This window comes from Microcoleus sp. D2_18a_B4, from assembly GCF_036702475.1.
Lineage (GTDB): Bacteria > Cyanobacteriota > Cyanobacteriia > Cyanobacteriales > Microcoleaceae > Microcoleus.
On the sequence record NZ_JAUBTL010000003.1, the window covers coordinates 107224 to 164894 of the forward strand.

The 57671-nt window shown below is 45.7% G+C and carries 57 protein-coding genes (1 of these 57 running past the window's edge); 24 read left to right on the forward strand and 33 right to left on the reverse strand.

Annotated elements, in window-relative coordinates; translation table 11 throughout:
• Positions 1-10 precede the first annotated feature (10 nt).
• The 10 genes from QUB04_RS02900 to QUB04_RS02945 all read right to left on the reverse strand — a co-directional run bounded on the left by QUB04_RS02900 (position 11) and on the right by QUB04_RS02945 (position 7355).
• Positions 11-316 carry a DUF5615 family PIN-like protein gene (locus tag QUB04_RS02900; RefSeq protein ID WP_333280734.1) on the reverse strand — a complete coding sequence of 102 codons (306 nt, stop codon included), beginning with the start codon at positions 314-316 and terminating at the stop codon, positions 11-13.
• Entirely contained in the window at positions 313-573 is a 261-nt protein-coding gene (locus QUB04_RS02905) for a DUF433 domain-containing protein (protein ID WP_333280738.1), read from the reverse strand. Before QUB04_RS02905 ends, QUB04_RS02900 begins: the two co-directional genes overlap by 4 nt.
• Before the next feature lie 319 nt (positions 574-892).
• Positions 893-1738 (reverse strand): DUF1822 family protein, encoded by an 846-nt coding sequence (locus tag QUB04_RS02910; RefSeq protein ID WP_333280741.1) that lies wholly within the window; start codon positions 1736-1738, stop codon positions 893-895.
• Complete coding sequence (locus tag QUB04_RS02915; RefSeq protein ID WP_333280744.1) at positions 1738-2646, reverse strand: hypothetical protein; 909 nt, start codon at positions 2644-2646, stop codon at positions 1738-1740. The genes QUB04_RS02910 and QUB04_RS02915 overlap by 1 nt, the downstream gene beginning before the upstream one ends.
• Positions 2647-2936: 290 nt before the next feature.
• Positions 2937-4211 (reverse strand): hypothetical protein, encoded by a 1275-nt coding sequence (locus tag QUB04_RS02920; protein WP_333280746.1) that lies wholly within the window; start codon positions 4209-4211, stop codon positions 2937-2939.
• Between the two features lie 218 nt (positions 4212-4429).
• The gene (locus QUB04_RS02925) at positions 4430-5149 is read right to left on the reverse strand and encodes a hypothetical protein (protein WP_333280748.1); all 720 of its coding nucleotides are present in this window, start codon (positions 5147-5149) and stop codon (positions 4430-4432) included.
• A 150-nt stretch (positions 5150-5299) separates the two neighbouring features.
• On the reverse strand, positions 5300-5509 hold the full coding sequence (locus tag QUB04_RS02930) for a CsbD family protein (protein WP_333280752.1): 210 nt from the start codon (positions 5507-5509) through the stop codon (positions 5300-5302).
• A gap of 198 nt (positions 5510-5707) precedes the next feature.
• A complete protein-coding gene (locus tag QUB04_RS02935) occupies positions 5708-6535 on the reverse strand; it encodes a PHP domain-containing protein (RefSeq protein WP_333280754.1) in 828 nt (275 codons plus the stop codon).
• A gap of 221 nt (positions 6536-6756) precedes the next feature.
• Positions 6757-7038: a hypothetical protein gene (locus QUB04_RS02940; protein ID WP_190740781.1), complete on the reverse strand. Its 282-nt coding sequence runs from the start codon at positions 7036-7038 to the stop codon at positions 6757-6759.
• Between the two features lie 38 nt (positions 7039-7076).
• The gene (locus tag QUB04_RS02945) at positions 7077-7355 is read right to left on the reverse strand and encodes a hypothetical protein (protein ID WP_333280758.1); all 279 of its coding nucleotides are present in this window, start codon (positions 7353-7355) and stop codon (positions 7077-7079) included.
• A gap of 154 nt (positions 7356-7509) precedes the next feature.
• Here QUB04_RS02945 and QUB04_RS02950 point away from each other — a divergent pair, with 154 nt between their 5' ends.
• A complete protein-coding gene (locus QUB04_RS02950; protein WP_333280761.1) occupies positions 7510-7836 on the forward strand; it encodes a hypothetical protein in 327 nt (108 codons plus the stop codon).
• A 148-nt stretch (positions 7837-7984) separates the two neighbouring features.
• On the opposite strand, the gene QUB04_RS02955 is transcribed toward QUB04_RS02950, so the two are convergent.
• A complete protein-coding gene (locus QUB04_RS02955) occupies positions 7985-8452 on the reverse strand; it encodes a hypothetical protein (protein ID WP_333142392.1) in 468 nt (155 codons plus the stop codon).
• Between the two features lie 55 nt (positions 8453-8507).
• Here QUB04_RS02955 and QUB04_RS02960 point away from each other — a divergent pair, with 55 nt between their 5' ends.
• The 4 genes from QUB04_RS02960 to QUB04_RS02975 all read left to right on the forward strand — a co-directional run bounded on the left by QUB04_RS02960 (position 8508) and on the right by QUB04_RS02975 (position 11352).
• Positions 8508-9128, forward strand: a complete 621-nt coding sequence (locus QUB04_RS02960) for a histidine phosphatase family protein (RefSeq protein WP_333280764.1) — start codon at positions 8508-8510, stop codon at positions 9126-9128.
• A gap of 161 nt (positions 9129-9289) precedes the next feature.
• Positions 9290-10069 carry a HipA family kinase gene (locus QUB04_RS02965; RefSeq protein WP_333280767.1) on the forward strand — a complete coding sequence of 260 codons (780 nt, stop codon included), beginning with the start codon at positions 9290-9292 and terminating at the stop codon, positions 10067-10069.
• A gap of 33 nt (positions 10070-10102) precedes the next feature.
• Complete coding sequence (locus QUB04_RS02970; RefSeq protein WP_333280770.1) at positions 10103-10930, forward strand: DUF3037 domain-containing protein; 828 nt, start codon at positions 10103-10105, stop codon at positions 10928-10930.
• 44 nt (positions 10931-10974) lie between these two features.
• Positions 10975-11352, forward strand: a complete 378-nt coding sequence (locus QUB04_RS02975; RefSeq protein ID WP_333280772.1) for a VOC family protein — start codon at positions 10975-10977, stop codon at positions 11350-11352.
• A 182-nt stretch (positions 11353-11534) separates the two neighbouring features.
• On the opposite strand, the gene QUB04_RS02980 is transcribed toward QUB04_RS02975, so the two are convergent.
• Both QUB04_RS02980 and QUB04_RS02985 read right to left on the reverse strand, forming a co-directional pair.
• Positions 11535-11825: a hypothetical protein gene (locus QUB04_RS02980; RefSeq protein ID WP_333280775.1), complete on the reverse strand. Its 291-nt coding sequence runs from the start codon at positions 11823-11825 to the stop codon at positions 11535-11537.
• Positions 11826-11867: 42 nt separating this feature from the next.
• Positions 11868-12539 carry a phosphoribosyltransferase family protein gene (locus QUB04_RS02985; protein WP_333280779.1) on the reverse strand — a complete coding sequence of 224 codons (672 nt, stop codon included), beginning with the start codon at positions 12537-12539 and terminating at the stop codon, positions 11868-11870.
• Positions 12540-12707: 168 nt separating this feature from the next.
• Between QUB04_RS02985 and QUB04_RS02990 the strand changes: the two genes are divergently transcribed.
• The 3 genes from QUB04_RS02990 to QUB04_RS03000 all read left to right on the forward strand — a co-directional run bounded on the left by QUB04_RS02990 (position 12708) and on the right by QUB04_RS03000 (position 15796).
• A complete protein-coding gene (locus tag QUB04_RS02990; protein ID WP_333142384.1) occupies positions 12708-13394 on the forward strand; it encodes a uracil-DNA glycosylase in 687 nt (228 codons plus the stop codon).
• A gap of 223 nt (positions 13395-13617) precedes the next feature.
• Complete coding sequence (locus QUB04_RS02995; protein WP_333280784.1) at positions 13618-14886, forward strand: DNA methyltransferase; 1269 nt, start codon at positions 13618-13620, stop codon at positions 14884-14886.
• Entirely contained in the window at positions 14879-15796 is a 918-nt protein-coding gene (locus QUB04_RS03000) for a Bpu10I family restriction endonuclease (protein WP_333280788.1), read from the forward strand. The genes QUB04_RS02995 and QUB04_RS03000 overlap by 8 nt, the downstream gene beginning before the upstream one ends.
• A 31-nt stretch (positions 15797-15827) precedes the next feature.
• Here QUB04_RS03000 and QUB04_RS03005 read toward each other — a convergent pair whose 3' ends face one another.
• The 3 genes from QUB04_RS03005 to tyrS all read right to left on the reverse strand — a co-directional run bounded on the left by QUB04_RS03005 (position 15828) and on the right by tyrS (position 18564).
• Complete coding sequence (locus tag QUB04_RS03005) at positions 15828-16412, reverse strand: hypothetical protein (protein WP_333280792.1); 585 nt, start codon at positions 16410-16412, stop codon at positions 15828-15830.
• 166 nt (positions 16413-16578) lie between these two features.
• Positions 16579-17289: an orotidine-5'-phosphate decarboxylase gene (pyrF, locus tag QUB04_RS03010; RefSeq protein WP_333280796.1), complete on the reverse strand. Its 711-nt coding sequence runs from the start codon at positions 17287-17289 to the stop codon at positions 16579-16581.
• Between the two features lie 42 nt (positions 17290-17331).
• Positions 17332-18564: a tyrosine--tRNA ligase gene (tyrS, locus tag QUB04_RS03015; RefSeq protein ID WP_333281015.1), complete on the reverse strand. Its 1233-nt coding sequence runs from the start codon at positions 18562-18564 to the stop codon at positions 17332-17334.
• A 307-nt stretch (positions 18565-18871) separates the two neighbouring features.
• On the opposite strand from tyrS, the gene QUB04_RS03020 reads away from it, so the two are divergent.
• On the forward strand, positions 18872-20791 hold the full coding sequence (locus QUB04_RS03020; RefSeq protein WP_333280799.1) for a transglycosylase domain-containing protein: 1920 nt from the start codon (positions 18872-18874) through the stop codon (positions 20789-20791).
• Between the two features lie 751 nt (positions 20792-21542).
• On the opposite strand, the gene QUB04_RS03025 is transcribed toward QUB04_RS03020, so the two are convergent.
• Positions 21543-21866, reverse strand: coding sequence for a DUF1825 family protein (locus tag QUB04_RS03025; RefSeq protein ID WP_190661255.1), 324 nt, complete (start codon positions 21864-21866; stop codon positions 21543-21545).
• Between the two features lie 150 nt (positions 21867-22016).
• Here QUB04_RS03025 and QUB04_RS03030 point away from each other — a divergent pair, with 150 nt between their 5' ends.
• Positions 22017-22244, forward strand: a complete 228-nt coding sequence (locus tag QUB04_RS03030; RefSeq protein WP_333280802.1) for a hypothetical protein — start codon at positions 22017-22019, stop codon at positions 22242-22244.
• A 61-nt stretch (positions 22245-22305) separates the two neighbouring features.
• Here the strand turns inward: QUB04_RS03030 and lepB are convergent, their stop codons facing one another.
• Positions 22306-22899, reverse strand: coding sequence for a signal peptidase I (gene lepB / locus QUB04_RS03035; protein ID WP_333146532.1), 594 nt, complete (start codon positions 22897-22899; stop codon positions 22306-22308).
• A gap of 324 nt (positions 22900-23223) precedes the next feature.
• Positions 23224-25701: an ATP-dependent Clp protease ATP-binding subunit gene (locus QUB04_RS03040; protein ID WP_333280805.1), complete on the reverse strand. Its 2478-nt coding sequence runs from the start codon at positions 25699-25701 to the stop codon at positions 23224-23226.
• 712 nt (positions 25702-26413) lie between these two features.
• On the opposite strand from QUB04_RS03040, the gene QUB04_RS03045 reads away from it, so the two are divergent.
• From QUB04_RS03045 to QUB04_RS03085, 9 genes are all read left to right on the forward strand, one after another.
• Positions 26414-26578, forward strand: coding sequence for a hypothetical protein (locus QUB04_RS03045; RefSeq protein WP_333280808.1), 165 nt, complete (start codon positions 26414-26416; stop codon positions 26576-26578).
• On the forward strand, positions 26542-28509 hold the full coding sequence (locus QUB04_RS03050; RefSeq protein ID WP_333280811.1) for a histidine phosphatase family protein: 1968 nt from the start codon (positions 26542-26544) through the stop codon (positions 28507-28509). The genes QUB04_RS03045 and QUB04_RS03050 overlap by 37 nt, the downstream gene beginning before the upstream one ends.
• Positions 28510-28668: 159 nt before the next feature.
• Positions 28669-30681 (forward strand): EF-hand domain-containing protein, encoded by a 2013-nt coding sequence (locus QUB04_RS03055; protein WP_333280814.1) that lies wholly within the window; start codon positions 28669-28671, stop codon positions 30679-30681.
• A 211-nt stretch (positions 30682-30892) separates the two neighbouring features.
• A complete protein-coding gene (locus tag QUB04_RS03060) occupies positions 30893-31210 on the forward strand; it encodes a hypothetical protein (protein ID WP_333280817.1) in 318 nt (105 codons plus the stop codon).
• A gap of 259 nt (positions 31211-31469) precedes the next feature.
• Complete coding sequence (locus QUB04_RS03065; RefSeq protein ID WP_333280820.1) at positions 31470-33389, forward strand: pentapeptide repeat-containing protein; 1920 nt, start codon at positions 31470-31472, stop codon at positions 33387-33389.
• A gap of 379 nt (positions 33390-33768) precedes the next feature.
• Positions 33769-34656 carry an urea transporter gene (locus QUB04_RS03070; RefSeq protein ID WP_333280824.1) on the forward strand — a complete coding sequence of 296 codons (888 nt, stop codon included), beginning with the start codon at positions 33769-33771 and terminating at the stop codon, positions 34654-34656.
• 69 nt (positions 34657-34725) lie between these two features.
• Positions 34726-35403, forward strand: a complete 678-nt coding sequence (locus QUB04_RS03075; protein ID WP_333280827.1) for an EF-hand domain-containing protein — start codon at positions 34726-34728, stop codon at positions 35401-35403.
• Positions 35367-36470, forward strand: coding sequence for a nucleoside hydrolase (locus tag QUB04_RS03080; RefSeq protein WP_333280830.1), 1104 nt, complete (start codon positions 35367-35369; stop codon positions 36468-36470). The genes QUB04_RS03075 and QUB04_RS03080 overlap by 37 nt, the downstream gene beginning before the upstream one ends.
• 126 nt (positions 36471-36596) lie before the next feature.
• The gene (locus tag QUB04_RS03085) at positions 36597-38078 is read left to right on the forward strand and encodes a bifunctional UDP-sugar hydrolase/5'-nucleotidase (RefSeq protein WP_333280833.1); all 1482 of its coding nucleotides are present in this window, start codon (positions 36597-36599) and stop codon (positions 38076-38078) included.
• Between the two features lie 633 nt (positions 38079-38711).
• On the opposite strand, the gene rimI is transcribed toward QUB04_RS03085, so the two are convergent.
• Positions 38712-39458: a ribosomal protein S18-alanine N-acetyltransferase gene (gene rimI, locus QUB04_RS03090; protein WP_333280836.1), complete on the reverse strand. Its 747-nt coding sequence runs from the start codon at positions 39456-39458 to the stop codon at positions 38712-38714.
• A gap of 180 nt (positions 39459-39638) precedes the next feature.
• Between rimI and lysA the strand changes: the two genes are divergently transcribed.
• The 3 genes from lysA to QUB04_RS03105 all read left to right on the forward strand — a co-directional run bounded on the left by lysA (position 39639) and on the right by QUB04_RS03105 (position 42948).
• Entirely contained in the window at positions 39639-41057 is a 1419-nt protein-coding gene (lysA, locus tag QUB04_RS03095) for a diaminopimelate decarboxylase (RefSeq protein WP_333281019.1), read from the forward strand.
• A gap of 230 nt (positions 41058-41287) precedes the next feature.
• The gene (gene cdaA, locus QUB04_RS03100) at positions 41288-42181 is read left to right on the forward strand and encodes a diadenylate cyclase CdaA (protein WP_333280840.1); all 894 of its coding nucleotides are present in this window, start codon (positions 41288-41290) and stop codon (positions 42179-42181) included.
• Between the two features lie 20 nt (positions 42182-42201).
• Positions 42202-42948 (forward strand): isoprenyl transferase, encoded by a 747-nt coding sequence (locus tag QUB04_RS03105; RefSeq protein WP_333098652.1) that lies wholly within the window; start codon positions 42202-42204, stop codon positions 42946-42948.
• 130 nt (positions 42949-43078) lie between these two features.
• Here QUB04_RS03105 and QUB04_RS03110 read toward each other — a convergent pair whose 3' ends face one another.
• The 5 genes from QUB04_RS03110 to QUB04_RS03130 form a co-directional block, all read right to left on the reverse strand.
• On the reverse strand, positions 43079-43351 hold the full coding sequence (locus tag QUB04_RS03110) for a DUF3143 domain-containing protein (RefSeq protein ID WP_333102291.1): 273 nt from the start codon (positions 43349-43351) through the stop codon (positions 43079-43081).
• 90 nt (positions 43352-43441) lie between these two features.
• Complete coding sequence (locus tag QUB04_RS03115) at positions 43442-43921, reverse strand: J domain-containing protein (protein ID WP_333280844.1); 480 nt, start codon at positions 43919-43921, stop codon at positions 43442-43444.
• A 131-nt stretch (positions 43922-44052) separates the two neighbouring features.
• Entirely contained in the window at positions 44053-44916 is an 864-nt protein-coding gene (locus tag QUB04_RS03120; RefSeq protein ID WP_333281023.1) for an Rpn family recombination-promoting nuclease/putative transposase, read from the reverse strand.
• Between the two features lie 62 nt (positions 44917-44978).
• A complete protein-coding gene (locus QUB04_RS03125; RefSeq protein ID WP_333280847.1) occupies positions 44979-46562 on the reverse strand; it encodes a chloride channel protein in 1584 nt (527 codons plus the stop codon).
• 565 nt (positions 46563-47127) lie between these two features.
• A complete protein-coding gene (locus tag QUB04_RS03130; RefSeq protein WP_333280851.1) occupies positions 47128-48561 on the reverse strand; it encodes a hypothetical protein in 1434 nt (477 codons plus the stop codon).
• Positions 48562-48634: 73 nt separating this feature from the next.
• Here QUB04_RS03130 and QUB04_RS03135 point away from each other — a divergent pair, with 73 nt between their 5' ends.
• Entirely contained in the window at positions 48635-49249 is a 615-nt protein-coding gene (locus tag QUB04_RS03135) for a pentapeptide repeat-containing protein (RefSeq protein ID WP_333280854.1), read from the forward strand.
• Positions 49250-49852: 603 nt separating this feature from the next.
• Here QUB04_RS03135 and QUB04_RS03140 read toward each other — a convergent pair.
• The 7 genes from QUB04_RS03140 to QUB04_RS03170 all read right to left on the reverse strand — a co-directional run bounded on the left by QUB04_RS03140 (position 49853) and on the right by QUB04_RS03170 (position 55528).
• Positions 49853-50620 carry a hypothetical protein gene (locus QUB04_RS03140; protein ID WP_333280857.1) on the reverse strand — a complete coding sequence of 256 codons (768 nt, stop codon included), beginning with the start codon at positions 50618-50620 and terminating at the stop codon, positions 49853-49855.
• A gap of 118 nt (positions 50621-50738) precedes the next feature.
• On the reverse strand, positions 50739-51059 hold the full coding sequence (locus QUB04_RS03145; protein WP_333280860.1) for a hypothetical protein: 321 nt from the start codon (positions 51057-51059) through the stop codon (positions 50739-50741).
• 26 nt (positions 51060-51085) lie between these two features.
• Positions 51086-51415 (reverse strand): DUF433 domain-containing protein, encoded by a 330-nt coding sequence (locus QUB04_RS03150; RefSeq protein WP_333280864.1) that lies wholly within the window; start codon positions 51413-51415, stop codon positions 51086-51088.
• Between the two features lie 134 nt (positions 51416-51549).
• Positions 51550-53064: a Dyp-type peroxidase gene (locus QUB04_RS03155; protein ID WP_333280867.1), complete on the reverse strand. Its 1515-nt coding sequence runs from the start codon at positions 53062-53064 to the stop codon at positions 51550-51552.
• Positions 53061-54554, reverse strand: coding sequence for a hypothetical protein (locus QUB04_RS03160; protein ID WP_333280870.1), 1494 nt, complete (start codon positions 54552-54554; stop codon positions 53061-53063). Before QUB04_RS03160 ends, QUB04_RS03155 begins: the two co-directional genes overlap by 4 nt.
• 208 nt (positions 54555-54762) lie before the next feature.
• Positions 54763-55356, reverse strand: a complete 594-nt coding sequence (locus QUB04_RS03165; RefSeq protein ID WP_333280873.1) for a hypothetical protein — start codon at positions 55354-55356, stop codon at positions 54763-54765.
• A gap of 28 nt (positions 55357-55384) precedes the next feature.
• On the reverse strand, positions 55385-55528 hold the full coding sequence (locus QUB04_RS03170; RefSeq protein ID WP_333280876.1) for a hypothetical protein: 144 nt from the start codon (positions 55526-55528) through the stop codon (positions 55385-55387).
• 297 nt (positions 55529-55825) lie between these two features.
• Between QUB04_RS03170 and QUB04_RS03175 the strand changes: the two genes are divergently transcribed.
• Positions 55826-57115: an NB-ARC domain-containing protein gene (locus tag QUB04_RS03175; protein WP_333280879.1), complete on the forward strand. Its 1290-nt coding sequence runs from the start codon at positions 55826-55828 to the stop codon at positions 57113-57115.
• Positions 57116-57226: 111 nt separating this feature from the next.
• Here the strand turns inward: QUB04_RS03175 and QUB04_RS03180 are convergent, their stop codons facing one another.
• Positions 57227-57671, reverse strand: the 3' portion of a protein-coding gene (locus tag QUB04_RS03180; RefSeq protein ID WP_333280881.1) for an isoprenylcysteine carboxylmethyltransferase family protein. It continues 71 nt past the right edge of the window; the window shows 445 of its 516 coding nt (coding positions 72-516); its start codon lies off the right edge, out of view; it ends in the stop codon at positions 57227-57229.

Consider the following 57671-nt stretch of genomic DNA (forward strand, 5'->3'; position numbering starts at 1 on the left):
TGGGAATTTTTTAGTCAGATTCATCTTCCGATATTGCTTGATATTCCAAAAGCTGTTCCCCTCGAATAATCCACAATTTACCCGCAACTTCTGCCGCATCCAATCCGCGAATTAATATATTGTAGCGGAGGCGATTGCCAAACCCCCTATCCAAAGTCACCAAACATCTACCTTCCCTCCGACAGATATCAATTAACAATCCATCCGCCGTTGAAGTCAAACTTTGTTCCCGTACAGTCGCAACATCGTGGCCCGCAAAACGTAACAGCGAAACAACGCGAATGCTGCCCAAATTTTCATCAAGTTTTAACTTCACCCTGCAACTACCTTTGTTTCACCAACAGGAATTTCGACATAACAATCTCTTGCCAACTCAGCCGCATAAGCAATACAAGCCAAAATATCTTCTCGTTCAATTCCCGGATATTCCTCAAGCAATTCTTCCACAGTCATGCCGCTAGCGAGAAAGTCAAGAATCAGAGAAACCCAAATGCGATGGCCTCGAATACAAGGTTTGCCAAAGCAGATATTCGAGTCGATTGAGATGCGAGACAGTAAATTATTTTGAGTCATATCTGTTCAATGAGATATTTTCCATTGATTCATTGTAATGAATTTTAGGGTTGATTTGTGGGTGCCCCGAAATCGGGTTTAAGATTTTCAGATATTGTAGGGGCGGGTTCACCAACCATCTCCGGTAAAAACCCACAATCTCGAAAACCCGCCCCCACCCCATGTAAAAATCCCAAAAACCAAATATTTTGACGGTATTTCGATATTGATGGCGGGGATGGGGCGGGTTTATGAGATTGTCGATTTGTATCAGATATTGTTGGTGAACCCGCCCCTACGAATCATGGTAATTTATCCAGATTTATGGGATGTTGCAGGTTTATGACAAGGCAAAATCATCACCATCTCCCCAAATCTCAGCTAATTTCTTCATCCACTTTTTAGCAATCCGATTCAGTTTCGCTTCCACTTTCGTATCAATATCTGAAGATTGATAACCAGATAAAGATGTCTCTTTATTTCCCAAACCTCCACTGCTAGAACCACTTCCCGCTAAAGCCTTCCCCCCTTCATATCCCCAGTCCGATTTCTCACTACTGCGATAAACTTGATTCAAAATTGCCACAATTTCAGGAATAGATTTGTTTTGCAAATTCTCCCGAACTCGTGCTTGTACGGGGTCATCTCCTGCGAAATCAGATAGCAACTCTTCAATTTCACCTTGCAACAGCGGAATTGCCAACTCAATCCGATCCAAATAATCCAACAATTCCTCAACAGGTTGGAGATTAGTGAGAGAAATCTCTTCAGTTTCATCCACAATTTCCACAGCCGGAATAAACCCCAAAAGTTTTACTTTATCGAAAGGTTCTGCAAACCCAACAGCGATATAAGCAATGCGATTTTCCCGCACTTCCGGTAGAGAAATCGCCGATTCTCCAAGCATAACCGGACAGCATTCAATCTTGCCCATCCCCGGCAAAACCAAATCGGCAACATCCAAAACCGCCCGCATTGCTGGATTCCAACTATCACCGCCCTCAATATCGGTTTCCAGTTCCATCCATTCCAAAAAATAGTTAACCGCCCAAACCGCCAGGGTATTGAAATAAACCCGCTTGCCTTTTTGCGGATTAGCTTGCTCTGAAGCAAATTGCAGAGCCAAATTGCGGGCAGTTTGCTCCAGAGGAATTTCTAACAAATAAGTATCCATGCTATTCACCATTATTCCTCCGGTTGATATCCAAACTTAAGTGCAATCTCTTTGACGAGAGGCAAACCTGTTCTTTTCCAGTGAGACTTGAAAGTTTGATAGTTAATGTTTAACTCTTTGGCAATTACAGAAAATTTATCGGGAGGGTCTTTCAACAGCAAGCGCCGTGCTAGTACCTGACAATTTGCCTCCGGTTTGTTATCGGGATAACTGTTTCGCAGTTTTCCATCCGGGTCATCTTCAATATACTGCCAAAGTTTGCGACCGATGCGCTGCTGATTTTTCGCTTGTTCTTCGTCAATTAGTTGCTCAATCCCTATTACCGTAGTATCATCAGCCACTCCTTCAGAATCAAATTCTTCACCTTGATTGCTCGCAATAGGAGCATCCAAACTAAAAGTAAAAGGCTGCCGTTCTAACTTGCGGTACTGGTCAAGAATTTTGAGTTTAATAATTTTATTAAACCGCTTAACCACTCTGGTTCGCAAGACATCATCAGCGATATTATCGAGGTCAATTCCCCGAAAAAATATCGGCAGCGTTTTGAAAAAACCCCCATAGGCCTCATTCACTGCTCCGTCAAAATCAATCTTAGCGTCGGGCTCGCGATATTTGCGACTTCCGGGCAAATGAGGAATGAGTTGGCACAATTGATTTTTGAGTCTTTCTTGTTTCTGACTCCCCTGTTGGGAATCTTTCAAAAGTTGTAGAAGCTGGCGTAACTCTTCGTCGGTGTTCACAGGCACGTTGGGATAGCATCGGGGTAATTCGATTATCCCAGAGAAAATAGCGCAGTAACGTGCCAGCAATAACAAAGTCAAGGAAATCGGCTTGAGTTCCCAATCCGGCCACAAGTTGAAGCTGGCGGCTACAGGAACTAAGCCTGGTAAGGGTTCGACGGGGGTATCATGTCTCGTCATAGTCCAGTTTTTTGGTGTTGATACATTGATGTCGCAGGTGTTGGCGAGTTTATGCAGATTCAGGGAAAATTTTTCCAGGCCTTTCGGTATACTCTTGTTCCGGCAGTCCGGCAAGGGTTGAAACCCCTGCCTCAAAGCGAAAGTCCTCTGAAGAGGACTGAAGAATTCATTAGTCCTTAGTCCTCTTTAGAGGACTTTCGCTATTAGCCAGGGAATTCATTCCCTGGCGGCCTTTCGCTATCAGCTAGGGGATGAATTCGCCGGAGCCCTTTCGGTACTCGCTATGGGAATTAATTCGCGCGTACTTTTTCAGAATACCGTTCTTCCCGCCACCGAGATTCAGCTTCCGCATACCGTCGTTCTGCGGCGGCGATTTCCTCCTCGTAATGCTTGATTTTGTTACCGTATTTGTGATTCAACCACTGGATGTCATGGGCGAAACTTTCCTTCAATTGTTCTTCTTTGGCTTGCACCCATTCAATCTTCAACTGAGCCATTTGCGACGGAGAGTAAGTACCGACGGGGGGCTCATACTGTTCGGCAACTTGAGCAACATCCTCTTTAAACTTAAAGTACCGCTGTTCCCGTTTCTCGTCCTGCTCTTTTTCGATTTGATGCTTTTCGGTCAAATACCAGCCGATTTGAAAGTCAGCTTCTACCATGTCCCAATTCTTCAAACGCCCGCTGGTATCGCCTTCGCTGACAAATTTTTCGCGACGCAGGTTTAAGGCTTGCTCATAGGCGAGTTCTCGCTGTTTCAGAGCAACTTCTTCGTCTATTCCGGCAATCTGATTTGCCTCCAATTCGGTGATTTCTTTAGGGAGACTATCTTCGTATTGCCCACTTAATGAGCGGGCGTGTCCCGGCATTTCAAAGGCATCATTTTGCAGGGAGGCGGCTCCCCATAACATTACCACCGGCAAACTCGCTGCGATCGCATTTAAGACAATTCCCCCCGGCAATCCCAACCCAATGACAATCCCCAGAGACATCGCATACTCCGTGCCGCTCAATCCTACGGCTAAACCGACATCGCTGAAGGGTAGTTTCTCCAAAAATTGACCTTCTACTTGTAGCACTAAGGCGGTTTGAGCTTCGTAATAAAGTGCGCCAAATTCATTTTTGGGGGGATGAGCTTGTTTTTGTTTTTGGATATCTTGCAATGCTTGCTGAGTGCTGTTTTTCTTGCGATGATGTTCCATGATTTTCATCACTTTTTTATCGGCCACCACCCCCGCTGCACCGCCGATGAACAAACTTGCTGGAATGCTCATACTTCCCATGCCGGAAGTCAATATTCGCGCTCCCGCACTGAAGGTAATCGCACTGATTAACCCTACCAAAATATTGACTATTTTCTTGGTTTCCGGGTTGGGGTGGCGCTTTGCTAAAGGGGTTAAGTCGTTAATTCGTGTTTTGGCTTTTTCTCCTTCTGCGTATCGTTTTTCCCGCTGACTCATTTGGGATTTGATTTGTTCGGGGAGTAGGGCTGTTAATTCTTGGTGCAGGTATTGCCATGCTACGATGCTGGCGGCCGAATTGTGGTTATGATTGGTAGAAGTCATTGGTTTTACCTCGATTTTTGAGCTTGATAAGATAGTGTCGCTTCAGGTTGAAGGTTTAGGCAGAATTCGGAAAAGAAAGTTCGGCAACGGATTCTGTAACGGATTTAAGGGATGTACCTAAACTGTTTTGGCTGTTATTGTAGATACAGGAAATCCCTGGTTCGTAGTGAGGACTTTAGTCCTCAAAATAAGGACTAAAGTCCTTACTACGAACCTAATTAATTTGATTTAGGTGTCATTTTTCGGGCTTTGGTAAAGGCTGCATCAATGCAAGGTGTCATCGATCGCCTAACTGCATCTTCATCTTTGCCTTCGTCTAAAACACAAATACTCGCTTGGCCGCTCAATTGCTTACTCAAGTCTTCGTATAATTGACCTTGCGGCACGATAAAAGAGATAACTACTCCCTGTTTTTCGATGCCTTCAACTAGGGTTTTGACTCGACTAAAATCGATGCCTCTTTCCCCTTGACGCGGCTCAAAATCATTTGCTACAATGGTGAATACCCCCGGATGTTTGTTAGTTTTATGCTGTTCTTCAATTGCAGTTGTCCCGCGTTCCAGCAAGGCAACTAGAGAAGTTCCGGGTTGTTTGTTGGTGAGCGATCGCCCATTTTTTTGACATTCCCCCATCAAGGTTAAAGTGTTAGCAATTGAGATGGGTTGGCTGACGACGGCCCGATCGGCAAACGGAATGCTAACAGCGGTATCTCCCGGTTTATAATGTTGGCTGCTGAGTTGACAGTGCGTTTGTCGCTGCAAGGTGTAGCGATCGGCTGAAAGCGAGTTATCGTCAGCGCGGTAGTGTACGATGGGTTGAGTGGCGAGTTCTGGGTAAATGAAAGCTGCAAGGGCGATCGAGCTTGCACCCACAGCAGCTACAATCGCAGGAGACTTGTACCAAACTTTCTCAGTTTCAGTTGTAAAATCAATCATCATAGGGACTTCTCCATTGCGCTTTTGAAGAGATGTCGCAGGAGTCACCCAGTTTATGCACATTCCCAAAATAAATCATATCAAACCCTATTGATAGCCAAGGATTTGATATGAAGCGAATACTCTTCGCCAGGATTTGGTATAACGCAGTTTCTACAATTTGTCGATCGACCTTTTGGCTTTATTCGTCAGATTTTTTACAGCATCTTTAGCATCTTCTGCTGCGTGGCGGGCGGAGGCTTCCGCTTGCTTGGCTTTGCCTTCAACCTGGTCTTTTCTGTTGCCCGTGATACTACCGAAAATTTCCTGAGCTTTGCCTTCTAAATTTTTGCCGATCGCCTTAGCCCTGTCTTCTGCACTCATAATAAGCTCCGTTTGGCAAGTTGCTATAGTAACATTGTAAAATTAACTCGGCTGCAATTGCCTTTAACTTCATATTAATTTATATTCTGCTTGACCTCGGTCTTCTTCTGATGATTTACTTCCGGCAAACTCGTGACTCAAAAAGCCAAAGATTTTTTTGTGACAACTGTATACATCCGCAAAATTCGTCCTAAAAAACTATTTCAAACTCGCCGCCGCCACTTTAATCGGTTCTAGTAATTCTAACGGCAAATGCAGCATATTCAATTGGGTGCTATCTGCTGCTTTCCTTTCAGGATCTGGACCGTGATAATCGCTGCCACCAGTTGCCAGCAAACCGTAATGAAGGCACAAATCTTTCAACTTTTGGATTTGGCTAGAACTATGGGTGGGATGGTATACTTCAACTCCCATTAAACCCGCATCTACTAATTCTTGTAAGACTTCCTCAACAGCGCCACCGCGAAATAAATAAGGGTGAGCCCAAACTGGTACTGCGCCGCAACTCTTCAGTAAATCGATGCCTTCGACGATCGAGAATTTCTCGTAATGCACATAAGCCGGGCCGTCATCTCCCAGCCAGCGATCGAATGCTTCCCGCGATGATTTCGCGTGACCGGCTTTTACCAGCGCGCTAGCAATGTGAGGCCTTCCCGGTGCCATTCCTGGGGATGTTTTTGGCAGTTCGATCGCGTATCCCATTGCTGCTAATTTTTCGACCATTTCCTGCGATCGCCGAAACCTCCCTTCGAGGCGATCGTTCAAAGGAACGCGCAACTTATTTGCATCGGGATAAAAACCTAAAATGTGCAGCGAACGGCCGTTGTGAACTGTACTGAGTTCGAGTCCGGGGACTATTTCGATACCGTACAAAGCAGCGGCGGCGAAGGCTTCATCCCAACCCGACATCGTATCGTGATCCGTGACAGCCAAGGCGCGAACCCCCGAAGACGCGGCGGCGGCTACGAGTTCGGCAGGGGTGAGAGTGCCGTCGGAATAAGTAGTGTGACAGTGGAGTTCTAGCATTTTTTTCGGTAAGTTAAAGTCTGCGTAACCAGCAATTATTCCCCTCACTCACGCGACATAATATATCGTCCCTGCGCTCGACAAGTTTTTGGGTTATTTCAATCTGTTAGCTGTAATAAGTTGTCGCGCCTTTAATTGGGACATTTCTGTTTATTAAAAGCTGGCATGGGGTGGGCATCTTGCCCGCCTTTTTAGTTGAATTTAGATGCAGAACAGCTTAGCTATTTCTTGATTTCTCGCATTGGGTACAGGACACCCTCTGGCAATTTGGGAGGAACCGGCGATATTTCAATACTTTGTATGTTGTGAACTGGGATAACTACCAGTTTATCTGCCAATTCGAGAATTACCGGGTCTGCTGTCAACATTTTGTGCAGGCGAGTCCCTAAAGTTGCTTGCTCTCCTACTGTTCCCTCTGGCGCAATGAACTGGAAGTGTTGCTGTTTGCCGTTGGTATAGTGGATTGTCAGATTGATAATTCCTTCTTGGTTGGTTGCTTGCATAATTTTTTTCCCTAACAGTCGATCGGGACTTCGCAAAATTAACAATAAATCAAAACTGGCGATCGCACCACCGTTGCAAAGCTCGTTGGAAAGCTTTTTACAAAACCCGGCTGTCGGTAGGAAAGTCCGGCTACTGCTAATTTTACCACAAAAACTGTACTGAAACTCGCCAATTTACCAAGTATACAATTGGCAGTCGCGCTGTCTTTGCTCCTTAATGCGCGAGCTCCTTCGCCAGCAATATTTGGTTGATCGGGCTTTCTTGTATGCCAGTTGGCAAAGTGGCTCAATTTAGCCTCTGTAGCGACTTGACTCAAAGCGGTCTCAAGTCTTACAGCAGAGGCCTTTGAGCGCTTTGGGTGTCAAGGTTTTTCGAGGTGGGAACTGTGGAGGTTAGGATAGTGGCATTCTGCTGTCACTGCCGTAGAGGATTTTTTTATAAATTAATAACATAACATTCAGGTACAGCTTATGAAATCCACACTTTGTTTTCCCGAAACTTCTCTTCACTCTAACGCAGTCACTGTTAATAATAATGCTATTGACTCTTGTATCCTTGCAGCTTGGATTGACTTAGTAGGAGGAGATTTTGAGAGCTTGGGAGGAGATGATTGGCTTCCCTTGTGCGGCGACATTGATGACGGCGAAATTTACCGGGAATGGTTTTTGTGGCAAGACAGCGAAGTAACTCAAGAGTGGGAAGCTTACGATCCAATTACTAATTATCGAGTTGTGGCACCTAGCCGAGAAATGATGATTAGTAAAATCGACCAAATAGAAGATGCCAGAAAAATTTAGTTGAGCGGGAGAAGGTTAAATCTTGATTTTCAACTATCATAAAAATTCTGTTAACAAACCCGGTTTCTCCCAACCACATTAAAGAAACCGGGTTTTTCAGACCAAAACTCTAGGTGTGGGTTGAGTTTCACTGGTTGAACATAATAATTTATGTCGCTACTGCTTTTTGTTTTTCTCGTTCTAATTTGCGCTGCTTCAAGGCGGCCAGATTTTGTTTAATCGTGTCGATCGCAAATCCAGCCCCCTGCTGTTGGTATAATTCGCTGGCACGGATCAAATCTGCAACAGCCTCGTCATCCGATCGCAAATTTGCAAAAGCCAATGCACGATTGTGGTAAGCTTCTGCCAAAGTTGAAACTTGTTCTACAGCGCTGGTAAATTTATCTTTGGCTTTGCGGTACTTTCCTGACTGATAAGCCTCAATTCCTTGTTGGAAATAAACAGAAGCTTTACTGCCGCTGTCGGTATCTGGAAATTCTGGGTAAGTTAAAATTGGTTCTTTAAAGAGTACAGAAATGCTGCCCTTGCCGAAGTAAGCCCAAGTCATTGTTCCAAACCCAATCCCCAGCACGAGGGCAATAATGACAGACAGAGCAATAAAATTGGTGAGTTCCATAGAGCAATATTTGTTGTATTATAATATGATAAGTTAATTCCTAACTTCTGCACGAATGGCTGCGCGGATTTACCTCAACTGGAAATGGTTTTTCGGCTCGCTAGCTTTAGTATTGTCGATCGGCTTAATGATTGCAACTGCAAGTTCTGACGCAGCAACCAACGCGCAAACTCAAGCAGGGTGGCAATTGTTGCAGCGGGGTGAGACGGGGTTGGTGGTAGCAATGCGACACGCGATCGCCCCAGGTACCGGCGATCCTGCTAAGTTTAAGTTGGGCGACTGTTCCACCCAGCGCAATTTATCAGCACAAGGAAGAACCCAAGCCCAGCAAATTGGAGCCGAATTTGGCAATCGCAACATCAAAGTTGCCAGAGTTTTATCGAGTCAGTGGTGCCGATGTTTGGAAACAGCAAAATTGATAAATTTAGGCAAAGTCGAACCGTTCCCAGCACTGAACTCGTTCTTTAGGGACAGCAGCAAAGAAGCCAGCCAAACAGCGGCAATTCGCAAATTAATTGTGGACAACCGCAACACTAAAGGCGCGATTATTATGGTAACTCATCAAGTAAATATTACCGCTATCACTGATATTGTACCGCAAAGTGGCGAAGCTGTGATTCTCAAAGGAGCTCCACAAGGTAAAATCCAAATACTCGGACGAATTGGAGGATTTTAAGAAGGTATAGCAATCCTTGCCGAATTCATGAGTTCTTTCTTTCCTATTCCTTTGCGTTCTTCGCAGCACGATAAAATATTTTGTTGACAAATCATTAATTTTTGGTATATAAAGTGATAATGTATAAACTTTCAGCAGATTGATGACTGCGAAATATTATTGTGAGCGATCGTGCAGAAACTAAGCAAGAGAAAAGAAAAAGGTGGAAAGACTCTTTAGAAGCAGGAATCGATAGATGTGAAGATCCTATAATTATCATTACCTTTCGTTCAGGATGGGATTCTGCGGCTCGTCCAGTTTTAGCACGCGGTATTGATAAGCGCGAATATGTCATTAAGGGGCAACAAGCTGGGCGTCAAATCGTCAACGATCAGGTGGTAGCAAGACTCGGTATGGCAATCGGAGCACCTGTGGGAGAACCTTGTATTGTGGAAATTTCTGAGGAACTAATTGCTGAAGATTCTAGATTTTCCTATTTGACTCCTGGGACGGCTCATGCTACGCTTTACATACCTAAATGTTCTTCCCAAAGAGAAGAAATCAACTACACAAACCAGCCAGAAAACCGCGAAAGGTTTGCTTTGCTAATTTTGTTGTACGGATGGGTATATGCTAATGACTATCAATTCATCTATCAAAATGCTCGCCCCAATTTAGTTTACTCTGTAGATCACGGCCATTTTTTTCCAGGCGGCCCAGAGTGGAAGCAGCGCGACTTGCTCGAAGCTGCTAGTGCTGAGATAAACCCCCGCTTTGTTTCTAATTGTAAACTAAAGCTAGAGGAGATTCGCCAAGGACTTCCGCTTCTCGATGCTGTCAGCGAAGAAACCATTATTCAAGCTGTGGCTGCTCCACCCAGCGAATGGGGACTTACAATTGACGAGCGTGTTACCCTGGTAGAGTATCTTGTTAAAAGAAGACAGGATTTACTGGCGCTCTGATAGGCACGCTCGTCCGACAAAAAAACTGAAACAATGGCAAGTAAGTATAGTATCGTTCAATACGTTCCCAATCCAATTGCTAACGAACGGATTAATATTGGCGTTGTTGCTTTCAACGAAGAACAGGTGCGCGTCCAGTTTCTCACAAACTGGGAGCGGGTGCGGCATTTTGGCATGGAAGATGTTACTTTCTTGAAAGAGTTTGCTCAGCGAATGTCCCAAGCCGCTGACTCTGGGTTAATTTTTCCCGGGGATAATCGAGATGCTCCTTATCAGGAACGTTTAAATAAAATTGCCCGTGATTGGCTCTCGGGTATTCAGTGGACAGAACCTCGCGGCTCGTTGGAGGATGTGGATAGTTTACTAGAAGATATTGCTAGTAATTTTTTGGTGGATTTGAATTCTCAAAAACCTCATAGGCGCGACCGCGAAGCTGCTGCTAGATTAACCACTGCTAAATTCAGAAATGTTTTTAAACAGTATGTGAAAAATGATGCGAAAAAACTCCTAAAAACAAGTTATTCAGTGCAGGGTATTCATATGGAGCACAAGTTTGATGCGGTTGTTGCGAATGGGCGACCTTACTTGGCAGCACACGCTATATCATTTGAGGTGAAGATACCCGAACACCTGCAAAACTCTTTGTCTTGGATGATTACTGATGTAAAACAGTTTCAGCCTGATTTTCCTATTGCAATTGTGGCGCTACAGCCCAAAAAAGACGTTGACAACTATCAAAAACTTGAGCAAACTTATCAGCAAGCTACCTCGACGTACTCAGAACTTGGTGCTAAAATTCTGGCAGAAGATGATGTTGAAAATTGGGTGCTAGAAAGACTTGAGAAGGCTAATCTCTTGTAAATATAAAGCGATTTTCCCTTACCAATTACCCATTATCAATTTATATGAGTTTCCAATACAGCGCCGCCCTAGTGACTTTAGCAGACATTGATAAAGAAGTTCTCGTTAAATTTTACACAAAATTTCTCGACATAGAACCAAACCCTTATATTCCCAATACTTATGCTGAATTTCAACTCCCAGGCTTAAGACTCGGCATATTCAAACCCAAAGATTCCCACAAATCGGAATTTGCAAATCGAGCAAAAACAGGCATGAGTTTGTGTTTGGAAGTCAGCGATATCGAAACTGCGATCGCCCGAATTTGGGCTTTAGGTTATCCGCCCAGCGGAGAAATTATCAAAGCTTCTCACGGTTTAGAAATCTATGCCTTCGATCCTGCCGGGAACCGCATAATTTTACATCAACCCATGCGAATCTAGGATAATGGCTAATGATTTGTGAACTCTCGATCTTCTCTTCTCTTCCTTAGCGTCTTCGCGGTTCGTTCAAAAAAACATCTAGTTCACAACCCGCTGAGGATTGCTATATAAGTTATGCAATTGCTTCACCACCTCCGCAATCACATTGTCAAACCCGCCTCTACAACTCAAAACAGCCTTAACTACCTAATCAGTTCAGCAAAACTATAAAAACTGATAATTAATAACAGCAAGGCTGTCAGGTGAGTTAGCTGAAATTGAGGCTGCGGGCCGATGGATTCCCGCACCAAAATTGAAAAAGACGAACCAATTATATAACTCAAAGACAGCGTTAAATACTGCCACTGCAAGGTTACACTCCACAGCCCCAGCAACATCATCGCCAAAGTCAACATTACCAACTCAACAAAGCGAGGCGGATTGTGCTGAGTAGACAGAATCAAAGTGTCCAACCAATATTGCCAAGGTCTCATGTTTTAGCGATCGAGCTTTTGGATTTAGTTTTCTAGCTTAACCTACGATCGCCATTCTGTTTGTTGCTGCAAACACCTTAAAGCCTCCGCAGTCTCAACCTGCGGAAATTGCCCATAAAAGCGACTGACACTGTAAAAAGGGTGAGGAGTCTTCAGGACGATCAACTTATCGCCCATTCCGGCCAAAAATCCTATCAACTCTGCCGGGCCGACAGGCGCGCAAATCCACAAAGCCGCCGGTTGCTGCGACTGCAAAGCCTTAGCCGCCACAGCCATCGTCATCCCTGTAGCAATGCCGTCATCTACCAAAATCGCCAAAGCCCCAGCCGCGCTGACATTTGGGCGTCCAGGAGACAAATCTGCCAGCAGAGATTGAGCATTATTTTGAGCCACGGGCAATGCTGATTTTTGCAAGCGTAAATTGTGCTGCTTTTGCTTTTCCCAGAGGACGTGACCATCAGCAGTTGCAGCCCCGATCGCCAGTTCTAAATTATCTGGGCGAGTAATTTTCTTGGCAACAACCACATCCAAAGGACAGCCCAAGCGACGGGCAATCGGCACAGCAACGGGCAAACCCCCGCGTGGCAAGGCGTAAACAATCGGTTTCACAGCCTCCTGTGCGGTTAAATTCAACTTGCCGAGCTCGCCCACAACTGCCTCGGCCAGTTTTTCGCCTGCATCGGCGCGATCGTCAAAAAACGGGTTAGACAACATATTTTTGCCTGTACGAGCTCAACCAAACAATTGGAGATTGTGCGAGTGTTAATTGGAGATTGTGCGATCGACAACATCGCACGCAAGCTTCTAGCCAATCTCAAATCACCAAACCCGATCTAAACTATAAACTCTAGACTCAAAAAAATCTCCCTAATTGTAAAATGTATGTCCAGCGACTTGCAACTCAGCCTTTTTGACAACAATCAAAGTGCCACTTTCCAAACAGACTCAATACCAGCAAATGCCAAAATTCCCATTCCTCCCGGCACTTATCAAAATATGGAACAAATCGGCGAGCACTGCAACCGCTGCTACCGCTGCGAATTGGGCAACAGCCGCACTCACGCCGTCATCGGGCGCGGCAATCCTCAAGCCTCAATTTTGATTGTGGGAGAAGCGCCCGGACAAAACGAAGATGAAACCGGATTGCCCTTCGTCGGGCGATCGGGCAAACTGTTAGATAAGATTTTAGAATCCGTGGGATTGAGTGCAGAAACCGACGTATTCATTGCCAACGTCATCAAATGTCGCCCTCCCAACAACCGCCCTCCGACAGCCAAAGAAATCGAAGCTTGCAAACCATACTTGCTCGAACAAATCCGCATCTTAGACCCCAAAATTATTTTATTAACTGGTGCAACAGCCCTCAAAGGTTTGTTAAGCGACAAGCGCCCCATTAGTAAAATTAGAGGTCAGTGGATTGAATGGGAAAATCGTTTGTGTATGCCCATTTTTCACCCGTCGTACTTGTTGCGAAACCCCTCCCGCGAACCGGAAACTCCGAAATGGTTTATGTGGCAAGATATGCAGGCTATCAAGGCTAAATTGGATGAATTCAAAGAGCAATTATAATCAATTTTTCTTGTTGATTTGTAGGCGGGTTTGAGGCACAATCTCGGATTTTTACCCACAATCTTAAAACCCGCCCCCACCCACCGAAAAATTATAATTAATTTTCATGTGTAATTTGTAGGGGGCTGGTTTCACCAACAATCTCTGATTTTTACCTGCCATCTACAAAACAAGTTCCCGCTTTCCATTCATAAATTTACGCCCCGTAGTAAAAATCCGAATTATGGTTGTCTCTAGTATTTTTAGTGAAACTCCTATCAATAGACAAGAAATTCCTCAAGAACTATTAGACATTGAAGATAAACAACGTACTAATCCACTTCCTTGGAAAGGGCAATTTTCCCCCCAGTTCGTCGAAACTTTAATTGAGAAATATGCCAATAAAAATAGTGTGATTTTCGATCCATTTTTAGGTAGTGGAACAGTTTTATATGAGGCAGGAAGATTCGGACTGGAAGCCTGCGGAACCGAAATCAATCCAGCAGCTTTAATCCTAGCTAACACTTATAAATTTATCACTCTTTCACCAATAAAGCGTGAAAAATGTATCAATTGTTTTCTCACTCAACTAAAAACCGAGATATGGGAGAGAATGCCACTCTTCCAAACAATACAAAAAGAAATTACACCTAATGATTTAATAGATAAAATTGTAGAGGTAGCCGTTGATGATGAAGAAAAATTCCTTAATATTCTACATGAAGTATTAGTGATATTGCTAGACTTAGAAAACAAAAAACTTACCAAATCAAGAGTTTTTACACTGGCGGAAAATATCGCTACTTTTGTCCTTAAACTACCCTATAGTAAAAAGCCGATAAATGCCTACAATGCCGATGCAAGAAACGTTCCCTTACAAAACTCCAGCGTCAATCTTGTGATTACCTCCCCCCCTTATATCAATGTATTTAACTATCATCAGCAGTATCGCGGTTCTACAGAAGCACTAAACTGGAAAATTTTAGAGGTGGCAAAATCCGAGTTTGGTTCTAATCGCAAGCATAGAAGTAATAGATTTCTAACTGTTATTCAATATTGCTTAGACATCGCCTATACTTTGCAAGAATTGTTAAGAATATGCAGCCATAACAGTAGAATAATATTTGTAGTAGGTAAAGAATCAAATATTAGAGGAACGCCTTTTTTTAACGGGGAGTTAGTTGCAGAAGTGGCTCGTCAAGTATTGGGGATTAGCTTAGATATCCGTCAAGAAAGAAGTTTTGTAAATCGTTATGGAAAACTTATCAAAGAAGATATACTACACTTTACAAAAAGAGAAGATTTACAGTATTATTTTGCCATACATCAAGCCAGAACTCTTTCTATAGAAGCTTTAATATCTGCTTATTCCGTAGCGAATGAACAAGTAAAATATGAAATCAAGGATGCTATCGATAAGGCGGCCACAGTACAGCCCTCACCTTATTTCGATCGGCAGCGTTCACGGAAAACCATTGAAATACTCAACTCAAAAGCAGAAAATTATGTTTAATTTAGCTCAACCACATGGGGACAAACTAGCAGCATTACTTGATAACGTGAAATTACCTCCTACAGATAAACGGCGTGTTAATCAAGCAATCGAATACTACAAAAAATGGTTGGAAACGCTTAACAACATCAGGGGGGATGATCTGAAAGTTGTTCCAGAGATGGTATCCCATCTAACCTCCTATAAGCGATACATTGACGTTGAACTAATTTTTGACAATGACAATGATTTTTTGTACCGTCAAAAAGGGCAATTAAAACTTGACAACTCAATTATTGAAGAATTTATACCTATCTTAGTTACAACCGTCTTTGCAGATTCATTAAAGGACAAAGAATTATCCTTTGGCCCAACACAGTGTTTTTCATCCCTACGATTTGAGTCAAGTTTAAAACTCAGTCCAAAAGGCGGTGGGATGAGTATTCGAGCCAAGGATCAAGATTTTGCGATTAGTAGAAAAATATTTCTAAAAGCCTCTCATAACCAAGATTTTAAGGAGGCTACCTCCCGCGAGGCAAATATTGCTTATGTTGCGGCTGAGTGTAAAACAAATCTTGATAAAACCATGTTTCAAGAGGGCGCAGCAACTGCCCTGGATGTAAAATTGAGTGTACCAGGAGCCAAGTATTTCTTGCTATGTGAGTGGCTTGATATGTCGCCGATTAGCTCATCACTCACAGCTATTGATGAGATACTAATTTTGAGAAAAGCAAAACGCTTATCGTCTAATATAAGAAGTGCTTTTAGTACGGTAGAGGGAAGAAAGAAAAATAAAGATTATTTTGTCAACCATCTCGATAACAACCCCTTTGCACCGGAAGTTTTTATGAGATTTTTAAATGAGATTGAAGGGATGATTGGTAAAGATGAACTAGACGAAGATGACGTGCTGTCAAGAGGCTATTTTTAAGTGTAAAAAAAATCATCGGAACCAGCGAAAGTTATGGCTTTGCCTGACAATCGCGCAACCACAAACGAATAGCCTCAGCAATTTCGCTTTTCTCCCCCTCTGGCCGCAACAACGGACGAACATCCGCCGCAGTACCAAACCTAGAAACAATTTTTACTAATTCCCATCCGTTCTCCGTTTTAGTTAAAAATAACCAATGATATTGCTGAATTTCTACTCGTTTTCCCCCGCGATACTGCCGTTCCAAAGTAGTAATGAAAACTTGACTGGCATTTTCAGGAAGCGCATCTTCAAAATTTAAAGGTAACGGTTCAAACTCCGGGCGGCCGGCTAAAATTATTTGAGGCAGCGCGTAACCGGGCGGTGTGTTTTTGTTAGGAGAAAAGTGCGATCGCACAATTACGCGATTAGCATAACTCGGCAAATCTTGCAACAGGCGATCGACCAAAGTTTCTAAATCAGCCGGACAGGGCGATCGGGCTAACAAATCATACCGACTGGCATTAATACGGTTAGCATGATTTGTACCAAAATTAACTGCCCAAGTCGGAGTTGCAACCGCAGATATCAGCAGATAAACACAGATGAACGCAGATAAAATTCCATTGGCATTCATCGGCGTTTATCGGCGGTTAAAACTGAGATGTTGCACCATTCTCAATAAGCCTTTTATGAACAGGCAAGATGCCTGTTCCACAAAGAGTGAATTTTCTTGTGGAACAGGCATCTTGCCTGTTCTTGAGAATGGTGCAAGATGTGAGTTAAAAACAACATTCATATTGTTATTCAATCTCTTCACAAATACGTGCAAAAGCCGCCGCCGGATCATCTGCAGCAGTAATCGGCCGCCCAATCACCAGATAATCCGCACCCGCTTTCAAAGCAGCCTTCGGAGTCATCGCTCGCTTTTGATCGCCTCCATCGGCCCATTTCGGACGCACACCGGGACAAACTAACACAAAATCATCCCCGCAACTCATTCTTAACTGTTCCACCTCTTGCGGAGAACAAACAGCACCAGCTAAACCCGTTTCCTTAGCCAACAATGCCATGTGCAAAGCAAATTCTGGCAACTCCAAAGGTATTTTCAACTCAAAAGCCAACTGTCGCGAATTCAAACTCGTTAACAGAGTAATTGCAATCAACTTAGGAGTCGGTCGATCGACAGCCGCCGCCCCTTCAGTCAAAGCCAACTGTGCCGCCTTCAAAGCATCTTTACCACAAGTAGAATGGATCGTCAATAAATCCACATTATACTTAGCAGCCACCCGACAAGCGCCAGCCACAGTATTCGGAATATCGTGAAACTTCAAATCCAGAAAAATCCGCTTTTCCCGCTGTTTTAAAATTTCCAAAATCCCCGGCCCGGAACTCACAAACAGTTCCAAACCCACTTTCCAGAAAGATACATCAGGCAGTTTGTCCAGAAGTGCGATCGCCTCTTCTTGACTCGAAACATCCAAAGCAACAATAATTCGATTATCAGCGTTCATCAGCGTTCATCTTCAGTATTCATCTGCGGTTAAAAAAGAGATTCAAGACACCAATCGCACAAACTTATTCTTCCCAACCTGCAAAACCTTACCGCATAAATCAGCCGGTGATTCAAAAGTAAGATTAACATCAGAAACCCGATCGCCCTCCAACTTCACCCCACCGCCCTGCATCAATTTCCGCGCATCACCGCTACTTTTACAAAGCCCGCTAGCACTGAGAATATAAAACAACTTAGCCGGAAACTGGACGTTTGCCAAAGAAAACACCGCCACAGCATCAGCTTGTCCCGCAGCACCTTTAACCAGCGCAATTGCATCTTGTTGTGCGCGTTCCGCTGCTTCCTTCCCCCGATACTGGCGCACCACATCCAAAGCCAAAAGTTTCTGTTTTTCTCGCGGATTTTCTGGCAATTCATCAAGTGGCAAATCTGTCAATAGTTCAAAATATTGGGCTATCGAACTATCAGCAATTTTCTCCAACTTAGAATACATCGTCAGCGGGTCTTCCGACAAACCCACATAATTGTTCAAAGACTTCGACATCTTCTGCACCCCGTCAGTCCCGATCAAAATCGGCATCAGCAAACCAAACTGCGGTTTCATCCCAAAATGCCGCTGCAAATCTCTCCCCACCGCAATATTAAACTTTTGGTCGGTTCCGCCCAACTCAACATCCGCTTCCAAAGCCACCGAATCGTAACCCTGCATTAGTGGGTACAGAAACTCGTGCAGGAAAATCGCATTTTCCTGCTGCATCCTGTTATCAAATCCCTCTTTAGCGAGCATCTGCTGCACCGTCATCGTGCCTAGCAGTTCCAAAATCTTCGCCATGTCCAATTTTGACAACCACTCGGAGTTATAGCGAATTTCCAAACGTCCGGGCGTGTCAAAATCTAGAATCGGACGCACTTGGTCTAAATAAGTCTTGGCATTTTCCGCCACTTGTTCGGCCGTCAACTGGCTTCGCATCTCGGACTTTCCTGTCGGATCGCCAATTCTTGCGGTAAAATCTCCGATGACCAGTACCGCTGTGTGACCGGCATCCTGAAAAGCCCGCAGCTTGCGGAAGCAAATGCTGTGTCCCAAGTGAATGTCCGCCCCTGTGGCGTCAATTCCCAGTTTGACGCGCAAGGGTCGATCGACTGTTGCCAGCAGTTGGGCTAAATTTTCGTCAGGGTTGCTAGAATCAGGTCGATCTGGAAAAATCTCGCTGACGCCGCGGTAAAGCGCTGAAAGGTTAGGAGTTATCATCGGGGAGCGATCGTCCATCATATTTTGCCAAAGTGCAGCAGAATTAGTTACACTCACTGGTTGACGCATAAAAACATAACTATCAAGCTACTATAATCCCAAAGCTGACCGGCTTTCATTAGCTGACCCCGCCCAAAAACGGATACCAGCCCCCGACAACAGTCGAGGAGATCCCCAAATTTTAGACTCTTGTTCAAACTCCCAGATTCATCTGTGGAATAAATCTAAAATCTAAAATCTAAAATCTAAAATCGACTGACAGTCTCTAGGGTTCGCATCTAAAATTAAAAGTCTTAAACCCCAAATCGAGTGAGGAAGTGAAATCCACGTGTCAACCAACGCAGTCCGCAATAACACGGAAAACTCAGCCCCCGTATTCGAGTTTGTTCAGTCAGTCAGTAAAGTGACCGCCGGAACCATACTCAGCATGACAATGCTTGCCAGTTCCGTAGTCGCTGGTGGACTGGTTGGCTTAGCGATCAGCTTCCGCAATTTGCCAGATGTTCGGATCTTGCAAACCTACTCTCCCACAGAAACTACCCACATTTACGACATCAACGGCAAGCCCCTAGCCAGCATCCACGATGAAGCCAACCGGGATGTCGTACCCCTTGACCAAATCTCCCCGAACCTGAAACGAGCTGTTCTGGCGATCGAAGATAGCAACTTTTTCACCCACAAAGGTATCAACCCCGGCGGGATAGCCCGAGCTCTCATAGTCAACCTAGAGAAAGGTAGAACCGTTGAAGGCGGCTCGACTATGACTATGCAGCTAGTCAAGAACCTGTTTCTATCTCCCCAGTCAAAATTTAGTCGCAAAGTAGCTGAAGCGGTAATGTCTATCCGCTTGGAGCAAATTCTCAACAAAGACCAAATTCTGCAACTATACCTGAATCAAATCTACTTAGGTCACAACTTGTACGGCGTAGAGACAGCCTCTCGAAGCTATTTCAACAAATCAGCAAGTAATTTGACTCTTGCAGAAGCAGCGATGCTGGCCGGCTTAATTTCTGCCCCCGAAGAATACAGTCCTTTCGTCAATTACAAGTTGGCAAAAGAGCGGCAAACCCTCGTTTTAAACCGCATGAAGGATCTTAAATGGATTACGCCGGCCCAAGAGACTGCTGCCCGCAAGGAAAAAATTAAGCTAGGCAAAATTACCTCTTTTGGGGGCTCTCAAGTTCCTTACGTAACACAAGCCGTAGTCCAGGAACTGACGAGGCGTTTCGGGCGAGATGCCGTGGTTAAGGGAGGAATGCGCGTTCAAACCACGATCGACCTCAAAATGCAGCGCATAGCCGAAGAAACCGTCAAAGCCTGGCACAATCGGCTTTACTACCAAGGGCTGTTTTACGATCGCGAGGAAGGTCAAATTGCCCTAGCAGCCGTAGATCCCCGCACCCACTTCGTCAAAGCAATGGTGGGCGGCGTCGATTACGAAAAGAGTCAGTTCAACCGCGCCATTCAAGCACGTCGCCAGCCCGGATCTGCTTTTAAACCTTTTATCTACTACGCTGCCTTTGCTAGTGGCAAATACGGCCCGGATTCAGTTGTCTACGACTCCCCTGTCGGCTACCGCGACGGCGACGGCTACTACTACCCTCAAAACTACGGTGGCGGCTTCTCCGGTGCCGTCAGCATCCGCAGAGCTTTGGAAGTATCTCTGAACATTCCCGCCGTCAAGCTTGGCCAAGAAGTCGGATTGAATAAAGTGATTGAGATTTGCCGCGTGCTCGGCATCAGAAGTCCGATGGAACCGGTGATTTCTTTGCCATTGGGTGCCGTTGACCTCACTCCTTTAGAAATGGCCGGCTCTTTTGCTACCTTCGCCAACAACGGCTGGCATTCTGACACCACGTTTATCGTGCAAGTCACTGACAGCAGCGGCAATGTCTTGCTCGACAATACGCCCAAACCCAAATTAGTTCTCAATTCCTGGGCGGCGGCATCTGTCAACAGCGCCCTGCAAGGGGTAATTACCAGCGGAACGGCAAGGGCGGCTCAAATTGGCCGGCCGGCTGCGGGGAAAACTGGTACAACTTCCTCTGAACGGGATATCTGGTTTGTGGGTTACGTGCCGCAGTTGTCGGTGGCTGTTTGGATGGGCAACGACAATTATAGACCGATGAGCTACGGTGCTACTGGCGGTGGGATTGTCGCCCCTGTTTGGCGGGATTTTATGAGCCAAGCTTTGGAAGGCGTTCCCGCAGAAAGTTTCAAACCTGCTTCATCTTTTGAGCGGCCTTAATTATCAGTCAGTTGTCAGTTGTCAGTTGACTGTTGGCAGTTGGCAGTTGGTGTTTGACAGTTGACAATTGACAGTTGGCAGTTGACTGTTGGCAGTTGACCGAAGAACGAGCCCGCCGGGCCCCTGGCTTTAGACACGGGGATAAGTCGGTAGCGGTTTCAACCGCCTTCAGTTTTTGATATAATTCAAACAGCAAGTAAGAATAACCATCTACGCGAAGAATCATCAAGCGTGCGGAGAAATCCCGGCAACGGAGACATCCGCCTTTGATGCGGAATACTTAAAGGGCGAATAATGGCAGGGTGAGGAGCGTACCTATCTGGCTCGTGCGATGGACTCTGAAAGTAAGAAAAACTCTAAAAGTAAGCGCAATTGCAATATCTTTGATACGGGTATTGTTTTGAGCGTCTAGGGGGACTTTTGCCTGTCCCTTCCAAGTTTAGCTTGGAGAATCCCCAGGCTTGGGCCGTGGGGAGTGTCAAAATTACCCATTATTTCTCCTCTGACCGAAAGAATCCAGGATACAAGCCCCCGGATTCATTCCGAAAGCAGACTCAGGACCCAGAAATAAAAAACCTGTATCAGATGAAACTTGCCCCCCGAATTTATGCGTGGGGTCAATGCTTCAATTCTTTAATCTAAAATCTAAAATCTAAAATCGATTGACTTCTGGCTTCTGGCTCACACTCGATAATTAATCCGTGTATCCGTGTCAAAATCCGTGTTGTGCCTTCCTTCTTCCTTCTGCTCACTAGGATTGTTTTTCCAGCTCAGATTTCATCCGCTCCAGCGTTGAGTTCATTTGATCAAACATCTGCTGGGGCGTGATCCCAAATTGATTGAGCTGTGTTTTTAACTGCTCTACAGTCATCTGAGCCATGAAGTCTTCAGAAAGCTCAAAGCGCTTCATAAAAATACGGTAGCGCTCCATCATCGATTCCATCTGAGCGATGAACATTTTCTTGCCTTCGCGATCGAATTTGCCGTAATTGCCACCTAGTTTGATGAGAGATTGATAGTCTTCAAACAACAGCTTGGCTTCTTGCTGAACAATTTCTGAATCAAAAAATCCCATAGCTTTCCTAATTTTTTAATATTCTACTAATTTTGATCTAGGCGAGAAATCCCGCTGCTTTTTCTACTATTTTATCAGTTGCCGGAGGAAGTCCCTACCCCTTAAGGCGCAAGAATAAGTAGAAATTTCCGTACAGGATAAGGCATGAGAATGGGGCATTGGGCATTGGGCATCGGGCATCGGGCATTGGGCATCGGGCATCGGGCATCGGGCATTGGGCATTGGGCATTGGGCATTGGGCATTGGGCATTGGGCATCGGGCATCGGGCATCGGGCATCGGGCATTGGGCATTGGGCATTGGGCATCGGGCATTGGGCATTGGGCATTGGGCATTGGGCATCGGGCATTGGTTATTGGTTATTGGTTATTCAAACTAACAACCAACCAATAACCAATAACTAATGACTGATGACTGATGACTAATGACTAATGACTTCTTCAAACTTCCCCGATGCGTTCTAGAGGCCAAAACCGCACTACAGCGCGGCCGATGATATTCTGCTTAGGTAAAAATCCCCACCTGCTGGAGTCGTTGCTGTTGTTGCGGTTGTCTCCCATCACAAAGTATTCATTTTCTGGGACGCGATAAGGCCCCCACTGGTATTTAGGAGGTTCGGCAATATATTTTTCGACGAGGGGTTTGTCGTTGAGATAAACTAAACCTTTTTTAACGGCGACGGTTTGACCCGGTAAGCCAATTACCCGCTTGATGAATGCTTGGTCTTGGGTAAAGCCTTGTTCTTGCAACTTTTCGGGCGGGGCAAATACTACGATGTCGCCAGTTTTGGGAGGTTCGAGGTAGTAGGAGATTTTTTCGACTACGACGCGATCGCCCACGTGCAAAGTGGGTACCATAGAATCTGAGGGTATGTAGCGCGGTTCGGCGACCAACGCTCGAATCACTATTGCTAAACTCAAAGCAATAATCACTATCTGAAGATTTTCTCGCTGTGACTTCCACGCTTTCTGCCACCAGGTTTCAGGCGGATTTTCTGCTACTTCTGTACCCAAATTCTTTTTTTCAGATGTCATTTATTTCTCCACTATATAGTTCTTGCTAATTATCTAATTGCCCTTGAAGTAGCTCGCTCTAATTAAACGTAAAACTTTGTTGGGGTATTCAGAAACCCGGAAGGGCGAACACGGCGGCGCCGTCCTACAGAAACCGAGTCGATCGGTCTCCTATTTTTTGAGACGAAGATACTTAGAAAAGTAAGCGTACATTGTGTTGATATTAACTCATAAAAAAGGCAGAGAACTAAGATTCTCTACCTTTTTTATTTGAGGATTTTGAGTTGTTTGCGATTACGAGATTGGTTATTTCAAAACTTAACTCGCGATCGCACTTACTCAAACTTACTCAACGCCTTGGGGCAGCAATTCCCGCTTTTGACCTTGCAGCACCTTAACAATTCCGTCCTCACCCACATCAACAACAGCGGTGTCGCCGTCTTTGATGCGGCCAGAAAGGATTTCCTCAGCCAAACTGTCTTCCAGCAAGCGCATAATGGCGCGGCGCAGGGGTCTGGCTCCGTAGCTGGGGTTGTAGCCTTCTTCGACCAGCCGTTCTTTGAATTTTTCGGTCACTTCCAGGGTGATTCCCTGTTCTGTCAAACGACCGAACACTTCTTTGAGCATAATGACGGCGATTTCCTTGACTTCTTCCCTGTTCAACTGGCGGAAGACGATAATTTCGTCGAGTCGGTTGAGGAATTCGGGGCGGAAGTAGTTTTTGAGTTCTTCGTTAACCAAAGAACGAATGCGGTTGTAATTAGCATCGGCTTGGTTGTCGCTGAACTCGAAACCGAGGCCGCCGCCGCCTTTTTCAATCACCTTAGAACCGATGTTGGAGGTCATAATCAGCAGCGTGTTTTTGAAGTCCACGGTGCGACCTTTGGCATCTGTTAAGCGGCCGTCTTCCAATATTTGCAACAGCATATTGAAGACATCGGGGTGGGCTTTTTCGATTTCGTCGAACAGCACGACGGTGTAAGGACGGCGACGGACTGCTTCTGTGAGTTGGCCGCCTTCGTTGTAGCCGACGTACCCCGGAGGAGAACCGATGAGTTTGGAGACGGTGTGACGTTCCATGTACTCCGACATATCCAACCGAATCATCGCATCTTCGGAACCGAAGAAGTAGCCGGCTAGGGCTTTGGTGAGTTCGGTTTTGCCGACGCCGGTAGGCCCGGAGAAGATGAAACTGGCGATCGGGCGATTGGGATTTTTCAAGCCGACGCGAGCGCGACGGATGGCGCGGGAAACGGCTTTCACTGCTTCTTCCTGGCCGATCAAGCGCTGGTGCAAGGTATCTTCCATGTGCAGCAGCTTTTCGGATTCGGATTCGGTCAGTTTGTTTACCGGTACGCCCGTCCAGCTTGCCACGATTTGAGCGATATCTTCTTCGGTGACAACTGGCGATGGGTCGGTTTCGCCGGTGCGGGCCGAGTCGGTTTTTTTGGCTTGGGAAATAGCGCGAATTTCGGCTTTGATGGTCATTTCCCGATCGCGCAATTCGCCGGCTTTGTCAAAGTCTTGAGAACGCACCGCTTCGTCTTTATCTTTGAGGACTTGGCGGAGTTCTTTGTCAAGTTCTTTGGCTGCGGGGGGCAGTTGGGAGTTGATCAGGCGAACTCTAGAACCTGCTTCGTCTACCAAGTCAATTGCTTTGTCTGGGAGGAAGCGATCGGAGATGTATCGGTGAGAGAGTTTGGCTGCGGCTTCCAAGGCCGTGTCCAAGATTTTCAGCTTGTGGTGCTGTTCGTAGCGTTCCCGCAGACCGAAGAGAATCTCGATCGTCTCGTCAACCGTGGGTTCGCCGACCATGACGGGCTGGAAGCGCCGTTCTAGGGCTGCATCGCGCTCGATGTGCTTGCGGTACTCGTCGAGGGTGGTAGCGCCGATACACTGGAGCTCGCCTCTTGCCAAAGCCGGCTTGAGAATGTTCGCTGCGTCGATCGCGCCTTCAGCCGCACCTGCACCGATCAAAGTGTGTACTTCGTCAATCACCAAAATCACGTTACCCGCTGTGCGGATTTCGTCCATGATTTTTTTGAGGCGTTCTTCAAATTCGCCCCGGTATTTCGTCCCCGCAACCAGCAAGCCGATGTCGAGGGTAACGACGCGCTTTTCTTCGAGGATGTCTGGGATGTCGTTGTTAGCGATGCGCTGGGCCAGGCCTTCGGCGATCGCGGTTTTACCGACTCCGGGTTCGCCGATGAGCACCGGGTTATTTTTGGTGCGGCGACCGAGGATTTGAATTACCCGTTCGATTTCTTTTTGGCGTCCGACTACTGGGTCTAGTTTGCCATCGACCGCCATTTGAGTCAGGTTGGCGCCGAATTCATCCAGGGTTGGGGTTTTGGTGCGGGCACCGCCGCCAGTGGCTGCGACTTCTGCGGTTTCTCCCAGCATCCGAATCACTTGGGTGCGGACTTTCGACAAGTCTACTCCCAGGTTTTCTAAGACTCTGGCCGCTACTCCTTCACCTTCGCGGATCAGGCCCAGCAGCAGGTGTTCAGTACCTATATAGTTGTGTCCGAGTTGGCGAGCTTCTTCTAGGGATAGTTCTAGAACCCGCTTGGCGCGGGGAGTGAACGGAATTTCGACTGCTACGAAGCCGGAACCGCGCCCGATGATTTTTTCCACTTCAATGCGCGCGTCTTTTAGGTTGACGCCCATTGATTTGAGGACTTTTGCTGCAACCCCGGTTCCTTCTCCGATCAGACCCAGGAGGATCTGTTCTGTCCCTACGAAGTTGTGACCCAGGCGGCGAGCTTCTTCCTGGGCCAACATGATTACTTTTATTGCTTTTTCTGTGAAGCGTTCAAACATGATTTATTCCCATCACCTGCTGCTATGTGCCCGTTTCGAGGTCACGCTCGCACAACGAGCGTTTGTGTTCGAGTGTTAACTCGTACTGCTTATTCTAGCGCGACACTCCCAACCTATCTGCCGCACTCGGCTGCGGTTGCAGATTCCAGGCTCATGTTGCAGGATGGCTTTCAACTGGGAAGACCCAAATGGTGGCTGACCTACAACCTCCCCTAGACTGCAAGAAGATTGCTCTTCTCGGCCCGTGCCCAACCTACGACTGCGTATTGATGGATTCTAGCACAATCTTTTTGGCTGTCATGTAGGCGCAAAAGTGATAATTCTCGAAGTAAAGGCCGGGTTTTGCACAAAACTTATTAGTTAGATGGGCGATCGATCCCCTAAACTCACCATTAAGCGGCAGGCCATCTCCCGAATATGTTGGTTTGGGATGGCGACAGCGAGCTGGGCTTTCTTCATCTAAAATTTTGCCCCCGATTCGTTGAAGATTTGGGTATTCTTCCTGTTGTCAGTTGTGCGATCGCTCCCGATCAATTAGTAAGTGTTGCTAGATACACTCCGAGGAGTTTGGCTCAGACTATACTCTGCACGGTCAAAGACATTGCTTTCGTAGCAGAGTTCTTTGGTCGTTAACTCGTCTGAACTTAAAAGTCTGAAACTTCAATTTTGGAAAAGAATCTAAATCCTGTTTAAGGCGTAGTGAAAGTAAATAATGAACACTAGAAACTTAGATGACCAGGTAGAAAGTACCGACAATGGATCGATCGATCGATCGATCGATCGATCGATCGATCGATCGAAGTTACAGGTAAATTCCAGGATGCAGCCACAACAACTTCTGTGGCTTCACACAAAGAATTCAATGCAGAACAGCTAGGACGTGTCTACTTTATTCGGCACGGTGAAAGTACCAGTAACGAACGCAACATTTTTGCAGGAGTTCTGGATGTTGACCTCACATCCTTTGGCCGATTGCAGGCACGCCGTGCAGGTGTTGACCTGAAGAAAAAAGGTACAAAGTTTGACGCAGTATATGTCTCCCACATGAGACGCGCTAGGCAAACCTGTGAAATCGCCCTTGCTGAAAGTCAAGCACTAAAGTCGCCCGATACCCCCGTTCAAATCGACCACCGAATTAGCGAAAAATCCTTTGGCATTTTTGCGGGTCGCAACCTAAATTTGCTGCGTCTAGCACTGGGCTACGAAGGCTTCGAGGAAATGTTGCACTCTCATAACGAAGCACCTCCGGCTGGCGAAAAGATTGCCCAAGTTTACTCTCGCGCTGCCCGTTTCTACGAAGACAAAATTGTACCGCACTTGGAACGCGGCGAAACAGTTCTAGTAGTGTGCCACCAATATGTATTGGAGCCTCTAGCACTTTATTTAAGCGGTCTACCGCCGACAGCTTATAAACACCTAAAACTCCCCAATGGTAAAGCTCTCAGCGGTGTGGATCTCGTCAAGTTTCGCGATAAGGAATCCGGCGGTGCTGCTTCCCTGCGGAAAGAGATCAACGATCTTTCAATTATGTGGGCGATTTTGATCTATGCCACCGCCTTCTTGCTGGGAAGCTTGGCAAGGGCAATCAGCACCTCAGAAGCAGGGATTCCGTCAGTCCTATTTCGAGCAATAATCGTTGCGTGTCTTGCCGCCTCAACGTTTTATACCTACTTAGACATTGACTTTGCAGCGAGTAAACGCAAAGTAACCTCTACTGTGAAGTATCTAGTTTACGGGTGGATGGCAGTGCGATGGGCAGTTGGGCTATTTTTAATATTTTCGGGATTTTTGTATCAGACTGAAGCGGATCTGTACAAAGTTTTGTGGGTGCTGTTTTGGATGGTTCCCCCAGCCCTTACTTCCCCAGTTTTATCAGTGCTTTGGGGCGGCAATCTTTATCCGTCGGCTCTTTTGTCAAGAACGCTATCAATCGTTGCTCCACTGGCGCTTTTGGCTACATTGAAGGTTGCCAATTTACCCATTAACGTTGACAGCCTGATCTTTTTCGGCGTCATTCTAATTTTAGGTCTGGCAATACCGGGTGCGATCGCCCAGTTTTGGCGCGACAAATCCCCTGTTGAATCAAACCACCACAGTAAAAACTGGAAATTCATCGGAGTGCTTGCTGTCGCATTCATGGCCTTGGCAACAGGCTTTCAGTTTACTCCATCAACCTTCATTTCGGATCTATTTTCTTCAACCGATCCGAATCGCTCGCTCGCTTGTCTGCAACAACTAGCATTGGCAACTTTGGTCTTTGTCTCAATGCGCGTTTTGGCTGTATTAACCTCAGCATTTACAAAGGGCAAGCTTAGCAAGGCAGAAGCTCGCGATGCTTACATCCTGCTTGTGAATCCCAACTTTTTCCTTTGGGCGGCTCTTTTCATCGGAGTTAGTGCAACTGCAAATCCAGAAGCCGTAAAATATGCAATTTTTTGGGCAGCCCTAGGCTTTTTCTGCATACCACTCATCGAACAGATATTGTTCATGAATTCATTTGGCAATGACATATTGAGAGAAACACTGCGTTCTTCGAGAGTGGCAACAGCAGATATCAAAAAGCTGTTCATGCAATTGGATACGGATGGAAGTAAGGCACTAGAACGAACTGAGATTATGGAGTTGTTAGGGCTAATCGAAGATATGACAACAGGCGAACGTAGCTCTGAAGAAGTCAGAAGCTACATCACTGATTATCTTTTTAATACTCTTGACTCCGATAAAAATGGCAGTGTTGATTTAGCGGAGTTAGAAGAGTACATATCAACGTATGGGTTAGTTGCTAACCTGAACGTTGCTCAAATCTAAACTTTGGATCAATAAGCATGACATTATATTCAAATTTGAAAAATGATGTCATGCTTATTTGTCCGACTGCTGTATACAGTAATGCAAGAATGATAGTTTTAGCTGGCTCCCTAACTGGCGAAAAATTGGAAAACAAAAAAAACCGAGGTTAATCTCACGATGGATACTCCGAGAAAAATTTTAGAGGAATTGCGACAAGTCTTTACCAAGATTGGTGGAAAAGACCAACAAATCGATCGCTCGGAGTTTAAGAAAGCTATGGGGCTGAAAGATGAATATTTTGCCGAGCGAATGTTTGCGATGTTTGATAACGATAAAAGTGGCGTTATCGACATAGAGGAATTTCTGAAAACAGTAGAGGAACTTGTCTTTGCAACTGAAGAGCAAAAACTGAAATTTGCTTATCAATTGCACGACATTAACGGGGATGGCTCCATCGAAAAAGACGAAGTTTCTCACTTGATTGCTGCTAGCTTGAAGGAAAATAATTTAACCTTTCCGCCGGAACAAGTTACCGGTCTGGTTGACATTTTGTTTTTAGAAGCTGATACCGATAAAAGTGGCGAAATTTCTTTTGAAGAGTTCAAAGGTTTAATCGGAAAGCATCCCGATCTGCTTGAGGCGATGGCAGTTAGCCCCGTTAGCTGGTTAAAACCTCGCCAGCCAGACGACGACGCCATAGCAGTTGCGCCCAAAGAGAAAAGGTCGCCAAAGGCGTACATCAAGCATTATATTCAAAACAACTGGGTCAAGATCGCTTTTTTGTCCCTCTATCTTATTGCCAATCTGGTTCTTTTCTTTGGGGCTGTCGATCGATATGCAAGTCTAGGCGCAAATGTGTACGTTCAAATTGCGCGGGGATGTGGCGCAGCGCTCAACTTCAACGGGGCATTGATCCTAATTCCCATGCTGCGGCATTTTATGACTTGGCTTCGCAAAACGAGGATCAACAACTATCTGCCGATAGATGAGGGCATCGAGTTTCACAAGCTCGTGGGTCAATTCATGTTTGCCTTTGCGATCGTCCATACGATCGCGCATTTTCTCAATTACACCACATTGCCGGTTCCCTTTGCACAAAGTCTTTTTGCAACGAAGGCTGGCTTGTCAGGATTTTTATTACTGCTAGTTTTCGCAGTTATGTGGGTGACAGCGCAAGCTCCAATCCGCAAAGGCGGAAAATTTGCGCTTTTCTATACAGCTCATATGTTGTACGTCGTGTGGTTTGCCCTGGCGTTAGTTCACGGGCCAGTTTTTTGGCAGTGGGTGTTGTTACCTGTTGTGGGATTCGCGATCGAACTGGTTATTCGCCGGCAGAATACAAAAGAGCCTGCCTATGTAGTTAATGCCTCTTTACTCCCCTCCAAAGTTCTAGGTTTGGAAATTGCACGTCCGAAATCTTTCCACTATCAACCAGGGGACTATGTGTTTGTTAAATGTCCCAGTCTCTCCAAATATGAATGGCATCCATTCACAATTAGTAGCGCCCCCGAAATGCAGGATGTCTTATCTGTACACATACGCTCTGCGGGCAGTTGGACTGGAAAATTATATCAACTTTTCCGAGAACAGCACGAGCAATGGATACGGTCAGGTAACTCAAAATACGAGCCTGGAGTTCTTGTCCATTTAGATGGGCCCTATGGGACACCAAGTACCCATATCTTTGAATCTAAGTACGCTATTCTAATCGGTGCGGGTATTGGCGTAACTCCATTTGCCTCTATTCTCAAAAGTATGCTGTACCGAAGCCAACACGGTTCTTCAGGAATGCGTTTGCAAAAGGTACATTTTTACTGGCTCAACCGAGAGCAAAAAGCGTTTGAATGGTTTGTTGAACTCTTATCCAGAATCGAAGCCCAAGACACTAACAACTTATTTGACATTAATTTGTATTTGACAGGTGCCCAACAAAAGTCAGATATGAAATCCAGCACCCTATTTGTGGCAATGGATTTGATGCATTCCCAAACGCAGGTTGATTTGATTACAGGTTTAAAGAGCCGTACACAAACTGGTCGTCCAGACTGGGAAGAGATTTTCCGCGATGTAGCGCAGCAACACGCGCCCAATAAAGTTGACGTATATTTCTGCGGCCCTCCTGGACTCTCGCTACAATTGAGGAATCTCTGCCATAAATACGGGTTTGGCTATAGGAAAGAAAATTTCTAGCAAAACTTCTGGCAATTGATGCTTTTCAGCTATAGTCATAAGTTTAGGACTTACAGATCAACCGGGGTTCTTTGACGTAAAATCGGCTTTATGGCTATTTTTTCCAGTCGAAAAACCCGGTTTATTTGAACTTTTGCGTAATTCCTGGACTTGCTCTCCGTCATCTCCAAATAAACCTTACTTGAATATCGAAAAACGAGGAAAATATCCAATGAAGTTAGACAAGTTTGTACTAGCCCAAAATATGGCTTTTCTAATATCTATTCCACCACAAAGTAATTTAGCGAAATTGCTCTCCTTTTGCTTAGCGACAAAGGCTAGAAAAAAGACGACCGGAACAGAAATCTTAAAAATAACCTGTGATCTAATGGAAAACCCATCTAATTTGCCCTATTGGACTCAAGACGTGATGGGACTAGATTTAGATTACACCAGTGAAGAGTGGAAAGCTTTAGGAGAAATGGGCATCAACGATGCAGAGGAGTTTATGGCTACCCTGTGCCAAGAGTTGGAAAATTTAAGTTTGTAATGTCTGGCCCTGGCGTCAGCAAAGAAACTCTCAGGTTGCAAGCACTCTATCAAAAGCACTCATCAGAGCCGCATAAGTAGGTAGGCTGCATTAAGCAGAGCCATGTAACAGTATGTAAACAGCACAGACTTAGCCACGCTTAGGGCTAAGGATACTTTACAATCGCTTACATAATTGCGTTTTACAGCGCCTACCTACTTAGTTAAAAAACCCTGTCTTTAGACAAGGGATGGTCAACTTTCAAGAGAGAAACAAAAATATGTCTTTAAATGTTGAAATTTTAGAGCAAAGTTTTGAGAAAATCAAACCTCGTGCTGATGAATTTGCCACTACTTTCTACGACAACCTGTTTAAACTTTATCCAGAAGTGAAACCACTGTTTGCCAATACTGAGATGGAAAAGCAACAGAAAAAGCTGATAAATGCTCTGGTTTTGGTAGTAGAAAATCTTCGTTCCCCAGAGGCTTTAGGGCCGGTTCTAAACGCACTGGGAGGGAGACACGTGGGTTATGGAGCGATCGCCAATTCTTACCCGGCAGTTGGAGAAGCACTACTAATGACCTTTGAGGAGTATCTTCAGGAAGATTGGACTATTGAAGTCAAACAAGCATGGATCGATGCCTACGGAGCGATTACTGCTTTGATGTTAAAAGGCGCAGGTGTAGAAACTATACCTGAAGAAGTTCACTTAGAAACAGAGATAATCCCCGAAAAAAAGGTGACTGTAGCAGCTAATCACCAACTAGAATCAGTTCCCGAAAAAGAGCCAGAGTTAGCCGTAGATGTACTGGAAAGCAGTTTCGATAAAATCAAACCTCGTGCTGATGAATTTGCCGCTAGCTTCTACGAAAACCTCTTCATCGCTCACCCAGAATATAAACCGCTGTTTGCCAATATTGAGATAGAAAAGCAACAGAAAAAGCTCCTAAATGCTTTGGTATTGGTAGTAGAAAATCTCCGCTCTCCAGAAGCTTTAGGGCCAGTTCTCAAGGCCTTGGGAGGCAGACACATCGGCTATGGAGTAATTCCCAAATATTATGGTCCAGTGGGAGACGCACTGCTGATGTCTTTTGAGCAGTATCTCCAAGAAGATTGGACTCCCGAAGTCAAGCGGGCGTGGACAGATGCCTACAGAACAATTAGTGGTTTGATGCTAAAAGGCGCAGTTGTTGTTTCTACACCAAATGTTGTCCCAGATGAAAAAGATGTCACCCACCATCAGCCAAAAGAATCAAAGACACAATTACTGAACGAATCTAAGTCGATCGCGCCGCCAACCGAGGAACAGAAAAAGCCTTTAGTATCAATTCAGTTGGATGGTGAAATTATCCACAAAATGCTCTCGAAAATAACTGATAGTTATCGGCAATTTCAGGGTCAATCATTCGTTCAGCGATTGGGTGAAGTTCTCAAAGGAATTTTAGAAAAATTCATTGATAATTTTTGGGCACAACCCGCCTGGTTAGTTGCTAGTATTTCAGCCGTTCTGTTCATCATAATTTATGTGGGGGCGGATGATAATTCCCTGATTGGAGAGATTCTGGAGAGTGTTGATGCTCTCAGTCTTGTCGTTGCTTTAATTTTATTCATTAAGGAAGCACCCGATCGCAGAAAGCAATTTCATTACCAAGCTTGGAGTATAGTTGATGCAGCACACGGCGTAAAAGTTAGCTATGCCAGAATTCTGGCACTCCAAGATTTGAATGAGGATGGTGTTTCTCTTAGAGGTTTGGATGCTATTGGTGCGGAGTTAGTAGATATTAATCTTCCTCATGCCAATCTCAGTAAAGCCAATTTGATGGAAAGCGACTTGAGTAATGCTAATTTGACTTATGCCAATTTAGATAATGCTAATATCAGTCAGGTTAAACTTAGTGGTTCAAATTTAAGTCATGCAAAACTGAGTTTTGCTCGCTTGACTCAGGCTAATCTTAGTAGTGCGAATCTTAGCAATGCTAATTTAATTTGTGCAGATTTGAGTAATGCGAACCTGAGTGGTGCAGATTTGAGAGATGCTAGTTTGAGTGGTGCCAACCTGAAGAGTGCCTACCTAACTGGTGCAAATCTCAAAGGTGCTAAAGTTAGCATTTCTGACCTGAGTGGTGCTTTGCTCGAAGGTGCTGTTATGCCTGATGGATCAAAGTATAAGTCTCTGGAAGATGAGGCCACAAACAAATAAATTTATCCCAGCTTGTTTTTGACCTTCATGTCTGCTTTTCTACTAAAAGGGTGACGACTACTTGAGTAGAAAAGCTTTGGCTTACTGAAATGCGTCGCTACTAATGGTGAGAGATTACTCTTTAATTTCTGAGACATACAATGTCCGCTCAAAAAGTTGCTGCCTTGCTCAATGAACTGGTAACAGGCTTTGATTAAATGACAGAAAGATACGGTATGTCTGCGATCGCTGCCCTGTCCTATGCTATCGTTTCTATTGCGTTATCTGTAATTTGAGTGGAATTGGGCAAATCCAAAGATTACGCCTTAAACCGCTGCATGGCGGAAAACCCCCTTAATATTTGCTCAAAACCGACAAACCAATAAGCAACGCTCATTCTATGGCCACCACAACCGACGAGCCATTACCCTTACACGAACTGATTTCGCGGATTTTGGCACCGGAACCCTCCTTCCAGAAGCCGAAGGGACTTCTAGCGGGGCTGGGTACAATGCAAGCCCTCAATCAGCGCCTCGCCAATCAACCCCTGCTGGATTTCATCAACGCCACTTTGCGGGGAATTAGTCAGGTCATTTTCGTCAACAACCCTTTGAGTGGATTGCTAATCCTCGCTGCTATGTTCATTCAGTCTCCCTGGCTGGGGGGCATGAGCTTAGTCGGGACTGCCAGCGCAACGCTAATGGCGATCGTCCTCAAAGCCAATCCAGGCGCCATCCAGAATGGTATCTTCGGGTTGAATGGAATGCTCGTTGGTGCGGCGATGGCGTTCTTTGGGGCGTTTGGCAATGGAGCCTGGAATCCTGTCTGGGCGATCGCCGTCATTATCCTGTCTGCTCTCACAGCCGTGGTGATGGAGACGGTAGGGACGTGGTTTGCCACCCGCTTCAGAGTTGCTCCACTGGGCATCCCATTTAATGGGGTGATGCTGCCATTTCTACTCCTGCTGGCATTTGTGCCCCAACCCTTCTTCGATCTGGGGCCGCCGCCACCCCCTTTTCCAGCGGGTGCAATTGACGGATTTCGCTTGGTACAATCGCTGCCGATCGGTCTGGCGCAGGTCTTTTTCTCAGACAAGCTTGTTTCAGTTGGGCTAGTCCTCCTAGGCGTTGCCATCTGTACCCCGATTGGGGCAGTGGTGGGATTGCTCGGTTGCGCCATGTACCTGCTAGCTGGTTTGCTGCTGGGAGCCAAGCCCGATCAACTGTATACAGGTTTGTGGGGCTACAATGCAGCTCTCACCGCCACAGCAATTGGGGGAGTGTTTTAGACGCCAAACCGTCTCAGCATTTCGATTGGTCTGATCTGTGCTTTCTTGGCATCGATCGTCAGTATTCTCTTGGCACCCCTGTTCTCGCTGCTGAAGCTACCCGTTCTGTCGGTGCCGTTTGCAATTGTAACGATTGGGTGTTTTCTAATCTTGCAGCGATCGCTACCTTCCCTCGTACCCGTGGTGCTGCATACAGTGGCGAGTCCAGAGGAACACCGACAGCGGTTCCTCGTAGCCAAGGAAACTATTGCTAGCTTCCGGCAACAACTCAGAGCCGCGCTTCAGGGGCAGCAACGCAATATCTTGTTTGAGCAGGCAAATCCTGCGATTAAAGGCGATTTACGCTACATCTTTGATGCAATCGATTGCGATCGCAGTGGGTTTCTCTCAACCCAGGAGCTTGCAACTCACTTGCATCAGGCAGGAAAAGTCCTCTCTGAGGGTGAACTTACCTATCTGTTCAACTGCATGGATAGAGATGGCAGTGGTGCGATCGACTTTGAGGAATTTGGCGAATTGATGTTGCGCCATCAACGGTTGATGTCGAGATACACAGAATTTGTCACCTATTTCTTACCCATTGATGTCGATGCAGATGATTCCATCAGTATGCAGGAGATGAATACGGCACTGGCCAGTTTGAGAGAGCCACCTCTGTCTAAGGATGAAATCACATTTTTGCAAGAGCAAACAGGAGGACAGGCGTTGACTTGGAATCGGTTTATAGAGGTGCTGCTGCTGACTTGAAGAGCGATCGCAACCTTGATACTAATCCCGATCGGACTTTTATACCCTCATCCCTTCCTGGAGCAATCTTTCCTATGACAACTCAACTCACTCATCCCAAAATTATTCTCGACACCGATCCGGGCGGAGACGATATTTATGCTTTCCTTTGGCTTCTGGCCTTAGTCAAACAAGGACTTGCTGAACTTGTCGCCGTTACTTCCGCAGATGGCAATGTCGCTGCTAAACGCACGTTTTCTAGTGCTAGCCAGATTTTAAATTTAGCAGGGTTCCCAGACATTAAAGTGGGTCGCGGTGTCCCCATCAAACAAGTTGTGGAAGATGCCGGACATATTCATGGGGCGGATGGGATGGGCAATCTGTCTCATACTTTACCCCCACCCACCCATAATTTTGAGGATGCTCGCTACTCCGACGAAATTATCATCGACGAGCTAAACGCAAATCCAGGGGAGATTACCATTGTAGCGATCGGTCCCCTGACAAACCTCGCTGCGGCGGAAATGAAAAGTCCCGGCATCCTGAAAAAAGCGAAGGAAATTGTCATCATGGGAGGCGCTTTTTTCTGTTCCGGTAATGTGACTCCCCATGCCGAATTCAATATTTGGTTTAATGTGGAAGCTGCTCAGACAGTATTTGACAGCCGAGATGATATTGTCGTGATGCCGCTAGACGTGACCCGACACTTAATTTTCACACGAGATATGACTCACGCAGTCACTCAGGCGAATCCAGAGAGTAAACTTTCTCAATTCTTAATACCTCTTTGTGAGTTCATGATTGGCACAGCCTTGGGTTATCGAGAAACAGCAGGAATTCCCGGTCTTCTTGTCCATGATGCAGCAACCTTGGGATACCTATTTTATCCAGAAACTTTGATGTTGAAAAGGGCAAAAGTTCGAGTTGAAACAAAGGGAGAGTTTACACTGGGACAGACATCGATTGATAGTCGTCCTGCACCGAAAACAGGAGCAAATGCCTGGGTGGCGTTGCAGGTTGATGAGAGCAAATTTTTCACCAGTTTCGTTGAAGATTTGAAGCACCTATTTACAACAGCCACTCTTTAAGCCCATCTTTTAGAGTCACGTACTCTTGATTGCAGGTTAGTAGTTAGTGGCTATTAGTCACTAGCTATAACAACAGATAGTAACTGAGCAAAATTCAACCTGTTAGTTTCACAAAGGTAAAAGATCATGACGACCACAGAGCGGTTTAAAAAATTTACGATTTTGCATTCCAATGATATGCACGGAGACTTTCTGGCAGAGGCTGGGGGTGAAGAGGGTCATCTGATAGGTGGAGTGTCCCTCCTTTCCGGCTATATCAATAAAGTACGCCAGGAAGAGAAAAACGTGCTTTTTGTCATTTCAGGTGACATGGTGCAGGGTTCTCTGATTGATAAGGAATATAGAGGTATTTCAACCATAGAGATTATGAATTACCTCGCTCCAGATGTAGTGACTCTGGGGAATCACGAATTGGATTATGGGTTGCCTCACTTACTATTCTTGGAAAAGATGGCAAATTTTCCAATCGTGAATGCCAACTTGTATATCACAAAGTACAATAAACGCTTGATGAATCCATATGTCATCCTCAATGTAGATGGATTCGATATTATGTTCATCGGAATTGTAACTGAAGAAGTTCTTAAGTCCTTAAAACGCGATCTCAGTATTAGCACATTTCTAAGTCTTGAAGATGCCGCTTCAGAAGTTGGTAAAATTTGCGACGCCTACAAAAACGAGGACATTGATCTAACAATTCTGCTAACTCACATCGGTTTTGAAGAGGATAAAAAACTAGCGGCGTTGCTCAACCCAGAATGGGGTGTGGATATGATTCTTGGCGGACACTCTCATACATTTTTAGAACACCCTGCCGAAGTTAACAATATTCTGATCGCACAAGCTGGAATTGGCACAGACCAAATAGGACGTTTCGATATTGTAGTAGATGATGATACTAACAGCATCGTTGAATGGAAGTGGCAACTCCTGCCTGTAGATAATAATCTGGCCCAGGCAGATCCCGAAATCGAAAAGCTGATTGCGACTTTCCAAGAAGAGGTCGATCGCAAATATAATCGACTAATTGGACGATTAGCCCATAAACTGACGCATCCTAATCGTGAAGAAGAAACGGAATTAGGTAACTTAATCGTTGATATTGTTGCCCAACTCGATATGTTGTTGGATGTAGCTCTGATCGGAAGCGGTTCAATCCGTAAAACAAAATTAGGCCCGCTAGTTACACTGAGCGATCTTAAAGAAGTTTTTCCTTACGACGATGTACTTTATAAACTTAAAGTTACAGGCCTACAGCTCACCCAGATTTTCGCACATATTATGAGACTGGAAAACAGAATACCCGGTGAAAGTTGTTGTTTTCAGGTCAGCAAAGGTGTTCAGGCAGTTTACAGTGATGCTCAAAGTCAGCTTGAATCTTTGAGCATTAAGGGACAGCCCGTACAAGCCGATGCTCACTACACTATCTGTGTAGAGGAATATCATTACAAAAATTCAGTGCATAGTCTAGGCATAACAACTGAAGAATTGACAAAACTAGACAACGCAAAGGTAGTTGCAACATCCTGCCAAAATATCCTTGAAGAATACTTTAGCCATCATCAAAATCTGAACAGCCAGATCGAAGGTCGATCGATATACAAGTAGAATGTTCAGAGCGGGTTCTCACAGATTGTGATTATTGGGCAGGGATCTTGCCTGGCCAATAAGAAACTAGATTAGGAATCTTTAATACAAATCAGCACAAGGAATATTAGCCGAACCCGAACCAGAGAGCAAAACTACATCCTATGATGAGACTGCAATTATCTATGAGGTGGAGTTTTTTATCGAAAACTTTGAGGATATGGAGCAGATACTCGATCGATTTATGACACGAAGCTGGTACGCAGCTTCCACAACCTGACGCTATATCCCTACCGATACGAGTATGCTGTGGAAGCTGCTGAGCGGGAAGATAGCGCTTCAAGTAAATTAGCCCAAAGCCTGCACTCAATTCCCGAATTTATGCCTTTAGGTAGATAGGCGAAAAATTTAGATGACTTAGCTAAGAAAACTATTTTGGCTCTTCCGTACTTAGTGTGCCAAATTATTAGTTTTCTGGTGTCCTACACCATAGCTGGCTGGGATTTCAAGGCAATCACCCTCAGTTGAGCAAGTTGCTCAACAGCGCAAGCCGATGTAAATAATCTCAAAGCCTTACTTAGCAAAGCCTTGAGGATAAATTTAAGTAAACTTAACACACTAAGTACGGAAGAGCCAACAAATTACATTCTAAACTCAAAATTTATCGATCGCCAAATGCCAGTTTTTCTGATGCAGCCGATCGCACATCTCCCGTTTCTCATCCGCCAAATATCGCTGAAATTCCGGTTTTTCCAGACCGCTGCGCCACATCACCAGAGCATCTTCCCCAGTGTCTTCGTAGTATCGCTTGCGCCGTCCAGCCTCTTTAAAACCAAACTTTTTGTACAGGTAAACTGCCGCTAAATTAGAATCCCGCACCTCTAAAGTCGATCGCTCTAATTGCCTGTCACAAGCCGATTTTAGCAAAGCCAAAAGCAGAGCTTGTCCCAAACCCTGACCTTGAAACTGAGGATGAATTGCCAGCATTATAATGTGAGCTTCTTCTAAAATCGCCCACAAACAACCGATACCAATGAGATTTGGCGGAATCTGTAGGGGCGGTGCCCCCGTGCCCGCCCGAATCTGTAGGGGCGGTGCCCCCGTGCCCGCCCGAATCTGTAGGGGCGGTGTCCCCGTGCCCGCCCGAATCTGTAGGGGCGGTGTCCCCGTGCCCGCCCGAATCTGTAGGGGCGGTGCCCCCGTGTCCGCCCGAATCTGTAGGGCCGGTGCCCCCGTGCCCGCCCCCTCCCATGTCCAAAGACCTAATAAATCACTGTTAGGACTGTCTAACTCGCGCCTGTAGCCTTCGATCGCCCAAAGTCCGCCAAAACAAAGTCGATCGAGTTCGACTGCACTGTTGAGGTGTTCTGCCGCGAGATGTTTAATTTGTAGAAAACGCACAGCCGATTTTAAATTTTAGATTTGAGATTTTAGATTGGATAATTACTCACTGCAAGGATGCTCCAGTTCGATCGAGTCTCAGTCAGTCAGCCTGCTTGCGGAATGAATCTGGGGGCAACTGACCCAATTGCTTGCCGTCAATTGTACACTGGGAAAGACCGTAAGGATAGTTATTGCGCGATGGTATCAACTCAATCTTTCGGGGTGGAATCGGGACTTAAGTATCTGTCTGAGTCTCAACAAGCCCTGCAAACTCGATCGCCCAATCAAGAACTGTTACCGCTGACAGCCAGTGTTAACAGCAGCGATCGGTTGGAAATCGGAGGCTGCGAGGTGACAGCTTTGGTGGAGCAATTTGGCTCGCCGTTGTATATTTTAGACGAAGAAACGCTGCGGGCGGCCTGTACCCAGTACCGGGATGCTTTTAAGCGTTACTATCCGGGCGAATCTCAAGTGCTCTATGCTTCTAAAGCTTGGAGTTGTTTGGCAGTTTGCGCGATCGCAGCTTCGGAAGGTTTAGGGATAGATGTCGTATCCGCCGGAGAAATCTACACTGCACTGCAAGCCGGTGTCAGTCCCGACAAAATCTACTTCCACGGTAACAACAAGTCCCGCGAGGAACTGCAGCTAGCTGTCGAAAGCGGCTGCATTACCGTAGCGGACAATTGGCGGGATTTAGAGACTCTAGCAGAGTTGGGAGAATCCGGTGTCAGCAGCCTCACAGGTGAGCCGACACGAGTTATGGTGCGGTTTACTCCTGGAATTGAGTGTCACACCCACGAGTACATTCAGACGGGTCAAATCGACAGTAAATTTGGCTTTGATCCCAACTCGCTCGATCGAGTATTTACTTTCATCAGCCAACAGCCGTCGTTATTTTGCGTGGGAGTGCACGCTCACATCGGCTCTCAGATTTTTGAACTGCAACCCCATGACGATTTAGCTGAAGTCATAATTCAGGCCTTGACAAAAGCACAGAGTTATGGTTTGCCAGCAACAGAAATTAATATTGGCGGCGGGTTGGGCATTCGCTATACTGAAGCGGACGATCCTCCCAGCATTGAAGATTGGGCTCGTACAATTTGCTCCGCAGTGGTAGCAGCTTGCGAGCGGCAGCAATTGCCATTACCAAAATTGCTTTGCGAACCGGGTCGATCGCTCGTCGGTACAGCCTGCGTCACAGCTTATACCGTTGGCTCTAAAAAAGTCATTCCGGAAATGCGGACTTATTTAGCTGTGGATGGAGGGATGTCGGACAATCCGCGTCCTATTACCTATCAATCAGTTTATCGAGTCCTCGCAGCAGGTAAAATGTCTGCTCCCTTAACGGAAACAGTGACAATTGCTGGGAAACACTGCGAGTCAGGCGATGTTCTGATTAAAGATGCCAAATTGCCAGAGTGTCATGCCGGAGATGTCCTCGCGGTTACGGCCACAGGGGCATACAATTACAGCATGGCTTCTAACTACAACCGAGTACCCCGACCGGCAGCGGTTTTAGTGAGAAATGGGGAAGTTAACACGATTATACAGCGGGAAACTTACCAGGATTTGCTGAGGCTTGACCGCCTTCCTGAACGACTCGGAGCTCCAAAGTAAAAACTTAGAAGTTAAAAGTTAAAAGTTAAAAGAAAGACAATCCATGTTTACTTAGTGATGATTGCCTTTTCACTTTTAACTTTTGCCTTGTTCAGTCACACGATTGGATTGACACTTCCCGGTCTAAAAACACGGGGATTTTCAGCATATTCCTTATAACAACTGTTCATGGTTCATGGGTTCGAGTGCATCACGGTTCGCGGTTCACAGGCGGTAGCGTTCGATGAACCATGAACAATCAACAATCTGGCTTTAACTTGCCCCTCGTTCAGTCCTTATTGATTCAAGGGATCGATATTGGACTGGTTTTTGCCCTTGCGTATTTGGTGCTCGTCATTGTTGGCGAGCGCAGAACGCTGTGGATGGTACGGGGATTTATCATTTTGATGCTGGCGGCGGCGGTGAGCAACTGGGCTGGATTGAGGCTGTTGCACGTTGCCCTCAACAGCTTGGTGACTGGTTCGGCTGTCGCAATGGCGGTAATATTGCAGTCGGAGTTTCGCCGATTTCTGGAACAATTGGGTCGGGGGGAATTTCGGCAATTGTTTGGACGCGATCGCCGACCAAATCCCGAACCGGACAGCGTAATAGATGAAATTGTGGAAGCAGTAAAAGAACTTTCGCAAAACCGCACGGGCGCTTTACTAATTATAGAAACAGATTCTCCGATCGACGATCGGGATTTTTCTGTGCCGGGATTAAAGCTAAATGCTGAAGTTTCTAAAGAATTGTTGCAGACGATCTTTCAGCCGCAAACTTTGCTGCACGACGGAGCTGTTTTGGTTCGAGGTTCGCGGATCGTGTCGGCGGGGGTAATTTTGCCTTTGTCCGATCGCACCGCGTCGCGGCAGTTGGGAACCCGCCACCGGGCGGCGATGGGGATTACGGAACGGGTGCAAGCTTGCGTGTGCGTGGTGGTGTCCGAGGAAACGGGTTCTATTTCTCTGGCGCAGATGGGACTTTTAAATCGACCTTTGACTAGCAACAAACTTAAGGAATTGCTGGAAGCAAAGCTGTTTCCGTCCGAGGGAGAAAGAGTTGTGGCTCCAATTCCGATCGGCAATCTCGGACGCCAGATAGGATTGAAGGGAGTGACGCTATTAAAACGGATACTGCGCCGTTAGTCGGGTAATCGGGAGAAACCATGAGTCAAGGAATTTGCTTGGAAAAGTTGCCGGAGGATCTGCAACAAGAACTACTGCCTAAGCACATAGCAGTGATTATGGACGGGAACGGGCGCTGGGCTAAGAAGAGGGGGTTGCCGCGGATTGCGGGACACCGCCGAGGAGCTAGCACTCTGAAGGAACTGCTGCGCTGCTGCAAAGATTGGGGGATTCCAGCTTTAACGGCCTATGCTTTTTCGACGGAGAATTGGGGGCGGCCGGCTGGAGAGGTGGATTTTTTAATGAGTTTGTTTGAGGGAAAGTTGCGGCAAGAATTGCGGGAGATGGTGGACGAGGACGTGCAAATTCAATTTATGGGGAATTTGCAGGCTTTGCCGAAGTCTTTGCAGGCGGAAATCGAGCGTTCTGTGACGGCCACTCAGCACAATCAGGGGATTTTGTTTACGGTGGCGACGAATTACGGGGGGCGTCAGGAGATTGTACAAGCTTGTCGGGCGATCGCCACTCAGGTGAAAGAGGGCAAGTTGCAGCCGGAGGAGATTGATGAGGTTTTATTTAAACGCTATTTGTATACTGCTGATGTTTGTGACCCGGATTTACTGATCCGGACGAGCGGGGAAATGCGGTTGAGCAATTTTCTGCTATGGCAAATGGCTTATTCGGAAATTTACATTACTGAGACGCTGTGGCCGGATTTTGATCGATCGGAGTTTCACCGCGCTTTGTCTACTTATCAGCAACGCAACCGCCGATTTGGCAAAGTCTAACGATTTTAGATTTTAGATTGATGGATTGTCGGTGAATGTACAGACAGAAAGAGTGCGAGTTTTTATCCGTATTTCCCAATCTAAAATCATTTCCCTATCTAAAATCTAAAATCGCAAATCTAAAATCGAATTACGGCCCCGAAAAAACGGCAGCTTCAATGTCCTGACGTGAGAGGGAGTATTTGAATGCTCGCTGAATGTCTTGGCCGTCGGCTCCAGCATCGATGTAGCGGACGGTGAGTTGGTCGATATCGAGGGAGAGTTCTGCTTTCCAGGTAGGTCGATCGATCTGCCAGCAGTGGAGTTCTCGCCGATCTTGCTGGCAGCCGCGGCTTTTTAGCCACTGCTCGATTTCCGGGAGTGGATGGTTGTACAAAGGAGTGTCGGCGGAAGGAAGAGTCATGGGATTTTAGATTTTAGATTTTAGATTTTAGATTGGGGATTTCGGATTGAGGATTTCCGATTTTAGATTGGAGATTTGGGATTTGAGGCTTTAATTGCCGCGAATTAAGCCGATCGCGATCGCCAGTACCAAACATCCGATTAAGCTAGCTCCCATGATAAACAGAGCGAACATTTCTCCGGGAGAAAGAGGTCGATCCGTGGGATCTAGGTAAGCGGAGTTGTAAGTTTTTTTGCCCGATCCCGAAACCGGAGTATTGAAGCCTGGAGGTGGCCCAATCACGTTCTGGCGAGAATAGCCTATTTTGAGGTCGTAGGCGAGGCGACGTTCTGGGTTGCTGAGGGTGGCGTAGGCGTTGTTGAGCTGCTGAAATTTGGCGGTGGCGACTGCGGGCGGCAGCTCGGTGGTATCGGGATGGTAGAGTTTGCTCAGTTCCCGGTACGATCGCCGAATTTCGATTACTGAGGCTGAAGGATGCAGCCCTAACAAGCCGTAGTAACTAGAACCCAAGGGGGTTTTGCCGGGTATTTTCTGACTTTCGCTGTTTGCCGTTCCCTCGTTAGGAGTCACCTCAGCGCCTCTGGGCTTGTTGTTTATAATTTTTGATTATTTTAGAGCAGATTTGAGGGTAGCGCCACTATCTGCAAGGTCGAGGGGTTGAGGGTGGGCGATCGGCTCAAGGTACGATCGCCCACTTTAAACTATGAATTGGTCGATCGCAAATTTTGGACATCCTCAACGCTAAGCCCCGTAACTTGGGCGATCGTGGCATTATCTAGCTGTGAAAGTAATTGTCGGGCGATCACTAGCGTTTCTTTTCGTATTCTTTCCTGTCTTGCTGCCTGTCTTGCTTCTTCAACAGCTTTAATAATTACCCCCTGTTGATCGTGAATAAACTGTTCCCTGCGTTCCAAAACTTCTACTTCTTCCCGACTTAACCGGGCTTGATTGGCAAGATCGAATGCTTTGTGGATTTCCGGTACGCTATCGATTGTTTCGGGAACTTCTGAGAGAATTCTGGCATATTTCATGAAATATATCCATTTATCTGTCAAAGTTTCTAGTTGACTTGCTTCTTTATGGAATTTAGGTAATTCTATAAAGACTAAATTCATGGCATCTTCGGGATAGTTTAAATTGCTTTTAACTTCTTTATACACAAATCTAGAAATTAAGTTAGGGCTGTTGCGAAACATTTCAAAATCTGTAATGGTTAAAGCTATTAATGGCTTGAGCATTCGATAGCCTTCTCCTCTTTGCAATTGAAATGCGTAGGTTGTGGCTGCATTGTACAACACCCGATTGCCAGAATATTGAACGTTGAGAACTAGAATTTCAATAATGACTAAGGTGCCATCGTCTAGTTTGGCTGTGACATCGAGGTAAGTATCTTTTAAACTTTCAAGTTGCCTCGGCAGATTCTGGTTGATAATTTCTAATTCTTGAATGGTGGGATTTCCTTCATAAATTAAGGCGTTGAGAAAGCTAATTAGAATCTCTTTGCTTTCTGAGGAACCGAATATTTTTTTGAAGGCATAATCCGTTTTAGGGTTGATAAATATCATGGTTGTCAGATTTAGCTTTAAGGCGATCGGTTTGGTGACGAACCAACGGGATTTGAGAGCAGTCAAACTGCTGATTTTGTTTCAGGTAATGGTTTGACATTTTCCGGCAAATGTGCATTGGCGATCGCCAGCACAGGCTCATCGTCCCTGTGTTCGCCCTCAATGGGAATTTGGCAAGAAATCAGTTCTGTGACGATGCGATCGCCCAGAACATCTTCCCAATCTTGCAACTGTTCTCTGGCTTTGATCGGTGTATTGACAGCCACGTCTACGCCCATTTGCTGAAGGTTGAGGCTGTGGGCTGTCGATCGGCGGTTGACCCACTCCACCAGCCAAACGCTCAATCCGACTGCTGCCATCAAAGGCAAGACAATCCGGTAATCGCGGGTTAATTCAAACATTAATAGGATGGCTGTCAGCGGTGCTCTGGCGCTGCCGGCGAGGACGGCGGCCATTCCCACCATTGCGTAGGCTGCAGGGCCGGCGACTCGATCGCTCATTGCCGGCAGCATTTCCAAAAAGAGTCCGTAAGCCGAACCCAGGGAAGCTCCTAAAAACATCGCCGGAGCGAAGATGCCGCCCACTAAACCGCTGCCGAGGCTGATTGCGGTCATCGCCAGTTTGACAAACAGCAGCAGCAGTAGCAAAGGCAAGGAAAATTTAACATCTTGGAGCATTGCTTGGACTGTTTCGTAGCCGACACCCAAAATTTGAGGCAATTGCAGGGCGACTAAGCCGACTGCGGCCCCGCCGATGATCGGGTGAAGCGGCCGGGGCAGTCGTCCGAGCCAAGCAAATCCTCGGACTTTTCCTTGAAAACAGGCCTCGGCTAATTGAATTGCTTCTGTGTAGGCTAGAGACACTCCGCTCGCTAAAAGTCCCAATCCCATGTACAGAGGCAGTTCTAGGGGGCTGCGGACATCGTAGATCGGCAAAGAAAAGGCCGGCTGAGCTCCCAAGCAGATTTGAGCGATGAGCGCGGAAACTACGGCGGAGAGCAAGACAACGCTGACTGAGGAAGTGGCGAAGGTGCTGCCGAGCACGACTTCTAAGGCAAAGAACACTCCGGCGATGGGAGAGTTAAACCCGGCGGATAAACCTGCTGCTGCACCCGCGCCCAGGAGCAAGCGCTGCCGTTCTGGCGAGAGCTGCAAAACTTGAGCCAGCAGCATTCCAAAATTAGCGCCGATTTCGACGCTGGGGGCTTCCGGGCCGAGGGAGGCGCCGGTGCCGAGGGAAACTGAGGCTGCCACCATTTTGGTGATGGGTTTGAGGGGGGAGAGTTCTTGCAGGCCGCGGGTGGCTGCAATTAAGGAAGACATATTCGGGCCAAAGTCCCGAAATCGCCACCGCATCAGCCCGATGATGACTCCGCCGAGGGTGGGAATGCAGGCTAGCGTCCAAGAGCCTTTCGAGGCGATCGCCCCCATGAAGTCTTCCAGCATTACGCTGTGGATGAAGTGGATGAGGTAGTGAAAGGTGACGACGCCTGCGCCCGTAACTCCCCCGATGACTAGGGAGAGGATGAGCAGGAGGGTTTCTGGGCTGGGGTGCAGGCGGTTGAATAGCGGGCTTAGTCGGGAGGCTTGGGGAGTTGCTGCGGTTGGGCCGGGTGGCGGCAGATCCACAGGAGGGATGGCTCTCATTTAGCGGTTAATTCTTCGGTGAGAAGTTATATAATTATTACAATTTATTTCTTATTTTCATTTTGAGTGATTTTAGGGGAATTGACAACTTAATTAAGGCGTATTTTAGGGTAATTTTTTTGGGCTGGCCGCTGGGATGGAATGACTGATTCTGAGCAGCGGCGGATTTGGCCTGATTGTATACTCACTTACATTCAAACTTAGATACACTCTCGCGATAATCCTAATTAACTATATTTATAGTTTGGCCGCTTATACCAATTTAATGTGAAGTTGCACATATCTCGATCCCCCTCGCATACCCCCTACTCCCCCTGATTGTTGGGGAGTAGGGGTTGACTTTGAGAAGAATCTTGTCCCCCCCTCCGGCGGGGGGCGCCAGGGTGATCAGATTCTACGGGGCCTCATAAAAAATTGGTATTAGGCCGATCGCATCAGTGAACGGGTCATATCATATAACTCCGTGAAAAACAACTTTCAAATTAAAGAATGGGCGATTTGAGATTTTACCTTACAACCACAAATCTCAAATCTCCAATTTTAAATCCCTTGCTCGCGCATACTATCACATCGGTTGTTGAGTGGGCGGGATTCTTGGTCTGGGTTTGGCGATCGACATTAGCGGATCGCCGATGGTGGCGACTTTCCAGGGTGGGGATTCTAGCTGGCGTGCTGCGATTAAAAAGGGTGCTCCTCGCTTTAGGCGATCGACCATTAATTTAGGTGGAATAAATGCCGATAAAAAAGGTTCGTTGACGCTGCCAATATATGCGTAAGCACCATTCTCTAGCCACCTTCCGGCAACGGTGTTCTTGTCATCGGGCGCTGCTGCTGACCAACTGTGGATCATGTGGATTGCTGCGGGAAATTGAAGTTTTGGTAAGTCTTCAACTGAAGCGTCGCCGTTGCCGACTTGGAAGGATTTTGGATAGCCTTTGGAATTCATTAATATTAAGTCAAATGTCCACGGTTTTGAGGCTAAACTCCTCCACTTTTCCAGGCTAGATTCTGGTTGCTGCACTACTTCGACATTTAAACCTATGGTTTTTAGCCCGCTAGCTGCTTCCTCCATTTCATATTTTGCCCAATTTCCTTCCTTGGGGTAACTGTCATAAAGCATGGCTGTTTGGCTGTCGAGAAATATGGCACACATGGCTTGATAGATCGATCGCACCTCTGAACCGTAAATCCAGCCCACAGCCGCCCAGCGTTCGCCGTTGGGGTGCCTTCCCAAACCGTCGGTAACGGCTAGTTGTTCGTCTGGTTTTTCAGGAGATTGATATTTGACTGCTAGTTGGCGTACAATGGTTATTGTGTCGATCGCGTCTGCGAGTTGAGAGTAAAAATATCCGGTTGATTCGACAGCTTTTGTAACTGCTAGTTGCAGAGTTTTCCACTGTGTGTTATTGAGGGTATCGTTGGGTTTCCCGAAGTTGCCTTCTAGAAATACTAAAGGTTGGCCGTGAGCGGCTGCTAAGGCAACTGCTGCTGAGCGTGCGGGGTCGTTTTCTGCTGTGATTACTACTCCTGGGGGTTCCCAGCCGAGTTGCGTCCATTTTGCTTTTAAGGTTGGAGTATCCGTGGCATTCCAGGCTGCTGCTGCGGCGTTCAGCATTAATTGCTGGAGTTTTTGATTTTTTGGCAGTTGCTGTTTGATGCTTGGCAAACGGACTATTTCTTCTGGTTGAAAGCGCTGCAAAAACATGGGCGCATATTTTTTGTCTTCGATGAGAATAGGCCAGTTTCCTTTGAGATTCCATTTTTGGATTGCTGCTAAGAAGGTGGCTTCGTCGGGTACTAAAACTACGCGGTTGACTGTTGGTATATTTTCGCGGACGATGGCTGATCGGAGGCCTGTTTGAATTGGCCAGGGTTCTTGTTTGGCTGAGGCGGGAAGTTGAAAGGGTTTTTTGAAAAGGCGATCGCATCCGACACCGATTATTGCTAAGCTTACAATAAGTGCGATCGTCAGGAATTTAAATTTAAACTGTTTTTTCATAGGGGCTGGGGAAGGAAGGAACTAGGTTATAAATACGAACAATTATCGAAATATTTTTAGGGGCTGGAAGCAGATGTTTAGAGGTGCGGGGCAAAGTAAGATTGTAAGTGCGATCGGGCTGGCAACTTTTAGTATTATTGCCTTAGCAACTACAGGTTTAATAATTTTCGCAGCGAACCGTTCGTCAGTCAAGCATCAAGTCCGGCAATTGCTGACAGCGAGGGAATGTCAAGGTTGCAATCTTTCCGAGGCAAATTTGAGCGAAGTTTTTCTGGAAGGCGTCAATTTAGAAAAAGCCAACCTGAAAGATGCCAATTTGTGGAGCGCGCATTTGGTAAACGCTAACTTGAAACAGGCAAATTTGGGTGGGGTTTACCTGATAAGCAGCAATTTGGCCGGGGCAAATTTGGAGGGAAGCAATCTAGAAAATGCGTTTTTAGAGGATGCTTATTTGGGAGGGAGTAATTTGAGAACTGCTAACTTAAGAGGTGCTTTTATGAAAGGTATTTTTCTCGTTAACGCTGATTTGGAAGGGGCAAATTTGGAGGGTGCTAATCTGTGGATGGCTAATCTGGAAAGTGCTAATTTGAAGGGTGCTAATCTGAGAAATGCTTTGCTGTTGGATACTAATTTGGCAGGGGCGAATTTAAAGGGTGCGGTGATGCCTGATGGTACGCGACATGAATGAAAGTCAGTTGACAGTTGACAAGAAAGCTGTCAATCGATTTTAGATTTTAGATTTTAGATTAAAGAATTGAAGCATTGACCCCACGGATCAATTCGGGGGCGCCTTTATCGGATACAGGTTTTTTATTTCTGGACGGATGAATCCGGGGGCTTGTATCCTGGATGCTTTCGTGGGTAATGAGTTATTCAGTCAGGGGAAAGCGCGATTCCCTACCCTTCGGGAACCCCTACGGGGAGATAGCTTCGCACGCGCGTACTCTTTACCTTTATTTCCGTTATTTGGTGAGGAGATGAAGGAGTGACGAGGTGCGATCGGCATCCTAAAAGATTTTACAATTTTACTGCCCGCGTCCTGGTTTGCAATCTACGAAACCTAATGCCTCTGTGTCGATAAAACTAGCGATCGCCATCTCAATAACGGCTGCGATCGGGTATTAAATTTCAGCAGCACGAGCAATTAGAGCAGCTTGAATTTGATCGGGTAAGCCTCCTAAAATGATTTCCGCATCAGCGAGGGAAAGTTTTTCCTGAAGTTTGGCTTGCATGGCTTCACCTTTCGGTTGGAATTTGAACGTTGCAAATTGTTATGCTCCCACACTTTCTACTAGCTACTTATTCCTGCCAATAGCGATCTCCATACATACGCTAATATGGCAAATAATATGGCAAATATTGAGGCACCCACAAACGGCAATATTTTACGACCAATATTAGATAACACAACTAGAAGTGCAAAAAACGCAATTATAGTGGCTGCAATTCTTGTGATATGTAAAGGGAACTGAAAAGCAAGCAGGAGGACTCCGATCGCCAACAGCAGGTTGGACAAATGAAAAAGTACAAGGGCAACATTAAACACTCTATATTTAGTTTTTTTAGCTGCAAAGCTAATGGAATTAGCAAAAATGCCAGCCGAATAAATATAAAGTCCTGCGGAAAGTAGAACCAAGCCTACAACCCAGTCTTTGCTACTGTTGCTTGTTATTGTACCAGGAGTTAAAGCTAGCACCACAATTGTTATGCTGAAACCACCCAAGACACCTGCCACTGAGGAAAACGCAGCGGCAGCCGACGATGTATCTGCTTCACGAGCAAGAGCATTTGCCAGCATCAGAATCTCCTCCTCATTAACTGGGGAAGAAGCATCTGACGATGTATCGGTTTCAGAAACAGGAAGTTGTGGTGCTACTCCTTCAGTTGATGAGGATGCAAATTCATTCATCTTCGTGTAGTTATTGCTGCTGAAATTTACTAAAGAATAAACCAACCCGATCGCCCTGTCGGTGAGAAAAAGTGACCGATTTTTGTCAAGGTTTGTAAATGGGTCAATTGTGGAATTAGGGGAAAGGGCGATCGCACTTGCAACTTTCATTTCTCGTTATTGGGTAAGGAGATGAATGGGTGACTAGGTGCGATCGAACTAATGGAGCAAATAAGGGCGATCGTTGAGCAAGATGATAACTCTGACAATATCTTGTTGTCAGCCTGCGTCAAAGGGGTAGCTTGGCAATACGCTCGACCCACTCTTGTGCGGTGGATGCTGGCCAAATCAGCAAAAGTTCCTCGATAACGACTTCAATTGGTAACTTTCTGGAGACAATGATAACTCCTGAACTTTGATTGATTGTGATGAATTCAGCAAATTCTGATGGCATCGTTTTCCGATCGTGGCTAACGACAATACGTCTCTGCTGTGCTGCAATCGCCAATACTTCTTGATATTTAACACTTTCTAACCCAGCAGGAAAGGCGGTTTGAAAATCAATTGTCGGTTCTTGTCTTAAAACCCCTGTGACGATCGCCTGATTCAAGTCAGCATCAGCTTGTTAGCAAACATTCACGAGTTTATCTGCTGTCTTGCTGTTTTGGCTGCCATCAACTTGTCGTATAAAGCAGGAGCGGTAGACTGTAATGGTTGGGGCATCGCATCAAAAGCTACTTCCTCGGCTGCTAAGTAGGCATCGATCTCAGCACGATTGGCCAGGTAAAACGCGATCGCCCCATAAACCTGCTCGAGTTTCAGCAACGGAAAAGACTGAACGATACTTTCCGGCGATATACCTGCGCGGAAGGCGTATACCACTGAGTCAAGGGAGATTCGAGTTCCTTCCACCCAGTAAGAATCATTCCGATATTCTACATAAGCTTTGGTTGCAAGAGCCGACATAATTTTACTTGGATTCAATCCCCTCATTATAGATGGATTCTTGTTAGGCTACCAATGCTCGCCGATTCCGCAGTTTATGTAAACCTTAAGGGGCGATCGGATGCCCTCGCCCGTTTGACTTATAAAAAATAAAACTATAAGCCCCGATCGGAGAAGATGAACCTGAGACCGGCAATACCTGGAACAGCAAAGTACCCTCCACCGGAAGTCTCGACCCAATTCCCATTCAATTTGAATTCAAACTCTTTACTAGGAAGAGGTAAACGACCTTGACGTTCACCATTTGGTAAACTTGATTTACCTATAATCATATCGTGTCCTGAAGAAGATGGTCGTTTTACAGAATTTGCCCAATTTTTTTGCAAAAAAACAAACTGCAAATCTATTGAGGTTTGGTAAGACAAAAATAGTAAACCGCGTTCCGCTTCCGGTTCTGTTTCAAAATCCGCCCCAAAGAGCATACCTCTACGCAGAATCATTTTTGACAGAGTATCTTCAGTCCCTATATCGGTGATGTCATCTCGTGGATTAATCTTACGAATATGAGCAATTGCAGGGCAGCGAAAGCCAAACAGATCGGATTTTGTACCAGGAATAGTTCTGCTTTCACCATTATCAGTGACTTCTATGTCTGCTTGAGGTGCGCTGAAACTAAAATAGTTATTCCTGAAGATATCTCCAGCAAGGTGGGGGTCGGGGGTATCAGGTGATACTGCTAGTGGGGTACCATCAGGCCAACGACCCACAGCTTTCGCCATCAACATATCTGCGGTAAGACCGCTATTACTGAGATTTTTGGCAAGTTTGTCAAATGCACTCCTAAACATTTCTACATCTTGTCTCAGACGGCGAAAGACAAGAAAACTTCCATTTCTAAGCCATTGAGGAAACGGTCTTTCTGCTCCCGGAATTCGTGGATTTTCATTTTGAGATGGATAACCAAATATAAACTGACCAGGCCAAATCAATGGTTTTCCAGGTTGAGCCAGGATTTCATGGCGGGGGTCATCTTCAGGTAATAAACGGCGCGCCAAAAACGTTCCGTCGGACAAGCGTCCTCTCAATCCCGGTTGAGAGATACCATCATTGAACCCAAAATGTTCTTTATTATCTCGACGGCGATAGGCTGGCTGGTCGTAAATTAAATCAACCGTGTTGCCTAATTTATCAAGTAGTGCATCCGCTGCTTGATGAAGCTTTGCTTCAACCTCACCAGCCAAAATAATAAACACATCAGGAGTATTTTCTGGTGTGTCACCTATTACCCACTTTTGGGGATTTCCAGAAGTGTCCGTTGTATCTCCCAGTGTTGCTGCATCGGCGGCCATTCCGTTAACGAAGTTCTGGTCTAAATTGGCTTCTAGTGTTACCCCTAACTTCCTTAACCCAATTGCAGATAACCCAATTGCCATCATGACTTCATTGAAAATCGGTCGTTCCTGTCCTGCGGCAAAGGCTGCACGACGCTCACTTCGCTTCTCCTGGGTTTTTGATAACGTAGTAACGTTATCAACCTCAGAGAGTAAAAAGGCGCGGGCTTGATTGACTTCTATTAATTTTATGCCCAGAAAAAGGGAGTGTAATGTACCAAAGCCCGTTGCCAAATGTCCTTGGATATCGGTTTCATTGAGAGTAGGTTCATCAATCATTGCATTCTCCTCGCCATCAGATCCATTTCAGTGCGCTCGCCTCGGTCTAAAACAATATTAGACTCCAAACTGTCAAAGCCAAATGGTGGCTCGATCTTTGACCAATCAATGTCTTTACATTCTTTCCCAGGAGCGGGTATCTCCCAATAATTGGATCGATCTGGATTGGGATTCTGGCAAGCAACTCCCTCACAAAGAGCAATTGGGCCAGTTACTAAACTGGGTATCGCTTCTCCATAGATAGTAATTGACGTTTGTCGCGCAATAGGTCCCCCAGTAGATAGAGGGAATCCATTAAGAGTGCATTGTTCTAGACCATAGTCCGCACCTACCGGAGGGGTGATTGTGAAGCGAAGAATACGCGGATTCGTGAGGTTTTCATCACCACGAGAGATGTTTAGAACATCTTTTCTAGCTAATGTATTACCTTTTGGATCTTTCAATCCCTCAAGTTGAATCTCGCTTATATAAAGACCGACTGGATCGCTAATGGTAACAGCCAAATCATTTAGCATTATTTCATTGACTGAATAACCGATAGTGGGATCGCTGTTGCGATTAATACCCCCAAAGCTTCCACAACCAGTCAATCGAAAGCGATCGTTGCCGTCTGGATTTGGTGGTGTTAGGCTGCTCCTGAAAGCCCAACGACGTGTTGCATCAGCAGCCAATTGAATTTCAGCACTCAGTGAGTTGTTACGCTGAATCAGGTGCATTGCTCCACGTCGTGTATTCCAAATATTGTGTGGATTGTATTCATCTTTAAGCCAGCCGGCTCTTGGAGTATAACCAGTTACACGGCGATTATCGCTGTCTCGATCAATTGTAATAATTGGCCCAGCAACATTAGTCTGCCAAAAGATATCGCGACTTCTTACTTCACTACTGACGTATTTACGATAAAGTTCAAGTGCTAATGTTTTATCATTATTCGCTAGAACTTCCCAGTATTCTGGACCTTCGGCTGTATAGGTAATTTTTGTCACCTTGCTACCTATCCGTTCGACGTGCCATTCTAGATATTCATCTTGAACGCGCTCTTCCAAAGCAAACCCACCCGCTCTATCTATAACACCACTATCATTATAAGGAACCATCTGGAGACCAGAAGCTGGCATAAAAGGTGCATACTGAAAAAAATTATCAATAATTTCTCCCCTACTATTAACAACTTGAAAAAGTGCAGATACAAATGGACGCAGTACCTCTGCTACTCGATGTACCCGTGCGAAGTTTTCCAATGTCGGATTACTTTCAATATTCGCCCAGTTATCGTAAACGCGAGGAAATCCAGGCCAAGTTATCGATCTCTGTATTGGGCTTACACCACTTGGAACATTTAAGGGGCTATAAAATCTAGGATATTTTGTTGCATCCGAAACTCGATTAAACGACATACTTATGCGTTTATCCCATTCCTCGTAAAGACGATTCTTATAAGAAGTTGAGAGATCGAAGTCCTTTAAATTAGCTGGTGGCTGAAATGGCATCTATGTGGCTCCTGTTATCGTTTTAATCATGAACAGTATGAACAGCGTGTGCTCTGCCTTAATTCAAAGAATAAACCACCCCGATCGCCCTGCCAGTGAGAAAAAGTGACATGGTTTTGTACGACTGAAATCATCAGTTGTGAATAGCCTGAGTAGCTTTTGCTCCGCTTACGCTTGAGCTGATGGAGCAAATCAGGGCGATCGTTAATCAAGTGGAAGGTTTCAATGCAAACAGCCCACCATTCTGAACTGGTAGAGAATAGGAAATTTGATCGCGACCTGCCGATCCAGTACCTGTAAGATTGTCAAAAAACGTTCCCCGGTGTTCTGGGGTTATCAGAACAGACACATCACCGACACTAGAAGAAGTAGCAAGGGAAACTTCAGCGAAGCCTCTAAGTTCAAAGTTAGCATCGTTGAGCAGTTCAGGTTTTTTGATGATATTAGGTTGCACGAGAAATAATCCAGTGCTTTGTGACATCAGAGGAGCAGAAGCAATAAACTTGTTAGTAAAATCCTTAACAGGCTCTAACTTTCCAGGCATATCGTCGCCCATATCCGATCCAGTTGTGTCAAAGAAAGTAACCAAATCATTAATGGAAATCCCAAGGGGAAGCTTCACTGTAAAAGTCAGTGTGAGAAAAATATCGGCAGAACCCAAGTTGGCAATTGTTAGAAAGTATCCTTGAATAACTGTACGCCTTAATCTATCTATTTTTTGCTTGACACTATTAGGTATAGATCCAGGCAAATCTTTAGGAAGTTGAGGCTTAACCAAAAGCTCAAAAGTAGAAATAATCATTTGTTGATACTTCCAAGGAATGATAATGTTATTTGGCTCTGACATAACTCAAAGAATAAACCACCCCGATCGCCCTGCCGGTGAGAAAAAGTAACCATCTTTTGTAAACTTGCGTAAATTCCCCGATCGCCCCGCCAGTGGGAAAAAGTGACCATATTTTGTAAACTTGCATAAATTCCCCCGCCCTGTCGATGAGAAAAAGTAACCATCTTTTGTAAACTTGCGTAAATTCCCCCGATCGATTTTAGGTTTGAGATTTTAGATTTCACCTCATCCCAAATCCGTTAAATACCCCTCTTATTTCTTAGTCCCCCTCTGCTTGACTTCGTATGTGTAGACGGGGTTTCAACCGCCAAGTGTAAAAGGGGCTAAATCCCGGTTAATTGAGTAAATTTATTTTCTATCCTGAAAAGCAACCCCCTCATCAGAAGAATCAGTATATTTACTGAATAGGCCAAACTAACAAACTATGACACCACAAGAGGCGATCGCCCTCATCGATAATCTGTTACAATCCGCTAACAAAAAGCACAAACTCAATGACATTCAATCCCTCGTCTTTCTAGAAACTTGGGAAGGACATTCTTATCAAGAAATAGCCGAGCGCCACCAATACGAACACGATTATACTAAAAAAGTCGGTTCGCATTTGTGGCGAAATCTATCTCAAATCACCGGCGAAAAAGTTTCAAAACAAAATCTTCAAGCAGTCTTGCGCCGCTACCACCACAGCAATTCCCCCATCCAGCCCGCTAGCGAAGGCGATAACTGCATCCAAGATTGGGGAGAAGCGATCGATGTTTCCTATTTTTACAACCGCCTGCAAGAATTAGAAACATTAGAAACTTGGATTAGCAGCAATACTACCCGTGCGATCGGTATTTTTGGACTTGGCGGAATCGGCAAAACTTCTCTGTCTGTCAAACTCGCCCAGCAAATTCAATCTCAATTTGAATTTGTTATTTGGCGAAGTTTGCAGCAAACACCAACCTTAGATGTTATCCTCAGCAATATTTTACAGATTTTAACTGGTTCAGAAGCGACAACAAATAACTCTATTTCTGCTCTCATGGAACAGTTGCGACAAAAACGCTGTTTGTTAATTCTCGACAATATGGAGTCGATTTTGCAAGGGGGAAATCGCAGCGGACAATATCAACAAGGGTATGAAGATTACCGACAGTTATTTGCGCGCATTGCTGACGAATCCCACCAAAGTTGTCTGATTTTAACAGGCAGAGAACAACCGGGCGGATTTGCCGCGCGATCGGGCGAAAATTCACCCGTGCGATCGCTCCAACTCTTCGGAGTTTCACCGCCCGTATGCCAGAAAATCCTCGCCGATAAAGGATTAAAAGCAACGCTATTGCAGTGTCAAAATCTTGTCAACTACTTTGGCGGTAATCCCCTCGCGATCAAACTGGCTGCAACTACGATTAAAACTATTTTTGGTGGTGACATTGACGCATTTTCAGTGCAAGGAAATACTGTTTTTAGCGATTTGTGGGATTTGCTCGATCGCCAGTTCGATCGCCTGTCTCCTTTGCAACAACAAATTATGTATTGGATTGCAATTAATCAAGAAAGAGCGACTCCTGCGAATTTAAAAGCAGACCTTTTACCCAAAGTTTCGGGCCGACAACTGATGGAGGCATTGGAATCCCTAGCGGAGCGATCGCTCAATTATACCTCATCAACAAGTTTAATGCTACAACCTGCGATTGCCGAGTATGTTAGAGAACGATTGCTCGAAAAGTAGCTCTAAATGGGTCTTTTTAAGGGGGATTTAGGGGGATCTAGACTCAGGTAAAAACGATACAGAAATCTACACTGATTCATTGGCGAGCGCCAACTACGGGCGATCGAACTTTTAATAAATGCCCGGAATTAGTTTTTTTACTCGCTGGCGGTATTCGGAATAGGCTGGATATTTTTTGGTTAACCAGGTTTCTTCTCGGTTGGCTTTGATCTCGAAAAGTATTATTAATAGTGCGCTGGCTATTAAGTGGGATATGCTCATTTGAAAAAGTGTCCAGCCGAGGGCTGCTAAAATTAAGCCGCTGTATAATGGATGCCGCACTATTCCGTAAATGCCTGTTTGGACTAATTCTCCGTCTTCTCTGGGATATGGTAAAGGTGTGAGGTTTTTTCCTAAGTCTATCAATCCTTTGATGATGAAAATTAATCCGGTTAAGCCGAGAATACTGGCCATAAACCAGATAATATAAAGTAAGTGGGTTGATTGATTTTTTAATCCTGGCAGTTGATAAACTGGTAAGATTACAAATCCTGTGAGCAATCCTCCTTGAAGCAAA

What these genes read in the sequence shown, in the direction of transcription:
- QUB04_RS02905 (WP_333280738.1), bottom strand. Translation starts at nt 573, where the DNA reads ATGACTCAAAATAATTTACTGTCTCGCATCTCAATCGACTCGAATATC.
- QUB04_RS02910 (WP_333280741.1), bottom strand. Translation starts at nt 1,738, where the DNA reads ATGGTGAATAGCATGGATACTTATTTGTTAGAAATTCCTCTGGAGCAA.
- QUB04_RS02915 (WP_333280744.1), bottom strand. Translation starts at nt 2,646, where the DNA reads ATGACGAGACATGATACCCCCGTCGAACCCTTACCAGGCTTAGTTCCT.
- QUB04_RS02920 (WP_333280746.1), bottom strand. Translation starts at nt 4,211, where the DNA reads ATGACTTCTACCAATCATAACCACAATTCGGCCGCCAGCATCGTAGCA.
- QUB04_RS02925 (WP_333280748.1), bottom strand. Translation starts at nt 5,149, where the DNA reads ATGATGATTGATTTTACAACTGAAACTGAGAAAGTTTGGTACAAGTCT.
- QUB04_RS02930 (WP_333280752.1), bottom strand. Translation starts at nt 5,509, where the DNA reads ATGAGTGCAGAAGACAGGGCTAAGGCGATCGGCAAAAATTTAGAAGGC.
- QUB04_RS02935 (WP_333280754.1), bottom strand. Translation starts at nt 6,535, where the DNA reads ATGCTAGAACTCCACTGTCACACTACTTATTCCGACGGCACTCTCACC.
- QUB04_RS02940 (WP_190740781.1), bottom strand. Translation starts at nt 7,038, where the DNA reads ATGCAAGCAACCAACCAAGAAGGAATTATCAATCTGACAATCCACTAT.
- QUB04_RS02950 (WP_333280761.1), top strand. Translation starts at nt 7,510, where the DNA reads ATGAAATCCACACTTTGTTTTCCCGAAACTTCTCTTCACTCTAACGCA.
- QUB04_RS02955 (WP_333142392.1), bottom strand. Translation starts at nt 8,452, where the DNA reads ATGGAACTCACCAATTTTATTGCTCTGTCTGTCATTATTGCCCTCGTG.
- QUB04_RS02960 (WP_333280764.1), top strand. Translation starts at nt 8,508, where the DNA reads ATGGCTGCGCGGATTTACCTCAACTGGAAATGGTTTTTCGGCTCGCTA.
- QUB04_RS02970 (WP_333280770.1), top strand. Translation starts at nt 10,103, where the DNA reads ATGGCAAGTAAGTATAGTATCGTTCAATACGTTCCCAATCCAATTGCT.
- QUB04_RS02975 (WP_333280772.1), top strand. Translation starts at nt 10,975, where the DNA reads ATGAGTTTCCAATACAGCGCCGCCCTAGTGACTTTAGCAGACATTGAT.
- QUB04_RS02980 (WP_333280775.1), bottom strand. Translation starts at nt 11,825, where the DNA reads ATGAGACCTTGGCAATATTGGTTGGACACTTTGATTCTGTCTACTCAG.
- QUB04_RS02985 (WP_333280779.1), bottom strand. Translation starts at nt 12,539, where the DNA reads ATGTTGTCTAACCCGTTTTTTGACGATCGCGCCGATGCAGGCGAAAAA.
- QUB04_RS02990 (WP_333142384.1), top strand. Translation starts at nt 12,708, where the DNA reads ATGTCCAGCGACTTGCAACTCAGCCTTTTTGACAACAATCAAAGTGCC.
- QUB04_RS02995 (WP_333280784.1), top strand. Translation starts at nt 13,618, where the DNA reads ATGGTTGTCTCTAGTATTTTTAGTGAAACTCCTATCAATAGACAAGAA.
- QUB04_RS03000 (WP_333280788.1), top strand. Translation starts at nt 14,879, where the DNA reads ATGTTTAATTTAGCTCAACCACATGGGGACAAACTAGCAGCATTACTT.
- QUB04_RS03005 (WP_333280792.1), bottom strand. Translation starts at nt 16,412, where the DNA reads ATGAATGCCAATGGAATTTTATCTGCGTTCATCTGTGTTTATCTGCTG.
- pyrF (WP_333280796.1), bottom strand. Translation starts at nt 17,289, where the DNA reads ATGAACGCTGATAATCGAATTATTGTTGCTTTGGATGTTTCGAGTCAA.
- tyrS (WP_333281015.1), bottom strand. Translation starts at nt 18,564, where the DNA reads ATGATGGACGATCGCTCCCCGATGATAACTCCTAACCTTTCAGCGCTT.
- QUB04_RS03025 (WP_190661255.1), bottom strand. Translation starts at nt 21,866, where the DNA reads ATGGGATTTTTTGATTCAGAAATTGTTCAGCAAGAAGCCAAGCTGTTG.
- QUB04_RS03030 (WP_333280802.1), top strand. Translation starts at nt 22,017, where the DNA reads ATGGGGCATTGGGCATTGGGCATCGGGCATCGGGCATTGGGCATCGGG.
- lepB (WP_333146532.1), bottom strand. Translation starts at nt 22,899, where the DNA reads ATGACATCTGAAAAAAAGAATTTGGGTACAGAAGTAGCAGAAAATCCG.
- QUB04_RS03040 (WP_333280805.1), bottom strand. Translation starts at nt 25,701, where the DNA reads ATGTTTGAACGCTTCACAGAAAAAGCAATAAAAGTAATCATGTTGGCC.
- QUB04_RS03045 (WP_333280808.1), top strand. Translation starts at nt 26,414, where the DNA reads ATGAACACTAGAAACTTAGATGACCAGGTAGAAAGTACCGACAATGGA.
- QUB04_RS03055 (WP_333280814.1), top strand. Translation starts at nt 28,669, where the DNA reads ATGGATACTCCGAGAAAAATTTTAGAGGAATTGCGACAAGTCTTTACC.
- QUB04_RS03060 (WP_333280817.1), top strand. Translation starts at nt 30,893, where the DNA reads ATGAAGTTAGACAAGTTTGTACTAGCCCAAAATATGGCTTTTCTAATA.
- QUB04_RS03065 (WP_333280820.1), top strand. Translation starts at nt 31,470, where the DNA reads ATGTCTTTAAATGTTGAAATTTTAGAGCAAAGTTTTGAGAAAATCAAA.
- QUB04_RS03070 (WP_333280824.1), top strand. Translation starts at nt 33,769, where the DNA reads ATGGCCACCACAACCGACGAGCCATTACCCTTACACGAACTGATTTCG.
- QUB04_RS03085 (WP_333280833.1), top strand. Translation starts at nt 36,597, where the DNA reads ATGACGACCACAGAGCGGTTTAAAAAATTTACGATTTTGCATTCCAAT.
- lysA (WP_333281019.1), top strand. Translation starts at nt 39,639, where the DNA reads ATGGTATCAACTCAATCTTTCGGGGTGGAATCGGGACTTAAGTATCTG.
- cdaA (WP_333280840.1), top strand. Translation starts at nt 41,288, where the DNA reads ATGAACAATCAACAATCTGGCTTTAACTTGCCCCTCGTTCAGTCCTTA.
- QUB04_RS03105 (WP_333098652.1), top strand. Translation starts at nt 42,202, where the DNA reads ATGAGTCAAGGAATTTGCTTGGAAAAGTTGCCGGAGGATCTGCAACAA.
- QUB04_RS03110 (WP_333102291.1), bottom strand. Translation starts at nt 43,351, where the DNA reads ATGACTCTTCCTTCCGCCGACACTCCTTTGTACAACCATCCACTCCCG.
- QUB04_RS03120 (WP_333281023.1), bottom strand. Translation starts at nt 44,916, where the DNA reads ATGATATTTATCAACCCTAAAACGGATTATGCCTTCAAAAAAATATTC.
- QUB04_RS03125 (WP_333280847.1), bottom strand. Translation starts at nt 46,562, where the DNA reads ATGAGAGCCATCCCTCCTGTGGATCTGCCGCCACCCGGCCCAACCGCA.
- QUB04_RS03130 (WP_333280851.1), bottom strand. Translation starts at nt 48,561, where the DNA reads ATGAAAAAACAGTTTAAATTTAAATTCCTGACGATCGCACTTATTGTA.
- QUB04_RS03135 (WP_333280854.1), top strand. Translation starts at nt 48,635, where the DNA reads ATGTTTAGAGGTGCGGGGCAAAGTAAGATTGTAAGTGCGATCGGGCTG.
- QUB04_RS03140 (WP_333280857.1), bottom strand. Translation starts at nt 50,620, where the DNA reads ATGAAAGTTGCAAGTGCGATCGCCCTTTCCCCTAATTCCACAATTGAC.
- QUB04_RS03150 (WP_333280864.1), bottom strand. Translation starts at nt 51,415, where the DNA reads ATGTCGGCTCTTGCAACCAAAGCTTATGTAGAATATCGGAATGATTCT.
- QUB04_RS03155 (WP_333280867.1), bottom strand. Translation starts at nt 53,064, where the DNA reads ATGATTGATGAACCTACTCTCAATGAAACCGATATCCAAGGACATTTG.
- QUB04_RS03160 (WP_333280870.1), bottom strand. Translation starts at nt 54,554, where the DNA reads ATGCCATTTCAGCCACCAGCTAATTTAAAGGACTTCGATCTCTCAACT.
- QUB04_RS03165 (WP_333280873.1), bottom strand. Translation starts at nt 55,356, where the DNA reads ATGATTATTTCTACTTTTGAGCTTTTGGTTAAGCCTCAACTTCCTAAA.
- QUB04_RS03170 (WP_333280876.1), bottom strand. Translation starts at nt 55,528, where the DNA reads ATGCAAGTTTACAAAATATGGTCACTTTTTCCCACTGGCGGGGCGATC.
- QUB04_RS03175 (WP_333280879.1), top strand. Translation starts at nt 55,826, where the DNA reads ATGACACCACAAGAGGCGATCGCCCTCATCGATAATCTGTTACAATCC.